The organism is Psychrobacter sp. 1Y4, from assembly GCF_051847555.1.
The window spans coordinates 1-57671 of record NZ_JBPYDE010000007.1 but is presented as its reverse complement, the minus strand read 5'-3'; the positions used below and the strand labels follow the sequence as shown (position 1 = coordinate 57671).

The window sequence follows — 57671 nt, the reverse complement described above, 5'->3', positions numbered from 1 at the left end:
GAGCCGCCAGCCGGCTATAAGCGCTTGTCACCAGAAAAGCCAGAAATCCGCCTACGCAACACCTACGTGCTGGCAGTGACTGAGCATATTACTGACGATGCTGGCAATGTGACCGAGCTAAAAGCGACGATTGATCCGGCGACGTTGGGTAATAACCCTGAAGGCCGCAAGGTCAAAGGCGTGATTCATTGGGTGTCAGCCAGCCTTGGCGTCCCTGCGACCGTACGCATGTATGAGCAGTTATTTAGTGTCGAGGACCCAGGTAGCGCCAGTGATGTGCATCAAGTGCTCAATCCCAATTCATTGACTGAGCTTGCGGCTGTAGTTGAGCCGTCGCTCGCCAACGCTGATGCTGGCACGCGCTTTCAGTTTGAGCGTGAAGGCTACTTTATCGCCGATAGCGAGGAGCACACCAGTGACAAGCCTGTATTTAACCAAATCGTCAGCTTACGCGACAGTTATAAGCCAGCTTAATTATTGTCTATCAAGCTCAAAAGTACGATGTTTGGATTAGGGATACAAGCCAGTAGTAAGATGTGTTTGATTGTTTGATTCAATAGACATGCTCAGCGACATATCTAAGGGAGAATAAAGAGATTATGACTAAAAAGTCGATCAATCTAGCATTGCAGGGCGGCGGTTCTCACGGCGCCTTTACTTGGGGCGTACTAGACTATTTTATGGAAGATGGCCGAATCAGTGTAGAAGGTATTACAGGGACAAGTGCTGGAGCCATGAATGCAGCGGTATTAGCTCAAGGCTATATGGATAATGGTGCAGATGGCGCACGTGAGGCGCTTGAGCAGTTTTGGCGTCAAGTGGCTTATATGGGCATGATGAACCCCGTTAAACGTAGTCCCTTAAGTATTTTGACTGGCAAGTGGGATGTGGACGACTCACCAGCGTATCTAATGCTTGATTTATTTAGCCGGGTTGCTTCGCCTTATGATACCAACCCGTTGGATATCAACCCGCTACGTGATCTGGTTGAGTCTACCATCGATTTTGAAAAGGTCAGAGCATGTAGCAAGTTAAAGCTGTTTGTGGCGGCAACCAACGTGCATACGGGCAAAATAAAAGTATTCAATCGTGAAGAGCTGACCGCAGACATGATTTTAGCTTCGGCGTGTCTGCCTTCTTATTTTCAAGCGGTTGAAATCGATGGTATACCGTATTGGGACGGTGGTTATGTTGGTAATCCACCTTTGTATCCTTTGTTTCGTACCACCAAGTCTCAAGATATTATGATTGTGCAAATTAACCCTATTGAGCGCAACGAAACCCCAACAAGTGCCATAGAGATACAGAACCGTATTAATGAGATTTCGTTCAATTCATCTTTGTTAAGAGAGTTACGAGCGATTGATTTTGTGACCCGTCAGCTACAAGAAAACAATTTGGATAAGGAGCGCTATTCTAAAGTATTCTTACACCGTGTTGAAGCCACCGAACAAATCAATCCACTGTCAGCGTCTAGTAAAATAAATTCTGAATGGGCGTTTTTAACGCACCTGCGTGATATTGGCCGCGAATCTGCAAAAGCCTTTCTTGATCAACACTACGAGGGTCTAGGTCAACAGTCTACCTTAGATTTACGCCGTGAATTTTTATAAATGAATTATATAAGTTAAAGTATTGACGTTATATATTAAACTCGACAATAGTAGTTTGCAATTGTGCCTATTTCTAGTACGCTAGAGATGGGCTTTTTTGTGCATAAGTATAAATTTTAATAATAGATATTGGTGGTAAAAAATGGCAAAATTTTTGAACAGTAGTGGCACAACTTATCATTTGGAAGAATTGATCAAAAATGCATCGGATAGATTGGTTATTATTAGCCCATATCTAAAGCTGAATGAACGTATCAAAGAGCTATTAGAAGATCGTAATCGACTAAAAATTGATATCCGAATTGTTTACGGTAAAAACGACTTGCACCCTGAAGAAATAAATTGGCTTAAAAACTTGACCTTTATTCGTACCAGCTTTTGTAAAAACTTACATGCCAAATGCTACCTTAACGAAAACGAGTGCATTATCACAAGCTTAAACCTGTATGAGTTTAGCCAAGTCAACAACAACGAGATGGGCGTGCTTATCTATCGAAATGAAGATGCTAAGCTCTATGCTGATACTTATGAGGAAGCACAGCGTATTATTCGTATTAGCGATGAAGTGCGTATGTCGCTTGAAAAAGTCAGTGAGTCTGAAGATAAAGCGATACCTGCTAAAGAATCAGTAAATCCTAATATCGATACGTTCGATAAGTCTAGCGCAGAAGCGGTAACGCCAAATTATTCGAAACTCACGACCGCAAAGCTTGCAAAAGAGCTGGGTTTAAAGACGCAAGCGTTAAATGATAAGCTAATCGCAGCAGGCTATTTACAAGAGCAAGAAGGGGATCTGGTATTGACGGATGCTGGCCGTGTCGCTGGCGGCACAAGCAAACGTGGTAAGTTTGGTGAGTTTTGCTTATGGGATGCTGGAATGGTGATTTAATCTATATTGATTCCCTTAAACAAAAATGGAATAACCGCATTACAATCCGTCACAAGACATTCATAACCAGTTTGTTAATATAAAATAGAATGCTTACTGACGTGAGCCACGTTATGGTTTCATAACTACGCCCGTCGATGATAATAACAGAGCGCCTTGAGACACTTTAGCGCTCATTACTAATACAAGGAATTAAGTATGGCACATTTACGTCTAGGTGACGCTGCACCAAATTTTGACGCTGTAACCACAGATGGTGATATTAATTTTTATGATTGGGCAGGGGATAGCTGGGTTGTGTTGTTTTCGCATCCTGCCGACTATACGCCAGTTTGTACGACTGAACTTGGACGTACCGCAGCACTGGGCGGAGAGTTCCAAAAACGTAACGTCAAACCCATTGCGCTGTCAGTTGATGGTTTAGAAGATCATAAAGGCTGGGTGGGTGATATTGAAGAGACTCAGGGTACGGCGGTCAATTTCCCTATCATCGCGGACTCAGATCGCACGGTCGCCAATCTTTATGACATGATTCATCCAAACGCTGATAATACTGCCACAGTTAGAAGCGTCTTTATTATCGATCCAAACAAAAAAGTACGCTTGACGCTAACTTATCCTGCCAGCTGTGGTCGTAACTTTGATGAAATCGTTCGAATCATCGATGCGCTACAGTTATCTGATGAATACAATATTGCGACGCCTGTGGACTGGCAAGATGGTGACGACGTTATTATTCCACCAAGCGTCAAAAACGAAGATATCGCTGCCAACTACCCTAAAGGACATACTGAAATTAAGCCATATCTACGTACCACACCTGCACCAAACAAATAAGCTAAGTGCTATAGTCCGGTTAAATCACAGATTAAAACCCAAAACCTCATAACGTAAAGTTATGAGGTTTTTTACTAATATGCTGATAAGTATTAATAAGGCTTTGCTATGATAACTATAGTAGGCTATAACTAGTATTGATCACCCTTCCACGGAGTTTGCCATGAAGACATTGTATGTAACTCGTACTGCCCCTAATCCACGTAAAGCACTTATTTTACTAGCCTCAAAAGGTATCGACGTTGATGATATGGATGACATAAATGTCGTAGATATCGACTTTGCAGCCAATGAGCAGATGTCAGACGCTTTTACCCAAATGAATCCTATGCAAACAGTACCAGTATTAACCCTAGATGATGGTACTGTGCTTAATGATTCTCAAGCGGTTTGCGAATACCTTGATCGCGTCTATGGTGAGCGCTCAGTGATGGGCAATGACGTGGTACAACGTGCACAAGTCTGCTCTATGCGCCGTATTGCTGAGTTTGAAGTTTTATACAACCTTATGCTGGCATTTCAACACAGTCATCCCTCTAAAGCCCAGCGCGTTGAGCAAGTACCAGAGTTTGTAACACCGTCTATAAACCGTGCAATCAAAGCACTGTCTTATTTTGAAAAAGCGTTAGATGGTCATGAGTACTTAGTGGGGGAGCAAATAAGCTTTGCTGATATTGTGCTATATTTAGGATTAGATTTTGGCAAGATTCTTAAGGTTAATCCCAATGAGCAAGGAGAAAATTTAGCGCGCTTTTATCAAATGATGAATGAGCGTTTTAATATCAAAAAAACGGCCAAACCTACAAAGAATTGCAGATAAAAAAGCTCGGTATAACGCTATATTTTATACAACATTCAATAATGGATAGTTAAGAGATTGACTATCCATTGTTATTTGGAAGAATAGTACGGACAGTTATATGTGAATATAATAAAATTAAACATTTAGTTACATAAGGTAACGTAGTTATTCTTACAGTAGTTATACTATTTGATATCGTTCATATCACCTGATAAAAGAAACCGAATACTTGTAAGCAAGTTTAAATAACTGTCGTAAGAGAGATGTAACATGGTAAGTAAAATTTTAAAATTCTCTTTGCTGCCAAGTTTGCTAGCATCTGGCTTAGCGTTAACTGCCTGTAATAATACTTCAACCAATAATAATTCAAGCGATACTACTGTAGAAAATGCGGCTATCAATACTGATGCTCAATCAACACCTACTACTCAAAAACTTAGTGCTGAAGAAAAAATGAGTGCCAAGCTTGCTCGTTACCGCTGGACATTGGATACTGCAACTGATGCCGATACCCAGCCGATAACATCGTTAATGGATATTAACGACCAAGTTGTTTTAAACTTTAACAAATATCAAGGACAAAATACCATCAGCTATAGTGTAGGCTGCAATACTGTTAATGCTGTTTATCAGCTGCAAGATAATATACTGATGACTGAAGATGGTATGGGTACAAAAATGCTGTGTAATGATTTGAATACAGCTGAGAATAAACTAAATGAGTTAATGCAAAGTGAAAGCCAGCTAAGTTTGACAAATGAGGTGCCTCCAACCCTTACTCAAATCACAAGCGACAGCACTACTCTCGTTTGGAGAGGCAGAATGACAGCGCAAGCAAAGTATAATAGTAGAGGTGAAACAATATTTTGGGCAGTGGACGCAAACACAAAACTTTGTCCTAATGATAAGGCGCAAAGTTGTTTACAAGTAAAACCTATTACCTATGATGATCAAGGTATTAAGATAGACGAAGGTGAGTGGACAGCGTTCAAAGGTAATATTGAGGGTTATGAGCATAACCCTGGTCATGATGAAATATTGCGCTTACAGCGTTATAAGCTTGTAGCGGATGGCGACACAGATACAAAGTATGCTTACGTGCTTGATATGGTGATAGAAAGTTCGGTATCCAATTAAATACAATAGCTTAAAAAGCAAAACATGGCCATAAAAAGCACGTGCCTATATAATAGCGCGTGCTTTTTGTTTAATGGTTACCGATATTACAATGTGTTGCTTGATCGCTCATATATAGGACAAACAAGTGCTTAACGCAAATTCCCCAAGTCCTCTTCGGTTAGACGCCAGCGGCCCTTTTTCTTAGAAGCACCGCGTCCACGCATAGAGCTATTGAGCAATAATTTATTCATCGAATGACTAGAGTGCGCATGGCAGATGGCACAGGCTAGGCCGTCAGCAGCATCTGCTTGTGGCACCACATCTAAAGATAATATTCGACAAACCATTTCTTGTACTTGCTCTTTAGCTGCTGCACCGTAACCGCAAACTGCTTGTTTGATTTGACGGGCGGTATATTCTGATACTTCTAAATCCAGTGCGACCATTGCTGCAATAGCAGCGCCGCGAGCTTGCCCAAGCTTGAGCGCAGAGTCGGGGTTTTCTGCCATAAATACTTGCTCAATAGCAGCATAAATAGGTTCATTGGCATATTTTAGATGATACTGGGTAATACGAGTTAGACCATTAAAGATACGCTTAAGACGTTCAGGCATCTCTTTTGTGTCAGTACGGATAGTACCTGCATCAATATAAGTTAGCTTGTCGCCCGTTTGCTGAATAACCCCGTAGCCCGTCATACGTGAGCCAGGATCAATGCCTATAATAATTGTCATAGTATTCCGTCTTGCTTTCATTTTTTTATGGCTTAAAAATCAACCTCAAGTTTGATAGTATAGCAATCAATCCCCATATACATGACATGTTAACCATTTTAATTTTATGGTGCTTAATTTTTTATTTGATAGGATGACACTTTATGGGTCAGATAGTTGGTATTGCCATCGTTTGGTTTATTATTGAGATGCTAATATGGTATTTGCTTGCTCAATTTATGAGTGGCTGGCTTGTGTTTATGTGGTTTATTGTCGCTGCTGTCATTGGTATTTCTCTTATTCGTAAAGGCATGTCGGCTCTTAATCCGATGGCTCAGCAGATGAAAGCAGGAGGTATGATGAACCCTGCCATGCGTCCGCAAGAATCGACGATGCTCAAAAGTGTGGCAATGGCGGCGGCTGGAATTTTACTATTAATTCCAGGTATTATTAGCGATGTGTTAGCGTTGCTCGTGGTGCTACCTCCTGTCCAGAAGAAGCTCAAAGATGTAGCCAATAACTATGTCATGAATAATCAACAAAAAATGATGGAGATGATGGCCAAACAGATGGGTGGGCAAATGGGCGGTCAAAACCCGTTCGGTGGGATGGGTGGTCAAAACCCATTCGGCGGTGCAGGTGGGATGGGTAGTCAAAACCCATTTGGACAACAGCAACAGAATCCATTTGGCGATGTGTTCAAACAACATACCACGGTTGATGGTACGGCTAAAAACATTCCAAAAGATGTCAAGAAAATTAGTAAGTCTGCCAATGATGAATAGTTTTTTAATCGGTAAATAAGAGATTAGTTAACGATCAGACATAAGAAAAGCCCCCTTGTTCAATAAACAAAGGGGCTTTTAATGGCGTAACCTAGAAGGTGCGACCGAATATAACAACCAGAGTGCCGCCGTAAAATGGTGACCCATGAACCGTGAAGTTCAGGGCGGATGTGTCACTGCCTCGGCAGGTTTCCTGATACACCGCAAGCGGTGCAGGCATACACAATGAAGCAATAGATAGCACATCCAGGTAAAGCATTATCGGCTCAGGGAATAAACATTCACTAGCTAACACTCTAGAATATTTTTATCTTAACCAATGATATAACTGATTGCAAGCTGATTTACAGATTGATACTTTGTCTTAATCTTCGTTTTACTTATCAACGGCTTTAATTTAGTAACGGTTTAAAAAGCTTCATAAAATATATTGACTGAAAAATGTTGAGTTTTCAGCTATTTTGAGTTTTGTGGTAGTATAGACACTTTAATCTAATACAGTACTATAGGCGTTCATTCATTTGAGGAGCGGTAATCTATGTCCAATATGCAACAACAAGCAGAACATACCACAGACAGTAAAGCTAAGTCTAATAACAATCCTAACAAAAAAGTGCCACATGTCCTAATGATACTAGATGGTTTTGGACATCGTGAGGAAGCTGAAGACAATGCCATTGCCGCCGCAAACATGCCAAATTTGGATAATATTTATCAGCAGTATCCGCATGGGCTTATATCAGCTTCAGGAGAAGATGTTGGTTTACCAGATGGTCAATTCGGTAATTCAGAAGTAGGGCATATGAATCTTGGTGCTGGCCGTGTTCTTTACCAAGACTCAACCCGTATCTCAAATGAGCTTAATAATCGCGAATTTTACAAAAATGACGCGTTGGTTGAAGCAGTAAAAGCGGCTAACGAGTTGGGTGGTAATGTTCATATTATGGGACTACTATCTGATGGTGGCGTGCACTCACATCAAGATCATATTGAAGGTATGTGTCATTCTGCATTGGTTCATGGGGCAAAAAACGTTTTTGTCCATTGCTTTTTGGATGGTCGCGATACGCCGCCAAAATCTGCGGATAAGTATATCAATCGTCTGCGTGACTATATTAATAAACTCAATGCCCATTATGAAGGCGGCCGCGTACAGATTGCCAGTATCATTGGGCGCTATTATGCGATGGATCGTGACAACCGCTGGGATCGTGTACAAAAAGCCTATGAGCTTATTACTGAAGGAAAGGCTGATCGTCTAGCAACGCGAGCAGATGGGGCTGTCCAAGCGGCTTATAAAGCACGTGAGACCGATGAGTTTATCAGTCCAACGACCGTGATTGGACGTGATGAGATGCCATATACTGTTGAAGATAATGATGCATTAATATTTATGAACTTTCGTGCTGACCGTGCTCGTGAGCTTGCGCAAGCGTTTGTGCTACCAGATCATAAGTTTTCAGGTTTTGCTCGTCAAAAGCAGCCAAACCTTGCAGCTTTTGTGATGTTGACCAAGTACTCTGACGTTTTAGCAGATAACACTAAAACTAGCATAGCGTATTATCCAACCTCACTTACCAATACACTGGGTGAGTATCTGCAGAATCAGGGCAAAACCCAGCTGCGTATCGCTGAAACTGAAAAGTATGCGCATGTGACTTTCTTTTTTAGTGGTGGCCGTGAAGCAGAGTATGAGGGTGAAGAGCGTATCTTAGTGCCATCTCCAGATGTAGCCACTTATGACTTAAAACCAGAGATGAGTGCCCCTGAAGTGACTGATAAGCTAGTGGCTGCTATAGAATCAGGAAAGTATGATGTGTTGGTTGTAAATTACGCCAATGGTGACATGGTCGGACATACAGGTATTTTTGATGCAGCGGTACAAGCTGTGGAAGCGCTTGATGTATGTATCGGACGTATTGAATCAGCAGTACGGGCAGCTGGCGGTGATATGTTAATCACGGCAGACCATGGCAACTGCGAGCAGATGCAAGATTATGAAAGCGGGCAAGTGCATACTCAACATACGACAGAACATGTCCCTCTTATCTACGTTGGTGAGCAAAATATACGAGTACGTAGGGGAGGCAAGTTAAGCGATGTCGCTCCCACTATCTTGTCATTAATGAATATCGAACCACCAGCTGAGATGACGGGTAAGAGTTTGTTAATTCCTACCTTGTAGTAAACACGATTTTTTAGAAAAAAAGGGGAAAGACAGTATTTATCTTTCCCCTTTTTGTTTGCAGTATTACGCTATTTTCTAGTGGTGTCTTAATGCTATAGTCGATCCTACATAGAAAAAGTACAAAAATATAATAAGCTACTGAGCTAAATCTTGCATAGCATCGAGCTGTATAGGTACAGTAAATAAGTAAAAGTTATCTTAGTAGCATGGTACTTACCTTATACTGAAGCGCCTATATATTATCACTTGTTATCGTATCGCTGCTGTAGACCCATTAGCTTTTTTTAGGGCGTCGGCATTCATGTGGCAATGATAGATCTGTACATATTCTTTATCCTATACGAGTTTCTTTATGCCTTTATTACCTTTAAAACTACCAGCCATACCGCTCAAGTTTGATTTGGTACCGTTTGCTATCTGTGAGTCTGCGCTAAAGATAGGTTTAGTGGGAGTCCTTGGTATAACTGGTGTCAATATATCTGCACAGGCAGCCATTACAGAACCTGTAGGGATGGGTGTAAACACTGATAATCCTACTGCAGACTTGCAACTGATCAGCTTGAACATTGATGACAATACAGTAGGTAGTGACGCGGTAGGCGCAGATGACTTGAGTAGCGAGAATCAATCAACTGGTCAAACAGAGGATGATATAGATGCTGTAGCCGATGAGACAGCAGTTGATACAGTAGAAGATGATTTGTCTGATATACCAGCTGACGTTGCGCAGGTGTCCTTAAATGCAATCTCCCCTGAGACACTAAAAACCTTTGTCGCAGTAGTGGACTTAGTACGTCGTCAGTACGTCGATCCTGTCAATGATGAAGCATTATTTGATAATGCGATGAGTGGTATGCTGACCAAGCTTGATAGCCATGCTGAATTTTTGGATGCTGAAGCGTATGAAAACTTACGCGCATTTACTGAGGGAGATGTTGGTGACGTTGGTTTAAAAGCAGTATATAAACCAGATGAGGGGTATTGGGTAGTGACTGATATTGTAGATGAGTCACCTGCTGATAAAAAAGGTATTACCGTTGGCGATTATATTCATCAGATTGGTGAGTTTAAGGTTGATGGTGAACGGCAGTCTGATGATGTAGAGCAGCTACTTAACGGGATTGCCGGTACGCAAGTTGATGTAACTGTGTCTAAAGCCGGTCGCCGCAAGCGTGTCATTACCTTGCAGCGCAACAATACTCATCAACAAGATATTGAGACGCGGCTTGTTAATGGTATTGCTGTTATCAAACTCCCCGCTTTTCAAAATAATACCCGTGAAAAGATTTTGCAAAGTCTAACCAGTCTTGATGCACCCATTACCGGAATATTGCTTGATGTGCGTGACAATCCAGGTGGCGTACTGACATCGGCTGTGAAAGTAGCCAGTCTATTTATGAACGACACTGACGTGGTGCAGGTAAAGAGTAGACAAAGTGAGCTACGTACTTTATCTACCCAAGATACAGCCTTACTTAAATCTTTACCTGTAGTGATTTTACAAAATCGTTATTCTGCTTCGGCAGCAGAAGTGCTGGCAAGTAGTCTACAAACACAGAAACGTGCAACTATCGTCGGTGAAGTCAGCTATGGTAAAGGGTCTGTACAGTCAGTCATACCGCTTAATAACGAACAAGCCGTCAAGTTGACTGTGGCTCATTATTTAACAGCAGCAGGCAAAAAGATAGATAAAATAGGTGTACAACCTGATATAGCACTATCTGGTAATGAGCGCACATGGGAGCAACAAGCTATCGATGTGTTGCGACCGCAAGTACACTCTTCAGGACTTCATTTTGTAAAAAAAGACAACACCTATAGCATGACTGATACTGAAAAAGGGGATTTATAAAAAGTGCTAAAAACATTATCAGTGAGTTTTATTTGTTAATAAGGCTAGGGCGTTTATACTCATTCCATAACACTAATATAATCTAAGGTATTGCGCTACTCTTCATCAATCTCAAGCTTTTTCATCCGGTAGCGTAGCGAGCGAAAAGTCGTACCTAACAACTCTGCTGCTTGCGTCTTATTTCCATCAGTCTGATTAAGCGCTTTAATGATCAAACGTTTTTCTTGCTCCTGCAAATAGGCTTCTAGACCTTTTTGAGGCAATTCAGCTTCAGAAATACTGACGAGTGATGGTTGCGTATGTATGTCGTCAACAAACTGGTCAGGCTTGCGGCGGTCTTGGTTGTAGACAGATGAAGTATTAACACTGTCAGACTTAGTAGTAGACATCTGAAATGCTGAAGAATAACGTTGGCTATGAGTACGATATGGATGCAAATTGTTCGAAAGATGTCCGCTATTATCATTTTTGATGCTTTGTTTGGGGCCATCCACTTGTAATATCATAGGCTCATCATTTATTGTAGAGACAGTATTGATATCCTCGCGTTCTGCCATCTCTTTTGAGCCTACAGTATCGCTATCATTAAGTTTGGGCAACCCTAGATGGGTATCATTTATCATGGTAGTTTCTGCTAGAGTAATTGCACGCTCTAATATATTGCGCAGTTCACGAACGTTTCCAGCAAATTCATGCTGCTGCAGACGCTCGCAAGCACTTTCAGTCAGCTCTGCTGGTGTACCTAGCTGCCACTCTTCAGATATCAGCGCTAAAAAGTGCTTGGCGAGTAAAGGAATATCGTCACGGCGTGTATTGAGTGTGGGAAGCTTAAGCTCTATCACATTAATTCTATAGTACAAATCTTGCCGGAACTCTCCGTCTTTTACCAACTGGCTTAAGTCTTTATGGGTAGCTGATAAAATCCGAATATCTACAGGTACCTCTTTGGTGTCACCAATAGCGCGCACTGTCTTTTCTTGGATAGCACGTAATAGCTTTACTTGCATAGCAAGTGGTAAATCTGCCACTTCATCTAAAAATAATGTACCACCACTGGCTTGTTGAAACAAACCTTGCTTATCTGCAACCGCACCAGTAAAGCTACCTTTTTTGTGGCCAAAAAACTCTGACTCCATAAGCTCAGATGGAATCGCACCACAGTTGACTGGGACAAAACTACCATCACGGCGTGGACTTAAATCATGGATGAGTCTGGCGACCACTTCTTTACCAGTACCAGAAGCACCTGATAAAAATACGGGCGCCTGTGAGCGGGCAAGCTTAATGATGGTGGTTTTTAGGGTTTGCATGACAGTAGAGTTGCCAATCAGGCGACTGTCTAATAACTGCTGTTCAGGCGTAATTTCATCAGTTGCTTGAACACTTTCATCTTGATGAATAACTTTGAGGGCATTTTCGACCAGTTGGCGTAGTCGCGGTAATTCAAGCGGCTTGTTCACAAAATCAAAAGCGCCAATCTTAAGTGCTTCAATAGCCAGATCCATACTACCGTGTGCCGTGATCACAGCAACTGGTGTATTAGAGCTACTACTAATCTGCTTAACCAACTCCAATCCTGAACCATCTGGCAGTTGTAAATCTGTCAAACAAAAGTCATAGTGGTTATTTTCTAGATAAGATTTTGCTTGCGATAAACTGTAAGCCACGTCACTTTTGATGCCCATCTTTGTCAGCGTAATTTGCATAAGTCGGCATAAATCTACTTCATCATCGACGACCAGCGCGATTGCTGTCATATACAACCTCATTATTGCTTAATTGATACAAGGGATTGAACGAATATTCATTATAAATAAAAAACCTTTATCTGTAAGACTTTTTATCTTTTATTAATTGCACACATGTGTTGTACTGACTATGGGTCAAAATCAATGTATTAGCAGTAGATGCATCATTGACACCTTGAACCTTAATCTTCGTCATCCCATACTACTTCTGAACAAGAGCCCATGGGTGTGATTAAGCGAAAACAGGTCTTTTCGTGTTCAGCGACATACAGTAGCCTGGCATGATTGGCTTCGCTGAAGGCCTGAGACAAGTAAAGCCCCAGTCCCGTACCTGCTTTATCAGTAGTAAAAAACGGATCAAATAAGCGCTCTACATCAGCTGGAGCGATTTTTTCACCTTCATTTAAAACATCGATTATAACATCGTTCTGCACGCAATATATTTCCACCTCAGCATAAGCATGCGGATGTACAAGACCGCAATAACGCAAACCATTGTTGATTAAATTAATCAGTATTTGCTCTAATTGATGATTATCAAACTGTATCACGGGATGAGAGATATCATGCAAAAAAATATCATTGCCACGAAAATAGTTCTCTAAAAATTGTGGCATCCAAGTACCAAGCTCTATGGTCTGTTTGTTAGAGCGCTGCTGACGTGATAGTTTTAACACATCTTCAATAATACGATTAACACGTTTGGTTTGTGCAAATATCATCTTATACAGCTCATTATTACCACTAGTATTCATAGCAGTTTGACTGTGGCTCTCGTCTGCGTCAGCCACATCGTTCATATCTTCCAATAACAACTGACTGGCTTGTGAGATAGCAGCAAGTGGATTGCGAATTTCATGAGCAATGCTGGCTGTGAGCTGCCCTAAAGAGGCCAGCTTTAATTGTTGGGCATTGGCTTGTTCGCGGCGCAAATCTTCAAGCAATATCAATTGACTGCCATCTTCTAGCGGGATTACTTGTACACGCAGTTTGTTGGTAATAGACGCAGTGGCCGCTTCAGGCAATTCGTAAACAAAGTTCCTTGACTGATTAGTAGGGACAGATAAGCAACTGTTGAGTAGCGCTCTATGCTGATGGGCCAAGGCCTGTTGAAAAGCATATAATGGATTATGATGATTTTTAAAATTACGCTGCTGTTGCCTAAGAGTTGGTTTTGGATCCCTATAATTAGTAGGTACCTCTTTAAACGGTGATGCTTCGGTCTCAGGAATACCTAGCAGCTGATAAGTTGCATGATTGGCCAACACAATGTGCTGCTTATCAATCACCATAATGCCGTTTAGCATCTGACTAATGACTTCTTGGTTAATCGTATTTAGACGCTCTACTTCCTCTGCTTGACGCGTTATAAACCTTTCGACATGCACCAAGCGCTGAGAGATTGACCAACTTAAAAAGCCAACTGCTAAAAAGCTGGCTGACATGAGTAGGGCATCACCTAAATTGGTCAGGCTCATACTATTGGAAATCGCGTGGAAAAATTGCTGATAAATGACGAATAAAATTGCAAGTAAGGTAATGACCAGCGCTTGTGAGCTACGCAGCAACATAAAACTGGCTGCTACCACAACCATATATAGCATTGCCAATTGTAAGTCTGGGGCGCCGTTAGTATATAGCAGTAAACTTAATACAATAACATCAATGCCTAGACCAAACACTAACTGGCGTTGTAACTGCTTGGTAGCAACTAAGAATAAACTGAGTAAAATCAAACTAAGAATGACGTAAAACCCAAGTGCAGTTTGTTGCAATAAGCTCAGTAATAACAAATCGGTGTCAGCTTTAATATTGGCATATGCCATTAATAGCAAAAACGCACTAACTACTAATCGATAACCATTATAAATTATCCCAAGCTTACGCAATTGTGATACAGGTAAAGTATTATCCTGCTTTAAAGTCTGCAAAATGACGTTGATGGTTCTAAAAGCAGATTTCATAAAATAACCGAAGGGGAGTAGTAATGAGCAATAGACCAATTAAAAGTACAGATAAGTCTAGTATTAAGGCTGAATCAGCCCATGGCGGATGGCTAGATGCGTCAATTTAACGTCACTATCTACCCCAACTTTTTCATAAATACGGTAGCGATAGGTGTTAATGGTTTTTACACTTACAAATAACTGGTCAGCAATTTGTTGAGGACTTTGACAGTTGACCACCATCATAGCGACCTGTTTTTCGCGATCACTTAGCAAGTCAAAAGGCGAAGAGGCATTATCTGATAGTAATACTTCTGCTAGCTGCTCGGCAACGTCATGACTAAAATAACGGCCACCTTGATATATTTTTTTGATACCGCGTATCATCTCATCAAGTGGTGTGCCCTTAGTAATATAACCATTGACCCCAGCTTTAAGAAGCATTGATGGGTATGGCTGCGCTGACATGCTACTTACCGCTAGTATTTTTATTCCCATGTCCAACTGTACCAAACGCTTTGTCGCCTCAAGACCACCGATATTAGGCATGTTGACATCCAATAAGACCACGTCTGGACTAAGCTGCTTAGCAAGTTTTAATGCCATATCACCACTATCAGCTTCACCGACTACTTCAATATCTGCACTGTCAGACAACATCCGACTGATACCCATACGCACCAAGTCGTGATCATCTACTACTAATACTCGAATCATAGTTATACTCTTTACTATTTGATAGATTAATATGCATTAGAATAGCCAAACGCTAATGAAAGCTGGCTACCATACAAACATGTTATTTAATAGTGACTTGTCTTATATAGTTTAGTACAAGTATTTAATTCTATATCGATGTTGCTATTTATAATAATCTTGTTCTATAGTCACTTATATAAGATTGCTTTATTTACGGAAATAATACTTAACGATAACGGTAGAGAAAACTCAATACTTGACTAAGATATGGAACTATAACAAATATTTTTCGAGTATTATTTATTATTACCCAAATCCAAAGCAATTGTAGTAATCTTCGTATATATACAAAAAAATCTTGCGAAGTCAGCCTGATACGTTAAACTTATGTAAAAACCATGATACACTAAAAGTACAAAAACTCTATACGAGTGTCTACAAACACCATCAAAAACGCTACGTTACCCAATTGTGCATAATAATATGCAATTGATGTGAGACCAATAGCAGGGGGAAGAATGAAACATTTACCATTAACCAAACAGCAACTGGTTGCTGCCATGATTTCGTTAAGCTTAGGCAGTGCTGCACAAGCTGCGCTAAGTATTAATGGTAGCCCTGCTGAGTCTAGTGCACGCGTCAGTTGGGGCGGCGCTGATAGCTTATCAGAAGCACGCAACATTATGTACAGCTCTAAAAGTGCTACTACGCCTCTCAAAAAAGTCGACAATGGCTATGGCACTACCAGCATTACCAATTCTAACAGCTACGGTAGCAGTAGTAACAGATATAACACCACTTACCGTGGTAGTTTTGGTAGCAGTAGCATGATTCCGATCAGCACTGACTCACGCAGTGTAGCAGTAATCGATGCTGAAACTGGTGAGTCCATTTATGAAAAAGATGCAAATATTGCTCGTCCTATGGCCAGTATTACTAAGGTAATGACAGCAATGGTTGTGTTAGATGCGGGTCTTGATATGCGTGAAGAGATTACGCTTGATCCAGAGGATTTTGTAGGTCCTAAACGTGCAAGCTCACGTTTAAAGTCAGGCGATCGTATGAATCGTGCCGAACTGTTACTGATGTCTTTAATGAAGTCAGAAAATCCTGCTGCAAAAAGCTTAGCGCGTAATTATCCAGGTGGTTACAATGCCTTTATACGGGCCATGAACCGTAAAGCTCAAGAATTAGGAATGACAACGGCATTCTTTGGTGATCCAACTGGTCTTGATAAGCGTAATGTTGCTTCGTCAAATGATTTGGTAAAAATGGTACGTGCGGCTGGTAATTATGACGTTATTCGTCGTTTCTCTACTACCAAAAGCTACGACTTTTTTGTGGCCAATTATTCAAGTGGCAATCGTACTTATAAAGCCAATAATACCAGTAGCCTTGTGCGCTCAGGGAACTATCCAATTGGTATCTCCAAAACAGGCTTTATCAATGAGGCAGGTCGTTGCGTCGTCATGGAAACCCGTGTCAACAACCGCCCTGCTATTATTGTGATTTTGGGTGCTAATAGCTCAGCGACTCGCTGGGGTGATGCCAAAAACATTTTGACCAGTTTAGCCACGCGTCAGACAGTATAAGGTGCTGATATAAACGGTTGTAAAGCTAAAGTTTGTAGACAAAAAAGGCTGTTATCTAAGATAACGGTCTTTTTTTTATTAATTAAACTTAAGGATAAATAATGACTAAAACATCAGTTTCGGATATACCAAAAAAAGGGCCTACATTGTATTTGCTGACTAACGATGATGAGTTTGATTTGCTTTATGCCAAGTTAGCGGCAGCTTTAGCGACAGGTACGATAGGGTTGTTACAAATCAGAAGAAAGCGGGTATTGGCACAGCCAAATGGTAAAGAGCAGTTGTATGGTGAAGCCGTAAAAATAGTCGCACTGGCTAAACGATACAGGGTGCCAGTCATCATAAACGACGATGTTACTTTGGCTGCCAAGCTTGGCGTGGGGGTACATCTTGGACAACAAGATGGTGCTATCGACGAAGCTAAACAACAATTAAAAACCAACCAAATTATTGGTCGCACTTGTCATGGGAATATGGCCCTTATTGAAGAAGCGATTTCTTCAAACGCAACTTATATTGCTATGGGCGCTATATTTGCCTCATCTACTAAACCCAATGCCAATATTATTACTCGACAGCAACTTATCGATGGCTGCCAATATGCCATTCACAATAATACTGATGTTTGTCTTATCGGGGGACTAACGGCTGAAAATATTCGTCAATTAAAAGGACTGCCTATCGCTTATATTGCCGTGGTTGGGGATATCATGGATTTGCCTGTACAGTCGATAGAGAAGCGCTGTCAAGAGTGGCAACAGGCACTTACCAACTGGTAAATACCTGTCTAAAAATTCAATAGGGTGTTGTGCAAAAAGCCTATTCAGCGTGATCCATACATAAGGTAGCATAAGGCAATGCTTCTAAACGCTTTTCTTCTATTGGTTCACCGCACACTTCACATTCACCGTAAGTGCCGTTTTCGATACGGCTTAAAGCGTTTTCGACATAAATAAGACTTTGTCTTGCTTCACCCAGTAAATTTTTTCGCATATCGTTTTGACGGTATGAGATGGCTTGATCATCCCAATGCTCGTTCAAGCTGTCTTGTGGATGTTGAATATGATCTTCAATTTTGTTGATGCGAGTTTCATATTCTTCTTTTAACTTTAATAAATCTTGTTTGGCAACGTCAAAATCAATGCTCATTATACTCTCCAAATGGGTTGTTGTTATTTTCTATAAAGTTATTATCTATACATCGAGGGTCATAAAGTTTTTTGCGAATAGATAGCCTCTTATACTAAGACGATTGATCAATCAGTGCCACCACGAAATGTTACTAACTCTTCAACATATCTTGTCATTCTGACCACTGATTACGAATATATTCTTAATAATGAATATTAAATGTTTGTAGCGGCAGATTTTTGTTAAAAATTTATGGTCATGCTCGTTTTTTGCCTAGAATGAATGCGCTCTATTGTATAAACTACGGCTCATAAAGTAATAACAGTTAATGTGACTTGTTAAAACGATAGACAAAATAATCAATGTAGCCTAGGAGCGATCATGAATTTTTTACGTATGAGTGAGCTGACCTTAACGGATAAAGTAGTATTGATCCGAGAAGACCTTAATGTGCCTATTAAAGACGGAAAAGTTGCGAGTGATGCACGCTTGCAGGCCAGCTTGCCAACCATCAAGATGGCGTTAGATAAGGGAGCAGCTGTCATTGTATGCTCGCATCTAGGTCGTCCAACAGAAGGCGCTCCTGAACCAAAATACTCTCTTGCGCCTGTCGCTGAGTATCTGACAGATAAGCTAGCTGAACAAATAAAACAGCCAGTAATGCTTAGCAATGATTATCTTGAGCAAGGCGTAGATATTAAAGCTGGTGAAATGGTCTTATTAGAGAATGTTCGTTTTAATAAAGGCGAAAAGAACAATGACACTGCGCTAGCGGAAGCTTATGCCAGTTTGTGTGATGTATTTGTAATGGATGCATTTGGTACGGCTCATCGGGCGCAGGCTTCTACAGAAGGGGTGACTCAAGCAATGCGTCAAGCTGATAAGACGGTATGTGCCGGTCCATTACTCGCCGCTGAGCTAGATGCACTAAGCTTAGCGCTCAAGACTCCAGCTCAGCCGATGCTAGCCATTGTTGGTGGCTCCAAAGTCTCTACCAAGCTTGAAGTTCTTCATAGCTTAGCGGATATCTGCAGTCAAATTATTGTTGGCGGCGGTATAGCGAATACCTTTTTGGCAGCGCAAGGATATAGCGTCGGTGCATCATTGTATGAAGCAGAGTTAGTCGATACAGCTCGTCAAATCATGACTAAGACTGATATCTTGTTGCCTGAGTTTGTGGTTGTTGCTGATAAAAATGACATTAATTTTGATGATTTTATAGGCTCATTACAGCAAGCAAAAGCCACTGTTAAAGCAGTGAGCGATATTGGCGACGATGATATGATATTAGACATTGCGCCGCAAAGTGCTGAGCAACTGGCTGATGCCATTATCAACGCCAAAACTATACTGTGGAATGGTCCAGTTGGTGTATTCGAAGTAGATGCCTTTGGCGCTGGTACTGAGATTTTAGCGCAAGCAGTAGAAGACAGCGATGGGTTTTCGATAGCGGGTGGAGGTGACACTTTGGCTGCCATTGATAAATATAAAGTGGCTGATAATGTAAGCTATATGTCTACAGGTGGTGGGGCGTTCTTAGAGTTTGTTGAAGGCAAGACTTTACCTGCTGTAGCTGCCTTACAAATTGTAGAAAAATAACTGTTTAAAGATAAACGGTTCTAAATACAGTATAAAAGGTAACAGAATTATTACTGTAAAATTACCAAATATTAATATAAGTCACGCTAATAGTAACATTACGCGTACAAATAAAATTTAATATTTAAGGTAGGCTATATAGATGTTATCGACTGTGCTTATTATCCAATAAGAACAATGAGTATATAAAGTTGATAATTGAGGATTATTATTAAGCAGTTATTATTTGTTAATATACTGAAAATTATTATTGCATGTATTATTTGCTACCTATAAAATAGCGCCACCATGTATTTTGACATGCATTATTTATGAGGGGTTTATTATGTTAAAACGTCATTTGTTACTTGCTAGTGTCCTTGCTGGTACGTTTGCAGTCACTGCGTGTAGTCAACAAACCGAAGAGCAAACAGAAGCTGCGGTTGAATCTGCTGGCGATGATGTTGCTGCCAATACAGAAGAAGCTGCTAATGAAACTGAAGCTGCTGCACAAGAAGCTGAAGTAGCGGCTCAAGAAGCTGGTACAGAAGTCGCTGAAGGCGCTGAAACAGCTGGTGCTGCTGCTACTAATGCTTTAGAAAATACTGGTGATGCTATTGCTGAAGGCGCAAACGAAGTTGTCGAAGGTACTGCTGCAGCGGTATCTGAAGGTGCTGACGCTGTTGCTGAAGGTGCAAACGAAGTTGAAGTTGAAGCTGAGCAACAATACTAAGTAATTTAGCTTAGTAATCTAATAGTCAATATATAGATTACTGTTAGATGAGACGTTAAGCTATAATCATTAGACGAATACTTACTCTATAAGCCCTGAAAAATTTAAAAAGCCTTGACAGTAGTCAGGGCTTTTTTGTGTTCGTTATTTGACATAGACCATGAAAGTTAGATTACTGTAAATATCAACGACTTGGAAAACTGACCAGATAAATAAATACTGGTGTAACTGCTACGAGGCGTAGATAATTTTTGCTATAATCACCCCGCTATAATTTGGGTAAGTAAACACTGTGATTATTGTTTGTGGTTGCAGTTTGCGCTTAACGCTGAGTAATTGTTAGGTTTAATCTGATTTTTAAGCTTACTCTATTTTTTAGTATACCTATCATGCTAAGTGCATGATATTTTGCAGTTTTCAATAACGTTATTATTTTAAAACCAATCAGAGAGCGTTTTATGGCCTTAATCTCCTTACGTCAACTTTTAGATCACGCCGCTGAGCACAACTACGGTGTGCCTGCTTTTAACGTAAATAATTTGGAGCAAATGCGAGCGATTATGATGGCCGCCGATGCTTGTGATTCTCCTGTCATTGTACAAGCCAGTGCTGGCGCGCGTAAATACGCTGGTTCGGCATTTCTACGACACTTGATTATTGCCGCTATCGAAGAATGGCCTCATATCCCAGTTGTTATGCATCAAGATCATGGCATGTCACCAGCCATTTGCCAGCGCTCAATTCAGCTTGGATTTTCTTCAGTTATGATGGATGGCTCACTGGGTGAAGATGGTAAAACGCCGATGGATTATGACTATAATGCGAGTGTGACGCGTGAAGTCGTCAAGCTTGCTCACGCTTGCGGCGTCTCTGTAGAGGGTGAGATTGGTTGTCTAGGTAGTCTTGAGACTGGTATGGCTGGCGAAGAAGACGGTTCAGGGGCAGAAGGCGTTCTTGATCATGAGCAGCTGTTGACCAGTGCGGACGAAGCTGAGCAATTTGTCAAAGACACCAATGTTGATGCACTAGCGATTGCGATTGGTACCAGTCATGGTGCTTATAAGTTTACGCGTCCACCCACAGGTGATATCTTATCAATTGAGCGTGTAAAAGAGATTCATGCACGTATACCCAATACTCATCTTGTCATGCATGGCTCATCATCAGTACCGCAAGAATGGTTGAAAGTCATCAACGAGAATGGTGGAGATATTGGCGAAACCTACGGCGTGCCAGTTGAGCAGATCGTAGAAGCCATTAAGCACGGTGTACGTAAGGTGAATATCGATACTGATTTACGTTTAGCGTCGACAGGTGCTATTCGTGAATACTTGGCAAACAATCCTAGTGAGTTTGATCCGCGTAAATATTTTAAAGCTTCTATGGTAGCAATGTCAGATATCTGTAGCAACCGCTTTGAGGCCTTTGGTTCTGCTGGTCAGGCGCATAAAATTCGTCCAATTAGCCTTGAAGGCATGGTTGATTTTTATCAATAAGCTCATTTATTGAAAAGTTCGATTTAGGACTTGCCTAAGGGGTGTTAGATGTATGTATACTAATGCTCCTTATATAAAAGTTTCTTATAAATTGTTTGTGACAGGTGAGGTACTATGATTGGTCTGATTACTGGGCAAGTACAATATTTAATGGCACCGACAGCCTGTATCATAACAGCCTCAGGCGTAGGTTATGATATCGAGCTACCATTACCCTCATTTTGTCAGCTACAGTTGGAACAGCAAGCAAGCATCTGGACGCATTTTCATGTCCGAGAGGACGCGCAGTTGCTGTATGGCTTTATCGATCGAAAAGAGCGTGATGTCTTTCGCCAGCTTATCAAGATTAATGGGGTTGGGGCCAAGATGGCGCTTGCCATGCTGTCTGCTATGTCGGCAGCTGAACTAAAAATGCATGTGGCGCAGGACTCAGAAACTGCGCTTACTCGTATACCAGGTATCGGTAAAAAAACAGCACAGCGTTTATTGATTGAGCTTAAAGATAAGCTCAAAAATATCGAAGTCGATGATAGTCATTTAGAGTTTGACATTCAGCCAGTGCCGGTCACGCAGGAAGGAAGTATCATTGCTGAAGTAGAAGGCGCACTGATTAGCTTGGGCTATAAAGAAAAAGAAGCACAGCAGGCAATTAAAGCTGCCAAAAGTAACGGTGATGTCTTTGCTGATACGCAAAGCTTGTTAAAAGCCACCTTACAGCAGTTATCTGGTTTTTAGCCTGTTTGTCTTACATACACAGTTATCTATGGATAAGCGACACTAGTTGTCGCTTATTTTCGTTTTAATGCATACTTTAAAACGTTTTACATGACTTATCCGCTAGGTTTGGTTATGCTATTTATTACCTTTACCTTGTTTACCCTCTTAATATAATGATAGAACCTATGATGCAAGACCGCTTAATTAATCCGCTAGAAGGGGGAGATGATGCCCCTGATAGCAACATTCGTCCTTCGCTTCTGTCTGAATATATCGGTCAGCCAGTCGTGCGTGAACAGATGGAAGTCTTTATTGGTGCCGCGCGAGGTCGTGATGAGGCATTAGATCACACTTTGATTTTTGGTCCGCCTGGTCTGGGTAAGACGACGCTTGCTAATATTATTGCTCGTGAAATGGGTGGTAATCTGCGTTCGACATCAGGCCCTGTACTTGAGCGTCCAGGTGACCTAGCCGCTATGCTAACCAATTTAGAAGCTGGTGATGTGTTGTTTATTGATGAAATTCATCGTTTAAGCTCAGTCATTGAAGAGATACTATATCCAGCAATGGAAGACTTTCAGCTTGATATTATGATTGGGGAAGGCCCTGCTGCACGCTCTATCAAACTTGATTTACCGCCTTTTACTTTGGTCGCAGCGACGACGCGAGCAGGGCTTTTGACTTCACCACTACGTGATCGTTTTGGTATCGTTCAGCGCCTTGAGTTTTATAATATTGCTGATCTGACGACTATTGTAAGCCGAGCGGCGCGCCTAATGCGTGTGTCAATGAGCGAAGATGGTGCTATCGAGATTGCACGCCGTGCGCGAGGTACGCCAAGGATTGCTAATCGCTTATTACGGCGAGTACGTGATTATGCTGAAGTAAGAGGGGATGGCAGTATCAACGGTGTTATCGCTGCTAGTGCGCTAGATATGCTAGCAGTCGATCGGCGTGGTCTAGATCATCTTGATAGACGTTATATTGAAATTTTGCATGAACGCTTTGACGGTGGTCCGGCAGGCGTGGAAGCAGTGGCGGCAGCCATGGCAGAAGATCGCGGCACACTTGAAGATGTGATCGAGCCCTATTTGATTCAGCAAGGCTATGTATTACGTACCGCTCGTGGTCGAATACTAACTCAAGTGGCGATTGATCAGATACAGTAAAAACCATCTGACCGCTTGAATGAAAAATGCGCCGACTTTATGGATATAAAGTCGGCGCATTTTTCATGTAGGCTTATTTTATACTTCTACTGCTTGAGGTGTTTCTATTACTAAAGGTTGAGGCCAGATTTTACCAGGGTTTAAGATATTATTAGGATCAAGAGCGGACTTGATGGCTTGCATTAGCGGTATGGCGTTGCCATGTTCTTGATCCATGTATTTTTGCTTACCTTGACCGATGCCATGTTCACCAGTACAAGTGCCATCCATCTCGATAGCACGTATAGCCAACCGTCCGATGATCTCGTCAGCTTTGGCAGTCTCTACTGGATCATCAGTATCAACCAATAATAAAACATGAAAATTGCCATCGCCAACATGACCGACCATAGGGCCTATCATTCCAGCATCGGCAATGTCTTTTGCGGTAGCGCTGACGCATTCAGCTAAGCGCGAAATAGGCACACAGGCATCAGTCGATAAGGCTTTTGCTTCTGGACGCAGGGCTGAGCTGGCATGATAAGCATTGTGGCGCGCTTGCCACAGACGTTTGCGCTCAGCTTCATTAGTATCCCAAACAAAGTCAGTACCGCCAAACTCTTCGATAATATCATTAAAAGTCTGTGCTTGTTCGCGTACGCTCGCTTCAGTCCCATGAAACTCTACAAACAGGGTAGGTGTCTCAAGTAGATCAAGATTTGCGTATTGGTTGCAGGCTTTTACTTGTAAAGCATCAAGCAATTCGATTCGAGCGATAGGTAAGCACATCTGAATGGTAAGCATGACGGCCTGACAGGCATCTTCAATCGTTGGAAAATGACAAAGACCACTACCAACACATTCACTAAGCCCAAACAGTTTGAGTGTGACTTCGGTGACGATACCAAGCGTACCTTCAGAACCTATCATTAAGCGCGTCAGATCATAACCTGCAGCCGACTTCTTGGCACGCGTACCAGTTCGTACGATCTCTCCGTTTGCTGTCACCACTTCAAGCGCCAGTACCACATCTTTCATCGTGCCATAGCGTACTGCGTTAGTACCTGAGGCGCGGGTCGCAACCATACCGCCGATACTAGCATTGGCGCCTGGGTCTATCGGGAAAAACAAACCTGTATCACGCAGATAATGATTCAGCTGTTCACGCGTGACGCCTGGCTGTACAGTCACTGTCAAATCTTCGTTATTGACTTGCAAGATAGCATCTAGCGCATGCATATCGATTGATAGTCCGCCATGAGGAGCATTTAATTGACCCTCAAGCGATGAGCCAATGCCAAAAGCAATGACTGGCATTTTATGCTGGTTACAAATCGCGACTGCTTTAGCGACGTCGTGTTTATCTTGCGCAGTCAGTACGGCATCTGGTGGCTGGTTAGCAAGCCATGTCATGGTATGGCCGTGTTGTTCACGGACTGTCAGATTGGCACTGAGTTGCTCACCAAACTGAGCTTGTAGCTCAGCGATAGCGGCACTATAGTCTGGTTTAGAGGGTATAGCATTAACCTGAGAGCTGATCATAACTTATCCTTGTTAGTAAAGCGGCAGCTTTAAGCTAAGATGCGCCAAATAACCGCTAGTATAGCCAAAATATAAAACACAGGTGATAGCCAGCCGACCACTTGCGTTGCTATAGCGACACATAAGCCAAATCCTGCTAATGCTAGCCAGTCGCGGCGGCGATCATTGAGCATGTCTGCACGTATCTGCTGAATCTCACGTAACTGACTGTCTTGACGCGACCCTTGTGAAGCAAGACTTTGCAGACCTTGATCTAGCAGTTTTGGAATGTCAGTACTGGACAATAAAATCTCTGGAAGTTGTGCGCGTATTTGTTGGAAGTTACGCATAGGATCAAGCTGCTCTTTAATCCAGCTGCTTAAGATCGGTTTGGCCAATGACCAGATGTCCAAATCTGGATACAAGTCACGACCAAGGCCTTCAACATGTACCAAAGTTTTTAATAACAACATCAATTGAGGTGGGATGCTCATATGATGGCGACGGGCAATGTCTAAAATTTGCATTAAGACACCAGCAAAGTCAATCTCATCGATAGACTTTTGTAGCATCGGACCAACGGTGCGTTTCATATCGCGCATCAAAGCATGTTTGTCAGTATTCGGTGGGATCCAGCCAGCACGGCTAACGATATCGACCATAGCAGTGAAGTTATTGTTCATGACGGCCAATAGCATACGCGCTACAATCAACTGATCGTCTTTCGATAGCGTGCCCATGATGGCACAATCAAGACCAATATAACGCGGTTCATGACCAAGGTCGACTGCTTGTATGTTATCACCCAATGTCTTAACTGGTGGGGTCTCTACAAATACATTCCCCGGATGCATATCAGCATGAAAGAAGTTATCTCGAAAAACTTGGGTAAAAAATATCGTTAATCCTTTTTCTGCGAGTGTTGCCCGATCATAGCCTAACTGATCAAAGATATGCGTTTGTGAGATCGGTACGCCTTGAATGCGTTCCATGACCATGACGTTTTTTGCAGCGTCGTAAACCTCAGGTACATACATCAATGCCGAACCCAAAAAGTTGTTACGCATCTGAGTGGTGTTGTCTGCCTCTAAAGTCAAATCCAGCTCGTTGAGCATGACTTGACGATAGTCTTCAACGATATCAACTATATGTATCGCACGTGCCGCTTCAATCCGTGCCGATGCCCAATTAGCCAGTTCACGCAGCAGCTCAAAATCTGCAATAATGGTTGTGCGGATATTGGGCCGCACGACTTTTACTACGACTTCACGACCGTCTCTCAATGCTGCGGTATGTACTTGAGCAATGGAGGCTGCGGCTAATGGTTTGACGTCAAAGCGAGCAAATAGCGTCTCAATAGACTGACCCAGACCATGTTTTGAATTTTGAATTTGAGAGATGGCGATATCAGCGTCAAAAGGTTTTACCTTATCTTGTAACTGAATCAGTTGTTCAATAATTTCAGGTGGCACTAAGTCACGACGGGTGGATAGTAGCTGACCAAGCTTTAAAAACAGCGTACCCATATCTTCTAGTGCATACTTAATCGCGTTTGGCTGATGTTTTTTACCCCAAGCCGCTGGGTGCATCCGAATCAGACGTAAGATTGGCTGCAGCTGAGGAGATTCCTCAGCCGTAAAGTGAGTATCAATACGGTAGCTTGCAGCGATGCGCCAAAGTTCGAGAAGACGGGCGCGGTAGGATAATAGCATGGGCGGTGGTTACTCTAAGTAGTTACTTGAAATAAACAGTCTAGATAAGAATGCGGATAAGATGAATAAGGTAAGTTATATTTATCTATCGGTTAAGCGCGCTTGCTCAGCTTTAATCGCTGCTAACCGTGCCTCTTCACGCTCAATATCAGCACGTAGCTTAAGAATTTGCTGCTTAAGACTGTCTGCTTCTGCTTTTTCGATAGGGTCAGGTGGGCTGTTGCCGGCTACGTCATTGGCCCAATCACTCACATCGTCAAAAGTACGTTTGGCAGTATGGCGAAAGCTGCCTTTGAGCTGAGATATCAGTAATTGCAACTGGCTAGCCATCGGCTTGCCAATAAAAGGTTCGAGCTGTCCTGCAATATCAGGGTCAAATCCGGCGACCAGCTGTTTGAGCTGCATCAATACTTTATAGTCACCGTCAATCGGCAGATTGCCTTCAGCGCCGCGTATCAAGTTTAAGAGCTGAGCGGGGTTTTCGACATTAATAGTGCAGTCTGGACGACTATGGCCAATACGTCCCATATCCTTGTTTGCTTGTTGACGCTCATCAGCATCTCGACCAAAGCTTTGCCCGCGTGGCTCAAACACACTATTGGCAGTAATGGGCTCAAAACGCAGATGCTCATGGTTAAATAAAATATCTACTTGTACCTTGGGCGTGACCATATTTAATCGCAGTACTTTACCAGCAAGCGGTGTCAGGCCAGCTTTAGTAATATCATCACTAGCAATAGCCATATTGATGAGTTTTTCGGCACTTGCCAAAAGTAATACCGTTAGCATAATACTCTCGCATATCAAAAATAGTTATGGTCATGCTGTAGCGTTATCAGAATTGTCAGCACTGTTTTGAGGGTTAAATATTATTGAGCAGTCAGCGTTATGCCTTAAAGCCTCTATGCACGGCAACGATACCAGCTGTCAAATTATGGTAATCACAGTTTTCAAACCCTGCTTGTTCCATCATCTGCTTTAAAGTGTGCTGATTCGGATGCATACGAATCGACTCTGCTAAGTACTGATAGCTTTCTGAATCGTTCGCCACAAGCTTACCCATAAGAGGCAACGCAGTAAAAGAGTATAAGTCATAAGCTTTAGATAATGGCTCAAAAATAGGTTTTGAGAACTCTAAGATTAATAAACGCCCGCCTGGCTTTAATACACGGTACATTGAACGTAGAGCCGCATCCTTGTCAGTGACGTTACGTAGACCAAAGCTAATCGTCAATAAGTCAAAACTCTCATCTTCGAAAGGGGCGAGAGTTTCAGCATTGGCAAGGACAAAGTCAACGTTGTTACAGCCGGCATTAATCAAGCGCTCACGGCCAACTTCTAGCATCGCTGCATTAATGTCTGACAAGACAACATGACCATTGCGACCTACTTCACGGCTAAACACTTTAGCCAAATCACCTGTACCACCTGCGATATCTAATACGTGTTGACCTGCACGTACGCCAGATAAACTAATAGCAAAACGCTTCCAAAGACGATGAATACCAAAAGACATCAGATCGTTCATGATATCGTATTTTTTGGCAACTGAGGTAAATACATCAGCCACGCGCGCTTGCTTTTCAGCTTTGTTGACAGTCTTGTAACCAAAATGAGTCTGTTCTGAACCATCAGTATCCAGTGTATGCGGGTTGTTGATATCATCACGTTGATTAAAGGCTGTTTGTGGCTTTTGATCGTTTGAGATCGGTGCTGAGTGGTTGCTCATTTTATTGTCATTATATGGCATAGTGGTTTGTTGACCTTGCGGTGTTCCTGTTGGTAAGTCTTGTAGTTGAGTAAAGTCGCTATTGTTGATATTTGCAGTACTGGCATTGTTTGCCATTGAGTTAGGACTCGGCGTATTAAAAGTAGGGTTTACACGAGCTTGAGCCTTGGCACTAATGCTTTCATTATGAGCGATACTATCTTTAACTAGTTTATCTTGAATATGGCTGTTCGTAGTGAACTTGTGATTGGTTTTTTTTAAGTCATTGGTCATAGAGTCGTCCTGTGGCCTATTATAGTGTCTATTTGGCTCTTGCAATTATTCAATCATAATTACTCTTTGTCCAAATGTAAAAGCATTTTGCTAGCATTAAATGACCAACAGTGATTGATCATTACAATGCGCGCAAAATGCTCAACTTAGCGACTGTTCAAGACTATGATACAGCAAATACTTCGACGTTGTTGTTACTATCAGCCTGATGAACTTGATCAATGATTTGCAGTTCACGTTTACAGAATGGTTCAATAAAATCACTCACACTTTTAAGAGGCTTCATCGCGGTAAAGCCTGCATCGATAAAGTCGTATAAAGGTTGATAGCCACGGCTATATGCCGTACTTTTGGCAAAAGAAAAAGCCTTACGTAGCATAAAGGAGTTGAGATACTTATCTGTACGATAACAGACCTCTTTGAGGTTGTTAATCTGTAGACGGCGTTCGTCTGCTTCATCGACCGCACGATAGGCGGCAAGCATGTTCTCTTCATTAACTGCTAAATCTTGCTCTATTAACCACTGTGCCAAATGCATATCCAGCTCAATTGCCAAAATAGCGGCCTGAACAGCCATAGTGCCAGTCTGTAATACGGACTCTTTGGCAAGTTTCTCAAGCTTTTTTGCTTTTGGAAGTATACGTTCTAATTGCTTGGCCAACAGTTTAAATTCATCGCCACCATATAGTTGGGTGAGAAAATAATTTGCCATAGGCTTATTCTTTGGCTGCCCAAATAGCTCTGAATGAGTACGCTGAATACGTGCCCGTTGCCATGCTTGTACGTCCTTGAGCTTAGCATCTAATGCTTCATCATCGTGATAAGGAAGTGCCCAATAGCGCGTTAAATGCTGTTGTAAATCAGATAAAGCAGACATAGAAGTTTGTCCTGTATGGTTAGGTATATATTTTTAAATGAAAATGACTTTTATTTAAAAGTTATAAATGTTGGTAAATAGCATCGCTAGCGTAATATATTACCTTAAAAGAATTTAAGTTAGAATACAAATGTCAAACTGTTACATAGCACTGTAATTTACTGCTTAAGCAAGTGCTATTATTATGAAAGGTCGATAACTAATAACCTCTCGCATAAAAATAAAATGGAACTGACATATGTCTTATAATAAATCAGATGAGGCACAAAAAGCCACAGGCATTCAAATTGAAAAACCGATGATAGATCAGCGTTTGACTCCCAACCCTTTAAGTCAGTTTTCATTAGACAAGGATGCATTGAGATTGGCGTTGGTGACGGCGCAATATGCACTACGAGAGACGCGGCAGCAAACGACATCTCCTACCCACAAGCCAACCGGACTATTGGTACTCGTCAATGGTATGGAGCAAGCAGGCAAGGGGACGGCGGTCAAACAGCTACGTCAATGGGTCGATCCAAGATTATTAAAAGTGGAAGCAACCATTGGCCATCCGCCACTGGCGTATCAGCCTATTTGGCAAGCCCATACTCAAGCCATGCCGCGACATGGCGACGTCATGGTCTATTTTGGCAACTGGTATGCAGATCTTTTGTATCATGTGATGCACATGGCGACCACCGCTATGCAGGACGATGAACATCAGGTGCTCCCCATTACCAAATGGCAAGATTATTTACGGCAAGCCCTGCGCCAGTTGCAAGTATTTGAGCGTGATCTAGCTACAAACCAAACCAAACTACTCAAGTGCTGGTTTCATGTTGAGGTTGAAACCTTACAAGCACGTCTAAAGGATAAAGAAGCTGATCCCCAGTTTTTGTATCAAATTGATTGGGGTGATAGCGACGTAGTCGCGCAGTTTAATCGTGTGGCAGCTGAATTATTGAGGCAGCAAGATGACTGGATCGTTATCGATGGCAGCGACAAATCACAAGCAGCAACTGAGTTTTGCCATCAGGTATTACAAGCGATGCAAGGAGCGCTGGCAAGTAGTATCAACATACATGCATCTGCCGACCTTAAAAGGAATAGTAAAACTATCAATACGATTACTAGTACGCCTAAAAGTGACGCCAGCCTAAGTGACGACAACAGGCAGCCAAAACTTGTCTCTGTAGATATACCCGATCAATTAATAGATATTAAGAATCCTGATATCGATAAGTCCGACTATCATAAACAACTTGCAAACAAGCAGTCTGAGCTTGCAGAGTTACTACGCACGCGTAAAGGTCGTCATGTGGTATTTGCCTTTGAGGGAATGGACGCAGCAGGTAAGGGCGGCGCTATTAAGAGACTGGTTGCGCCACTCGACCCACGTGAATATCAAATTTATAATATTGGCGCACCGATGTTGTATGAGTTGCAGCATCCTTATTTATGGCGGTTTTGGACACGTTTGCCAAATGAACAAACGGATCGTATGAGCCGTATCGCTATTTTTGATCGTACTTGGTATGGACGGGTATTGGTCGAGCGTGTCGAAGCATTGATAGATGAGTCAGAATGGCAACGCGCTTATGATGAAATCAATCGTTTTGAGGCAGAGCTCATGGCATCAGGAACGATTGTCATAAAGTACTGGCTTGCCATTGATAAAAAAGAGCAGTTGAAACGCTTTGAGGATCGCCGCGAGACGCCGCATAAGCAATTTAAACTCACTGATGATGACTGGCGTAATCGTGATAAATGGTCAGACTATGTTCAAGCAGCAGCTGATATGCTGGCACGTACCAATACTACTAGCGCGCCCTGGTGTGTCATCGCAACCAACCAAAAGCGTTATGCTCGTTTACAGGTATTAGACCATGCTATTGCACAGCTAAAATCTCACTTATGAATGTCAGGTATTGTGTTGTTTTTTATAGCAAAGCAATTAATGAGTAGGCATCAAGTTTTTTGGTCAGAATAATTCGTATGTTTTCTTTGACAATTCATTGTGAATATCGATAATAGGACAAACGAAAATTAAAGGTTTTATCAATTCTATATTTAGCCTAAGTATTAGGCTAATAAAAGACAGATTTTAGCGTTTTAGTTACAAATCTTGTAGTATCGTCATGCAATATGTCTGATTATTTAATATAATAGGCGCGTGATAAAAACGACCAAATAGCATTATTTCAATTACAACTATTATGAATGAACTGTTAAGCCGCAAGATGCTTTAATCGAATGATTTAGCGTGATACTTGCGGCTTAATGGTATGATAAACGCGCTACTTTCTATCATACATTCACATCGCAAATATTTTCAATCAGCTTACGCAAGGCGCATTAATTTATGGGTATTAGCAGCAGTTCTACAGGGTCGACCAAACAAGTTGGCACTATGAGAATCAATTTATTTTTTGCTATTTTACTGATTGCGATGACCGGCTATTTTTTATGGTGGGGACTCGATTATACAATGCGTCAACAGACGACGCTATTTATTGTGGCAACCGCTTTTGGTGTCTTTATGGCATTCAATATCGGTGGTAATGATGTCGCCAACTCATTTGGCACTTCAGTCGGTGCTGGTACATTAACTATTCCACAAGCACTGGGTGTGGCGGCGATCTTTGAAGTATCAGGAGCGGTGCTGGCAGGCGGCGAGGTTACCGATACTATTCGTAAGGGTATCGTTGATTTAGACGGCTTACCTGTTAGCCCCAACCAGTTTATTTATGTCATGTTATCTGCGTTAATTGCCGCCGCATTTTGGCTGTTGTTTGCTACGCGTAAAGGTCTGCCAGTATCCACTACCCACTCTATTATTGGTGGTGTGGTTGGTGGCTCTATTGTGTTGGGTTTTGATTTGGGTGGTAGTGCAAGTGCATTTTCTACTGTTGATTGGGGTACGATAGGGACGATTGCCATTTCTTGGGTACTGTCACCATTGTTAGGCGGTGTATTGGCTTATCTACTTTATGGACAAATTAAGAAAAACATCATTGATTATAACGATAAAGCTGAAGCTCATATCGGTGAGCTAAAAGCCAGTAAAAAAGTCTTGAAACAAGACCATAAAGAGTTTTTGGACAGTCTATCAGAGTCAGAACAGCTGGCTTATACCTCCGCGATGCTACGCGATCAAGAGATTTACAAAGATGATGACTGCGTGGTTGAAGACTTAGAAACAGATTATTATAAAGAGCTTTATAAGATTGAGCATGAGCGCAGTAATCTTGATACGCTAAAAGCCATTAAGCAGTGGGTACCCATCATTGCTGCCATGGGTGGTATGGTGATGACCTCTCTTGTGGTCTTTAAAGGCCTCAAAAACGTCAATAGCAATATGACGACCCTGCAAGGTTTTTTAATCATGGGCATGATAGGGGCGCTGGTTTGGTTAGCTACCTTTATCTATACCAAAAGTATCCGTGGTAAGCACAAAGAAGATCTTACCAAAGCGACCTTTATCATGTTTAGCTGGATGCAAGTATTTACAGCATCGGCATTTGCCTTTAGTCATGGCTCAAATGACATTGCCAACGCTGTTGGACCTTTTGCCGCGATTATGGATGTTATTCGTACTAATGAAATTGCATCACAAGCGGCTGTTCCGCCTGCTGTGATGTTGACTTTTGGTGTGGCACTTATCGTCGGTCTTTGGTTCATTGGTAAAGAGGTCATTCAGACAGTCGGTACGAATTTGGCAAAAATGCACCCAGCCTCAGGGTTCTCCGCTGAACTTGCTGCCGCAGCCGTTGTTATGGGTGCATCTACAATGGGATTACCGGTATCGAGTACCCATACATTGGTTGGCGCTGTATTAGGGATTGGTATTGTTAACCGTGATACCAACTGGTCGCTTATGAAGCCTATTGGTTTGGCTTGGGTAATTACTTTACCGGTGGCGGCAGCATTATCGGCCATCAGCTATCTGATCCTCAAGCAAGTTTTCTAGTTAAGCTGTCGTAAAAACCTAAAAAAACGCTTATCAACATCATGCTGATAAGCGTTTTTTTGTAGAGGGTTTAAGATTTAATATCAATAAAATAATATTAAAAAACTAAGCAGTACCAAACTGCTGGCGTTTTTTGGCAAAGAAGCGATCTAGCCGATCCATAGCATCTTCTAAATCGTGAAGATTAGGTAAGAACACCACGCGGAAATGATCAGGTGCATCCCAGTTAAAGCCACTCCCTTGTACCATCAATACTTTTTCTTCAAGTAATAGCTCCATCATAAACTGCATATCGTCCTCGATAGGATAAACGGCAGGATCCATCTTTGGAAAACAATAAAATGCGCCTTGTGGCATAGTACACGAGATACCTTTTATGGCGTTAAGACGAGAAACAGCCATTTCACGCTGCTTGTATAGACGTCCTTTTTCTGAGGTCAGCTCTTTGATACTCTGATGACCACCCATCGCGGTCTGAATAGCATATTGCCCAGGTACGTTTGAGCATAGGCGCATGGAGGCCAGCATGTCTAAGCCCTCGATAAAGTCACTGGCATGTTGTTTTTTGCCCGAGACCATCAACCAGCCAGCGCGAAAACCTGCAACGCGATGCGACTTAGATAGTCCATTGTATGACAAGATAAGCACCTCATCAGACAAAGTGCTCATAGGCGTATGGGCCATATCATCATAGAGTACGCGATCATAAATTTCATCTGCCATGATGACCAAATCATGCTCGATGGCAACTTCGATAATTTGCTTGAGAATTTCGTCTGAATAAAGCGCACCCGTTGGGTTGTTAGGATTGATAACGACAATGCCCTTGGTTTTACTAGTAATCTTTGATTTGATGTCTTCAATATCAGGGTGCCAATTGTCGTCTTCATTACAGCGGTAATGTACGGCGGTGCCGCCAGAGAGATTGGTCGCTGCTGTCCATAGTGGATAATCTGGCATCGGAATCAATACCTCATCCCCATCATTCATTAGCGCTTGCATGGTCATAACAATCAGCTCAGAGACGCCATTACCCAAATAGACATCACGCACATCTACAGCAGAGAGCAGGCCTTTTGATTGGTAATATTGTAATACGGCTTTACGTGCTGAAAAGATACCCTGCGAGTCTGAATATCCAGTGGCTTCAGGCAAGTTCATTGCCACGTCACGCAATATTTCATGGGGGGCACTAAGTCCAAAAGGCGCAGGGTTACCAATGTTCAACTTTATAATACGCTGACCTTCCGCTTCCATCTTATTCGCTGTTTGCAGCAATGGTCCTCGAATGTCATAGCAAACGTTTTGTAATTTAGTAGATTTTTTGAGTGATGTCATAGTATTACTACCTGTATTTATTTTATGTTTTGAGTCTGCTTGGTGATCTGTTAACTGTAGTGCGCTATTAGTTTCTTTACTGACAGGTCTTTCTTGTAGATGAAGAGGCTGTTGTTTGGCTTGGTCGTTTGATAGGTTAGCTGTTTTATCGTTATTGGCAGCGTTTTGTTTCATAGCCTCTTTTTGTATATCGCCACGAAGTAAATAGCCTTCGCTGCATCCTAAAATACGTGCGAGGGTTGGCAATTTAGAGGAAACAATACCGTTAGTGCCACGCTCCCAATTAGAGATAGCACCGCGACTAACTTTTGCACCAGCTGCAGTCATCGCTTGGGCCAATTGTTCGGCAGTAAATCCTTTTTCACGGCGTAGCGCTACTAAGCGTTCAGCTTGTGCCATATTGCTTTTATTATCATTCATAGTTGTCTTAGCCTATTATTTTGATAAGTTTTATCATTATCTATTGCAAGATATTATTGCATTATCCATATAGATGCAAGTTTTTTAATTATTGTCTTTGCAAGTTATTCTTGCATTCGACTATGTTAAAGTAAGAAGGCTGCAGCCAACACGTTGTAGTTAGATTTTTTGCATCTGATATATTGGTTGTCATAAGTATTAATAAGTAATGGCTATCGTAGATGACATATATATGTAACGGAAATTGTATAGTTACCTTGAATAATCGTTATATAGTCAATAGATAGAAGGTGTTAGATTAGTCTGCCAATGTATTTATAGCAGGGTAGTGTTTGTAACAAAACGCTATATACAGACTAGATAACCCATACTCTAATAAGGATAAACCATGCAATATAACCAATTAAGCAAAGAAGAAATCAGCCAATTGACTGAAGCTGACTGGAAAGAGCGTTTAAGTGCTGATGAATACCATGTGATGCGTGAGAAAGGTACAGAGCGCCCATTCACAGGTGTGTACAATGATGCGACCGATGATGGCGTTTATCGCTGTAAAGGCTGCGGTGCTAGCTTGTTTGATTCGAGTAGTAAGTTTGATGCTAGCTGCGGTTGGCCAAGTTTTGACCAAGGTATTGACAACAGCGCGATTGACGAGCACGTTGACAACTCGCTAGGCATGACTCGCACAGAAGTCACCTGTAGCAATTGCGGTGCTCATTTGGGTCACGTATTTCCAGATGGTCCTACCGAGACGACTGGTATGCGCTATTGCATCAACTCAGTATCTATTGATTTAGATAAGTCCGAAAAGTAAGTCATGTAGATGATTTTAGAAGTGTGAGAGGGAAGTACTTGGTGCTTCCTTTTCAATAGTATTTGCTTGAATGCTCAAAAAAATAAAAACCTCCATTTAAGGATGAATAATGAGTACGATTTATGATTTTACCGCTGAGCGCATGGACAGTAGCTTGCAAGCATTTTCTGATTACAAAGATAACGTATTACTAATCGTTAATACGGCAAGTAAATGCGGTTTTACGCCGCAGTTTGAAGGGTTAGAATCATTATACCAACAGTACAAAGATCAAGGACTGGTCGTCATTGGTTTTCCTTGTAACCAATTTGGCAGTCAAGATCCAGGCAGTAACGATGAGATTGGTGCGTTTTGTCAAAAGAACTATGGTGTCAGCTTTCCTATGATGGCAAGAACCGATGTCAATGGCGCAGATGCCCATCCTATTTACGAATGGCTCAAGAATCAGAAAGGCGGGGTATTAACCGACGGTATCAAATGGAACTTCACCAAGTTTTTGGTCGATAGTAAAGGGCAAGTTATCGAACGCTATGCCCCAACGACTAAGCCAGAAGCCATCAAAAGTGATATTGAGCAAGCACTGGCGAATAAATAAATAGCATATTCAAAAAACTTTGATTTTTTAGAAAATATAAAAGTAATAAAAACAATTGCTTGCTAAAAATTTGAAGAAAAACGTCAAAAATATCTTAAAAAGTGGAAAATAGCGTTTGACAGTCATGTGTAAATCTATATAATACACACCCACAGCAAGGGGACTTATTAAACAACCCTAGCTGATTAAGTTAACCTGAGTGTGACAGCTTATGTTAACAAAGCAATACAGAAATTCTATTTAAAGAATTTCTCTTGCGAACCTGAAATTGCAGTGCAATTTTTTAACGGTTCTCAGGGTGATTAGCTCAGTTGGTAGAGCGTCTGCCTTACACGCAGAATGTCGGCGGTTCGAATCCGTCATCACCCACCACTTATTAGCTTGTGGTAAAAAAGCTAAACGACCTAAGCAGCGGTAGTTCAGTTGGTTAGAATACCGGCCTGTCACGCCGGGGGTCGCGGGTTCGAGTCCCGTCCGCTGCGCCATATTTAAAACTTAGTTTTAATACAAAAGTTTCAACCTCAAATATTAGTTTACTTGAGGTTTTTTTGTGTCTGAATTTTCTCTTAAAGCCTTTATCTATAAAGGTCGGTTATTCTGTGTGTATCAACCTATAAGAAGTAGTCTACTCTTTAATAAAATATTCGCGATAAGTTTATATTTTTATTATACTTTCAAAATTAATGATCACCTACTAACGGTAAGAACAAAGCATCGGCTCTAGCGGCGCTAACACTGGTAGCATAGGGTGGCCTGATCGCTTATGTGATTTTGACTCTATCTTCTCTTATATTGGAAGCTGACGCATGGCAGGTGGTGACATTTATGCAGGCATCACTTAAGTCTTGGCTGTCGCTTAAATCTATTGTCTATATCTCAACGCTGATTGGCTTTGAACTGTAGGCGCACCTGCTGGCGCAAAATATGGCTTCAAAGGTTGCATCATTTGCCTTGTTGGTGTCTGTATCCGGTATGGCAAACTCAGTGCTGCTTATGAGAGAAGTTGTAACGTGGTGAAAGATCCGGCTATAGTGCTGATTTTATCTTGGCTTGTGCTGGCAAATGTGAAGATAGGGGTAGATACAAAGTCTGCTACTAACTAAATCGTGTTAACACTCTGTCTTTTAGATAAGGTATAGTTTTAAACAATACATCAAGACAAGCATATTCCTCAAACATTAGCTTGTTTGAGGTTTTTTGTATTTGATGACTTGCTATTAAATAGGGGAGTATTACTGTGGCATACTTCACTAGAAACGATATTAATATTCTTTATCTATCATAGGCTTACAATGAAAAATTATATTCTAGAAATAGAATACTGTATAAAGTAGAGTATTGTATAGTCTACAAGTTAGAATTCATTAAACTGTAATTTACGTATTCTTTAATAGATTCAGCTTGCGTTGTCTTTACGAGAGAGTTATGGTTGTTATATAGCTGATACTAAATAAAATAAATACGCTGTATCTTTATACGATAATGGGATAAGTTTTTTAAGCGCTGTCTTTGTTAGGCAGTGCTATAAAAAGTTATTCTAATATCATTATATTTTTATTTTAAACGAATGATATATAGTTTATACACCGTTCTCAGGCTGTATAGTCAGTCCACTATAAAATGAATACAGTGTAAGTGACTGGGGTAGATTTTACATAGCTTCTGGCTGTAACGACACCGCAAGCAAGTAACATGCGCACCAGTAACAGGTTATGATGTTTGTACTTTTTTTATTTAAGGATAGCTACACTCAAATATATTCATATGAGAGAATAAATTTGAGTATATGGTAATCGTTATTGCTTCATTTGATAGAAGTCTTCTAATCAAATGAGCTTAAGATAATTATCAAAATTTTAAATTCAATGTCGAACCTATTCGGCAATGAACCAATGATCCATGCTTTTGTAACATCAAAATAAACAGCTGTAATAAATATTTAGCTAATGGAGAAATTGAGATGACTAAAAAAGACAAACTTACCTCAGATAAAAAGTATCCTAAATCTACAGAATACAAAGGACGTAAAATTAAGTTTTCTGATCTTTCAAGCTCTGAATTACAAAGCTCTGAATTACATGATAAAAAAGCACTTGAAGTTGAGAAACGTGCTGGTCTACATGATAAAAGAGCACTTGAAGTCGAAAAACGCGTTGACCACAGCCAAAAGCACTTACGAAAATTAAAAGTTGAAGTTGATGAAAAAGAATTTGAAGTTGTAGAGCTGCAAGAAGGAGTATTTGAGTCTGGCCTATTACCATATTCTTCATATGAATCACCAGTTGAATTGGCACAAGACGTGATTGATTACGTATCAGAGTTTAAAAAATAACGCCTCTTAAATATACAGTTTGTTCAAATTCACACTGCCTGGACGTTTGCTTCTAGTCACTAATGCCAAGCATTTGTTTCCAAGCATATTAAAAAGGAATTTTCACTCATGACTTGTAGAAAAAATGTGAATGCTCTGACGACAGAAGAAAAGGCCGCTTTCATTACCGCTATTAAACTCATGAAGGCGGAAGAGTACGTATATGTCGACAATCCAAACGATCCCGCACATGTACGTGATAGATATCCTAATATAACCAATACTTATGATAAGTATGTACTCGATCATCATATCGGTATGTATACAGGAACCCCAGGGGGCTGGGGAAGCAATTTTCTAACTCGCAATGCAGTGTATCGTGGTCCAGCGTTTTTACCATGGCAACGTGAGTTTATACGCCGTTTTGAGCTGGACTTGGATAGATTGGTGCCGGGGGTGACTTTGCCCTATTGGGACTGGGCGTCAGATGCCGCGGATCCTATGAATGCCGCTATCTGGGCTGATGATTTTATGGGCGGCAATGGATCTGGTGCGAGTAGAGTGGTGCAAAGTGGGCCATTTGCTTACGATGATGCAGATCAAGAGAACAGTTGGGTTATTATCAATTATTTGGGACTGCCTGACGGTGGCTTGGTTCGGAATTTTGGTTCTCGGCGCAATACTCCAGATTTGCCCACGCAAGCTGACATTGATGAAATTCAGCAGATATCTACCTATGATAGCGGTAACTTCAATACGAATAGCATGGGTTATCGAGGGGCGAATGAAGGACGCATACCTGTCAACGGCAAAACCCCTCCGCCTGGTAATACCCATGCCCTCGTACATGAGTGGATAGCTGGCTCTATGATGCTTGGTACATCGCCTAATGACCCGATATTCTTTTTGCATCATTGTTTTGTAGATAAACTATGGGCTGATTGGCAAGCGCTGCATCCAACAGTGCCTTATGTACCCGACGATACAGCAAGCAATGATCTCAATGGTCATCGTTTAAACGACGAGCTTTTTGGTTTGGGTACGCTGATATCTGCGACACTAGATCATCACGCTATGGGATACTCGTATGATACGGATACACCACCCATAGTAACACCGGTCAATACGGAATTAGTGTTTAACGACACGCCTATAGGTACGACAGCGGTACAAGCTGTAACTTTTAACATTAGTGCCCCCATTCCTGATAACAGCTTTTGTAGAGATCTGGTATTCACTATTACGGCTGGCCCGACAGGTACAGGGTTTGGCATTCCTAACGGCGATAGAGTCGTCATTAATAGAGACAATACCAATGTAGCAGAAGTTTGGTTTTCTTACACGGCTACTAGCGACACTGATCCAGTCACAGGAACCGCACAAATTTCCTGTGTGCAAACGGGGCAGACTTGGTCCATTAATTTATCTACCAACACTATGCCTGCCGATAATACTACTAGAAAAAATTTAAATACCCTGACGACAGAGGAAAAAGCTGCTTTCATTAATGCTATTAAGCTTATGAAAGCGGAAGAGTACGTATATGTCGATAATCCAAACGATCCAATATACGTACGCACCAGATATATTAACATTACCAACACCTATGATAAGTATGTACTTGACCATCATATCGCTATGTACACGGCAACACCCGGAGGTTGGGGTGGAAATTTCATGAATCGAAATGGAGCGCATCGCGGTCCCTCATTTTTGCCATGGCATCGCGAGTTCATACGCCAATTTGAGCTGGACTTGGCCAGATTGGTACCGGGGGTGACCTTACCTTATTGGGACTGGGCGTCGGATGCCGCGGATCCTATGAATGCTGCTATTTGGGCCAATGATTTTATGGGCGGCAATGGATCTGACCCGAATAGAGTGGTGCAAAGTGGGCCATTTGCTTACGATGCAGCAGACCTACAGAACAGTTGGGTTATCATTAATTATTTTGGACAACCTGATGGCGGATTGGTTCGGGATTTTGGAGGTAGTACGCCCAATCTGCCGACTCAAGCTGACGTTGACGAGATTCAGCAGATCCCTACTTATGATAGCGGTGATTTTAACCAAGCCAGTGTGGGCTATCGCGGGGCGAATGAAGGGCGTTTACCTGTCAATGGCAAAACACCTCCGCCTGGTAATACCCATAACCTCGTACATGAGTGGATAGCTGGCTCTATGTTACCTGGCACATCGCCTAATGACCCGATATTTTTTATCCATCACTGCTTTGTCGACAAACTGTGGGCTGATTGGCAAGCGCTGCATCCAACAGTGCCTTATGCACCTGACGATACAGCAAGCAATGATCTCAATGGTCACCGCTTAAACGACGAACTTGTTGGTTTGGGTACGCTAGTATCTGAGACGCTAGATCATCATGCTATGGGATACTCATATGATACCGATAGCCTGCCATAATGACATCGCTCAATACAGCGTTAGCGTTTGATGACATGGCTATAAGTAGTACAATCATGTAAGTTGAAAGTTTTAATATTAATACATTCAATCATGATGGTAATAGCGTTGTGATTGATACATAAAAGCCAAAGGGACGACATAGATTGTCCCTTTGGCTTTTTAATGCTTAGCTTTTATAGCTTAGTATTAAGAGTTAGGTGATTCCTACTTTTCAATCAGTATATTTTTCATTGTAAACCTTTTCTTATCTAGCATAGTGCCAATTAGTGTAGTGGCAATAAATAAGTATCTAATTAATCCATCGACATATAATCCATTACTTATGAATGTAGCCTTGGCTCATTTAAAACATTATATTTCTCCTAAAACAACATTAATCTACTATTTCGTTTTTACTTCACACTTATAAGTCATTCTAAAAATCGTATTTAAAAATTGTCATGCATCATTCCACGAGATAAATTTTATTTATTGAGTATATTTGTAATTATAAATCTATTAGAGAGCTAAATTTTTTAAATAAATTAACAATAGTTTTTAAGATATTAATACAACGCTTACCCTCGTTCAAAGCTATGTATTCAAGGCTTTATTCTTTTCTACTATCAATATTAAAAAATACCAAAACAAACATGGACGGACAAATATTGTTAAGCCACTAATCAAAACCTCTGCTAATGAAGCATTATAGGTTTGACAATTTAAATTAGACTGTGTATAGGTAAAGGTGATAAACCATTGATGTAATGGGTAATTTCCAAGCATTAGTACATTTATTTTATGTGTTTGGTAATCATTTCTACATCTGCTCGTGCTGCTGACTTTCAGTTGTGATGTCTGCCGCAATGCAACGCTAAACCAAATAATCGTAATAAATATCTGGCTAATGGAGAGTTTAAAATGATTAAAGACAACAAGCATATCCCAGATGAAAAGTATCCCAAATCCATAGAGTATAAAGGACGGCAAATTACCTTTTCTAAACGGCCAGTCTCTGATAAAAGCCAAAAGATTTTACAGGTATTAAAGGTTGAAATCGACGAAGAAGCATTTGAAGTCGTAGAGTTCCGTAATGGAGCATTTGAGTCCGGTTTATTACCATATTCTTCATACTCATCGCTGGTTGAGTTGGTACAAGACGTGATTGATAACACACCGGATTTCAGATAACAAGCAATCTTACATACACGGTTTATTCTAATTCACAATGCCTGGACCTTTGCTCCTAGTAATTCATTTCAAGCATCTAATTCCAAGCATCTAATAAAGGAATTGTCACTCATGACTTGTAGAAAAAACGTGAATTCTCTGACGACAGAGGAAAAGGCTGCTTTCATTAATGCTATTAAACTTATGAAAGCCGAAGAGTACGTGTACGTCGACGATCCAAACGATCCAGAACACGTACGTACCAGATATTCTAACATCACCAACACCTATGATAAGTATGTACTTGACCACTATGTCGTCGCGCGAACAGGAACACCAGGAGGTTGGGGGGTAAATGATGGGGTACGAAATGGAGCGCATCGCGGTCCAGCATTTTTGCCGTGGCACCGTGCGTTTATACGCCAGTTTGAGCTAGACTTGGACAGATTAGTACCTGGAGTAACATTGCCGTATTGGGACTGGGCGTCAGACGCGGCAGATCCTATGAATGCGGCCGTCTGGGCCAATGATCTTATGGGCGGCAATGGGTCTGGTACGGGTAACTTTGTTCAAAGCGGTCCGTTTGCTTATGATGCTTCAGACATAAATAACAGTTGGAATATCATTGATATATTCGGAAATAATACCGACTCATCGGGTATGCATTTTGGGTTGGTACGAAATTTTGGCTCTCGTCCTAACACTCCGGACTTGCCCACTCAAGCTGACATTGATGAAATTCAGCAGATCTCCATTTATGACAGCGGTAATTTCGATGCAACGAGCACGGAGGGTTATCGTAGCGCGAATGAAGGACGCATACCTGTCAATGGCAAAACACCTCCGCCCGGAAATACCCATAACCTCGTCCATGAATGGATAACTGGCTCTATGCTGCCTCCCACCTCACCCAATGACCCGGTCTTCTTTCTACATCATTGCTTTGTGGATAAACTGTGGGCTGATTGGCAAGCGCTGCATCCAACAGTGCCTTATGTACCTGGAGACACAGCAAGCGATGATCTCGAAGGTCACCGCTTGAGCGACACACTCTTTGGCTTGGGTACGCTGGTATCTGAGACGTTGGATCACCACGCTATGGGATACTCATATGATACGGATACGCCGCCTATAGTGACACCGACTAACACGACGTTAGTGTTTAATGCCACACCTGTAGGTAGTACAGCGGTGCGGGCTGCAACTTTTAACATAAGTCCTCCTAGTCCTGACAACAGTTTCTGTAGAGAGCTAATCTTTACTATCACGTCCGGCCCAACAGGTACAGGGTTTGGAACGCCTGACGGTGATAGGGTCGTTGTTAATAGAGACAATACCAATGTAGCGCAGGTTTGGTTTTCGTACACGGCTACCAGTGTTGGTAGCTCAGGTCCAGAAACCGCGGAAGTTAGCTGTGTGCAAACTGGGCAGACATGGCTCATTAGTTTATCTGCCACGACTATCCCCAAACCAACGGTCGCCACCGTTTTGGTATTGGATAAATCTGGTAGTATGGCTTGGGACGCAGGCGATGGTCGGTTACGTATTGAAGTGCTCAAAGACAGCGCGCCTGTATTCGTCGATCTATTGGGTGACGAGGACAGTATTGGTGTGGTGTACTTCGACAACGATGCGACTCTGGGGACTTCGATTGCGGTTGCGGGCGCGTTAGGGACGGGCTCTGGGCGTATAGCTGCGAATGAAGCCATCACGGATCAACCATCACCTGGCGGTTCGACGTCTATTGGTAGTGGGATCGAGTTGGCCAGTAGCGAGTTGGATGATTTGACTCCTAGCAGCTATAATCATACCGCTATAGTGGCGCTAACGGATGGTCGCGAAAACCGAGCGCCTTACATTAGCCAACTTATAGATGATGGTATCATTGATGGTAGCGTCTTTGCTATTGGCTTGGGCACGGCGCAACAGATCAGTCCTGCTGCTTTGGAAGCATTGACTGGTAGTACAAATGGTTATGTCTTAATGACTGGTACTTTGGATACTGATGACTACTTTACGCTTCAAAAATATTTTTTGCAGATACTGTCAGGAGTTAAAAATACAGAGGTAGTGATGGATCCCGAGGGTTGGATTCAACCTGCCCGCGAGATACGTATTCCGTTTAATCTTAACGAAGCAGATATCACAGTAGATGCAATCTTGTTGACGGGAGACGCTCTACCAGATGTTTTTGACTATATGCTTGAAACTCCGAGTGGCAAAATAATCGACCCAAGCATTGCCAACGCTTCTGTTGAGTTAGCGTTTTCAGCAAGTGAACATGTGCAGTTTTATCGCATGACTTTACCGACCGCTGTTGCAGGGCTTGAAGAACGTGAAGGTCAATGGCATGCAGTCCTCAATCTGAATGAAAAAGTGTTCGCTAAATATTTAGCCGGCCTCGAAAATGACCGTGAAAAATTTGATGAGGTCAAGACACACGGGCTACGCTATTCTTTTAATGTGCATTCTAGTTCTGATCTACGCTTTAGAGCGCAGCTTGAGCAGGCTACCCGAGAACCAAGTGGTATGATAACTTTATCAGCTCAATTGACTCAATACGAGCGCCCCTTAGACAATGGTGCGTCCATCCGAGCAGAGTTAGAAAGACCTAATGGCACTAAAATAAACCTAACCTTATCGGAGGTTGAGCCTGGTGTTTTCAATGTCGCATTCCATGCTGCTTCAGCCGGTGTCTATAAGGTACGGGTTTTGGCGAAAGGTCAATCAATACAAAACAACCCCTTTACAAGGGAGCAGCTCTTAAGTGCTTCTGTCTGGATAGGCGGTGATGATCCGTTCCCAAGCAGTAATACGGATGGATATGATCAAAAACTCTGCCGTCTGCTTATGTGTTTGCTAGAGAAAGATAGTATTCGCAGCTTTCTCAAACGACAAAAGATTGATGCCGAAGAGGTGAGTGAATGCCTTAAAAAAGCTTGTGCAGATAACCGTCGATCAAAGTTACGACCAGAGGTTACTAACAATAAAGAATTGACCGATGCCTTGGTCGCGTTTGTTAAAAACCCAAGCCTCATAGTAAAGTGGCTTAGAAATGCAAAAAACAAGCCGTAATCTTATGGACGTATAGCAAGATGGATGTATAACAAGCCAAAGGAACGGCATACTGCGTTTCTTTGGCTTTATAATTAATATATGAATGATTTTCAAAAATTTTTCAACATTACTCAGATTGGTACCTAAGTTTAGATTGTTACTTGAGTTTAGATTGGTATCTAACATGGTAGTTTTGATAAATATCTAAGTAACTTGACCTTTATGTTGTATTGTTAAACGCAGTCGTTTTCTTTAATACTAAACCCCTACAAATAACAATGGTTTATTACCAACATGGAATAACTACTATGAAATAACTGTGCTATATTCTAATGAAAGAATACGACTGTGCACTCATTGGTCATTAATAATTAATCCTCACTCATATAAGGAAGTTTTTTATGTCAAAGTCAGATGTTTCGGATAAAAAAGTTGCTTTAGTAACAGGTGCGCTTGGTGGAATTGGTACAGCTATTTGTGAGAAGTTAGTGACTAATGGCTATCATGTCATAGCGACCTTGAGTCAAGAAGATCCTGAGCGTACAAAAAAGTGGTGCGAAGATAATGGATTTGACTCGGATAACTTTGAGTTTCTTGCTGTTGATTTGAGTAATCACGAAACTGCGATGGCAGCGATTAAGCAGACAATCGACAAGTACGACAGTATTTATGCTTTGATAAATGGAGCGGGTATCACTCGTGATAGCAGCTTCAAAAAAATGAGCTTTGCGCAGTGGCAGCAGGTGATAGAGACTAACTTGACGTCTCTTTATACCATTGTCCATCCAGTTTTCGTCAAGATGCTAGAACAAAAAACCGGTCGCATCGTCAATATCAGTTCGATAAATGGCTTACGTGGTCAGTATGGTCAGACGAACTATTCAGCCGCCAAAGCAGGTATTATTGGATTTACTAAGGCATTGGCATACGAAGGAGCTTCTTCATCAGTTACCGCCAACGTCGTTGCTCCTGGTTATACATATACACCCATGGTAGAGAGTGTACCTGAACATATCATGGATAAAATTAAAGAAACCATTCCAATGAATCGTTTGGCTAGTGCAAACGAAATCGCTGCTGCTTGTATGTATCTTATCAGTGAGGATGCCATATTCGTCACAGGTGAAACCATATCAGTTAATGGTGGTCAGTATATGTCTTGACTTTACTGTTAAACATTTTTGTTACAGTACTGTATAAAGTGACAAACTTAATAATATTATAATGTTTTCTTAACCTTCAACGCATACGATTTTTTCTCAACCGTCAATATACGGAGCAATAAGATGTCACAACAAACCCCGCAAGATTATATGAACCAGTTCAATGAAAATGCAAAAAAAATGTTCGAACCTTGGACAAAGCTAAACCAATCGTTCGATACAAGGAGTAATGATATGTCACAACAGACCCCGCAAGATTATGTCAATCAGTTCAACGAAAGCGCCCAAAAAATGTTTGAACCTTGGACCAAGTTGAACCAAGCTTTTTTAAAAAACGCTGAAATGATGACCGAGTTTTCACTTAATACTATTAAGACCTACGCAGAAATGGGTTTAGAAAACATGCGTCAAGTTTCAGAAATAGACTCTCCAGAAGCTGCCAAAGACTTTAGCAGTAAGCAAGCAGAGATGCTTAATACTATCAGTCAGAAAATGCTATCAGACGCTCAGCGCATGACAGAGCTTGGCAGCAATATGCATGATGACGTTATGAAAGTTTTGGGTGAAGTTCAGGGTCAAACCAGTGAGCAAATGCAGTCAAGTATGCAGAAAACTGCTGATCAAGCAACAAAAAAAGGTCAAGAGTACGCAGCAAACATGAACAAAATGGCTGAGCAGTTTACTGAACAAGCCACAAAAGCTGCGAAAACTGCGACTGGTGCAAATACCAAATCAGGTGCAAAGACAAATACCAATACTAACTCGAATACCTCAAATACGAAAACGAGCACAAAGACTGGAACTAGTAATACCAGCAGTACTGGAAAATCAACAAATAAGTAATTGTAATTACTGATAAATTTAATCATCTTATTGGTTGTTATTGATGAGATATCATGTAATTATTAAACCTAAAAGGTGGGTTAGAGAACTCTATCCCATCTTTTTTCTATTGTGCTAGCTTTATTGGATCAATAGGCTTGCACTTTTGTACAAATTAGAAGTGTTTTATAACTATATATCGTTTAAAGCTGGATACTGTTTAAATCCAGTATCGTTTATGGATAGGAAAATAGGTAAAGATATGGATAATCATAAGTCCGATAAAAACAATCAGCAATCCGATGACCAATCAAATACATCATCGCAAAAACCAAATACACAACAGTCAAATACACAAGATAGTCAAAACAACACTAGCGATGCCTTTAACTTTAATAGCTTTGGTCAACAATATTTAGATCAGTTAAACCAAGTAAATCAGCTTAATCAATCTTTATTTGATCAATCTAATCAAGCTTCAAATCCGTTCGAAGCCAACATGAAGCTATGGCAGAACTCAATCAATAATTTTGGCAATTTTATGATGCCAAGTACTTCTGAAAACGTTGATTCGCAAAAGCCAGACTCACAGCAAGGTGATCAAAACAAGGACCAACAAAGCGCTGACAGCGATATGGGTGATCTTAACGAGTTGTCCCAAAAGTTTTTTAGCGAAACGTTAAAACGAGTTGGCCAAGATGACAACATAAGCCAATCTCTGATGCTCAATATGATAGATGGATGGCAGAAGTTTAGCACAGGCGTAGCAGACAAAAGCCCCACTGCATTAATCGAACAACAGATGAATTTATGGAAACAACAGTTCCAGCTGTATCAAAATACCCTGATGAAGGGCTCTGAAGACCAAATACAACCTCTTGTCACTCCAGAAAAAGGCGATAAACGCTTTACAGACGAAGAATGGACCAACAATCCTATTTTTGACTTTCTAAAACAAAGCTATCTTCTAACCGCTAATGGCATGATGGATACCATTGATAATACTGAGGGAGTTGATGAAAAAACCCGTCAGCGCTTATCATTTTTTACTCGTCAATGGTTAAATGCAATGGCGCCAAGTAATTTTTTATGGAGTAATCCTGAAATACTGCGCTTGACCATGGAGTCAAAGGGACAGAATCTGGTAAGAGGACTCAAGCAGCTAACAGAAGACATGGAAAAGAGCTCCAAAATGCTGAGCATTCGCATGACGGATCATGATGCTTTTAAGCTTGGTGAAAACATCGCTACAACGACAGGCAAAGTGGTGTTCCGTAATCGGTTGTTTGAGTTGATACAATATAATCCAACGACAGCCAAAGTTAAAAAACGTCCTTTATTGATTGTACCGCCATGGATTAATAAATTTTATATCATGGACCTAAAAGAGAAGAACTCATACATTCGTTGGGCGCTCAATGAAGGCCATAGTGTCTTTGTGATGTCGTGGGCCAATCCAACGCGGGCTTATAAAGACGTCAATATGAAGGATTATATGCACGAGGGACTGCTGACGGCTTTAGATGTCATTAAGGAGATTACAGGGGAGTCAGCCGCTAACGTCATCGGTTATTGTATCGGTGGTATGTTACTGGCGTTGACGCTATCTTGGTTGACTGAAAATAAGCAGGCAGATCGTATAGCCAGTGCAACTTTTTGGGCCACGATATTTGACTTTAGCGATCCTGGAGACTTAGGCGTATTTATTGACGAACGTACGGTCAGTGCGCTTGAGCAAGAAGGAGAGCAGCAAGGGGTGTTTGACGGACGTCTGATGGGCGCCGCCTTTAGTCTATTACGTGAAAATAGCCTTTATTGGAATTATTATGTGCAAAATTACCTAAAAGGGGAGCGTCCAATTCCTTTTGATCTTTTATATTGGAATTCTGATGCTACCAACGTGACTGCCGCATTGCATAGCTTTGTATTGCGCGAGCTGTATTTGGGCAACAAAATGATTGAAAAAGGCGAGTTGGCATATGACGGAGTAAAGGTTGATTTGTCAAAAGTGACTATCCCAACCTATGTCGTCGCAACATTACAAGACCATATCGCCAAATGGAAAGGAAGCTATGCGTCTACACAAGTGCTGGGTGGTGATGTTACCTTTGTACTCGGTGAGTCAGGGCATATCGCTGGCATTATCAACCCGCCAACGGGTAAGTATGGCTTTTATACCCATGAAGATTATGTCGCCGATCCTGATGAATGGTATGCCAAAGCAGAAAAGCACGATAAGAGCTGGTGGCTACATTGGAGCGAATGGATCAATCAGCACAGTGCAGGTGAAGTAGATAGCAGACAACCGGGTATCACGTATACAGGTAAAGAGTGGCAGATACTCTCTGATGCTCCAGGGGAGTATGTACATGTCAGGGCAGATGAAGCTTTACGCTCAACTGAACCTTAATAAATCTTGTCTGTTAGTAAACAATTAGCCTTAGTGGAATTAGCCTTAGAGGATAATCAATAATAGCAGTATATAAAAAACATTATCGTCAACTCAAAATTGGAATCACCTATGTCAGACACTATTGAAAAAAATATTGAAAATCCAAACAAAGCCGAGGTGTGGTTAAGTCGTAGCAACCCACATCATAGAGCTACAGGTTTGATACCAAACTTTCAAGAGATGGTAAACCATCAGTTTTACAAAAATGAAAATACCATAGACGAGCTCAACCTACAAAATAACTATAGAACAGACGGCGCAGGTTTACTGATAGAGGTTACTTGTAAGCATTTACAACAAAATCATAAGCAAATTCAAGAAAATATCCAGACACTGAATCAAGATAAGAATGCCATCATAAAAAGTTGGCAGAAGATCTCTACGCCAAAAAAACTATGGCAAGAATGGTTGAGCTACAGTACAGATAGTAGTAAACGACTTTTACAAACAGTCGATGTACTTAAAGAGCGTGGTGATATTTTTCTTGAGCATGAGCTGGCTGGCTGCCCGCCAGTCTTAGATTATGACTACCAAGTAATCATGGATGCAACCAAGTTTGAACGCCCATGCAATTACGTCTTGCTAAGAATAGAACCACCTAAAGGGATTGTCACCAACGACGATGAGCGCCCTTATATCGTGATTGACCCCAGAGCTGGCCATGGTGCAGGTATTGGTGGCTTTAAGCATGAGAGTCAAGTCGGTGTCGCACTTAACAAAGGCCATCCTGTGTATTTTGTGGCATTTAAGCGTCTTCCTGAGCCGACGCAAACCATTGCCGATATTACTTATGCTGAAGGAAAGTTTGTCCGTGAAGTAGAAAAAAGACATCCCCATGCACAATCACCAGTAATCATTGGTAACTGTCAAGGTGGGTGGGCGGCGCTTATTTTGGCTGCAACCAACCAAGATATCAAAGGGCCTATCGTCTTGAATGGTGCGCCCATCTCAGCTTGGAGCGGAGAGGTTGGAGTCAACCCGATGCGTTACAAAGCAGGCGTCAATGGCGGTACTTGGCTATCTATGCTTAGTGCTGACATAAATAATGGCGTATTCGATGGGGCAGCACTGGTTGATAATTTTGAAAAAATGACCCCTTATCGTAACTATGTCGGAAAATATTACGATCTTTACAAGAACCCAGAAGCTAATCGTCAGCGCTTTCTTGACTTTGAGCGTTGGTGGGGTGGTTTCTTTTTAATGAATGACAAAGAAATTCAGTGGATTGTAGAAAACATCTTTGTTGGCAATCGTCTTGCTCGCAATACCGCACAGTTAGAAAAAGGGACAAATATTGACCTGCGTAATGTCAAAGCACCTATTATCGCTTTTGCTTCACATGGTGATGATATTACCCCGCCTCCTCAGGCATTATCGTGGATTCTAGATGCTTATAGTGATGAGCGAGATGTTGAGGTTTGCGGTCAACGTATTATCTATATGATTCATGAGCAAGTAGGCCATCTAGGTATCTTTGTCAGCTCCAAAATAGCCAATCATGAGCATACAGGTATAGCCTCAATCATGGATATGATTGAAGTTTTACCACCAGGATTGTATGAGTTGCACATTGACCATATTGAGGGATCGGGGCAAGAAAAAACGTTTACCGTTGATCTAAAACGTCGTACTTTTAAAGATTTAAACCAAGCGCTAGGAGACGACCGAACCGATGAAGAATTATTCAAAGCGGTACATCGGTATTCTATGACTCAGACTCAAGCTTATGAACATAATTTGCGCCCACTAGTAAAAGCTATGAGCAATGAAACTTCCGCTCAATTTCTTCGTACTATGCACCCATTGAGACTCCAAAGAAGTATATGGAGTAGTAGAAACCCGCTAGCAGTAGCTACTTGTCATTTGAGTAAAGCAATGACTGGTACAACTGATAACCAGCAGAGCGAAGACTTCGTCCCTGCAAAAAAAGCTAAAAAAGCGCGTCATTCTTCTGATAGTTATGCCAGAGTGAAACTGCCAGCCATCGAATCTATGCAGCAGGACAACCTTTTCTTGCAAGTCGAAAAAATGTTTATGGATAGTGTCAGAGTGACGCTAGACTTTTGGCGAGATTGGCAGGGTAGATATACAGAGAGTATGTTCTTTGGGATTTGGTCAATGCCTTGGTTTCGTGAATATGGAGAATCAGTAGGCTCACGTCGTCTGTTGAATAAAGACGAACTGCATGAATTGCCAAAGGTAGAAGAGGCACTGACCAAAATCTCTGAAGGCAGTTTTAATGAAGCTGTCGTGCGTATGATGATTTTGTGTAATATAGTTGCTGATGACAATATAGACCGTGACCAGCTGATGCGTTTGACTGAAGTGCTGACTGAACAAGAACCATTTAGTCAACTTTTGAACACCGAATTGGCAGCCATGATACATACTCAGACGCTTATCGTTCGTTTTGCTGAAGATGCCTCTATTGAGTCTTTGAGCACACTCATCGAAACCAAGTCAGAACGCATCAAAGCATTCAAACTGGTTTATTATGTGGTTGGCGATAAATCAGAAGATAGGAATTATAGGACGCTATCGATGATGAATGATATCAAAGCTGCATTGGGTTTAGCTGATACTGATATTAAATAGTAGTTTTCACAAATGTGAAAACCTCAAGTATTGGTTTACTTGGGGTTTTTTTGTCTGATGGCTTGTTGAGCATAGTGCATGATTAAATAAATATTTTTGCAGCTTGAAACTATGCTGTTAACATTAGCTAAATAACCACTTTGCATAACGGTTGCCAGTGGATAAGGCTTAGCATTATCTATCATTTTCTATTATAAAATGGACAAGACATGGAATATAACCATATACCTAGACAGTCGTTAGGATTTTTCCCAACACCATTAATTGAGCTCAAAAGATTGAGTAAAAAACTTGATGGCCCTAAGATTTTTATGAAAAGAGATGACAATACGGGGCTAGCATTGGGTGGTAATAAAACCCGTAAGCTTGAGTTTATCATCGGTGATGCGCTGGCCAAAGGCACTGATACCATCATTACGGCGGGTGCTGCGCAATCCAATCATTGTCGCCAAACGGCAGCTGCTGCGGCAAGCTTGGGTCTTGAATGTCATTTAGTATTAGGCGGAGAGGAGCCTGAGCAAGTCAGTGGCAATCTATTATTGGATAAAATATTTGGTTGTCATATTCATTGGGCAGGAGCCAACCGCAAAGGTGAGGACATTCCTCAAATCGTTGAGCAATTAACCAAAGCGGATAAAAACGTTTATGTGGTGCCTTATGGTGGCTCAAGCGAGCTCGGTGCTCTAGCATTTGTAGAAGCTTTTAAAGAGCTAGAGTTGCAGCGTGAAAGCATCAACGAGACATTCACTCATATCGTCTTTGCATCCAGCTCTGGTGGCACACAAGCAGGCTTAATGCTTGGGAACAAGATTTTCAACTTGCCTTATCAGATAGTAGGCATCAACATTGATAAGGGCGAAACCGATAAAGTGCCGTTTGATCAATATACTGTCGCACTTGCTAACAGTACAGCAAAACTCATCAATGCAGATTATAAGTTTTCAGAGTCCGATTTGATGCTTAATTCTGATTATGTTGGCGAGGGTTATGGGGTGGTTGGCAAACTCGAAAATGAAGCTATTGAGATGATGGCGCAAACAGAGGGAATATTACTAGATCCGGTTTATACGGGTCGTGCGATGGGTGGTCTCATAGACATGATTCGTACGGGCCAAATCAAGAAAACGGATCGTGTTTTGTTTTGGCATACGGGCGGTGCGCCTGCTTTATTTGCCTACTCAAGTGATTTGGATGTCACTCAAAAACGCTAACATGAGTGACGTTTAAAACATCCAAAAAAAGAGCTACCCAAGATTATGCTTATAATCTTGGGTAGCTTATTTCTTATGCAAACACTTTTTTATTTACTATAATCGATACTAAATAAAATGGATACGTTATTTAATAACGCAAAACTGGTATGAATTTTACTTACTTACTTGCTGTAGCTAGCAGATAGATGCTGCGAAAAACTCATACCAGTCGCCCTGTATCTTGTTATCGTTACCTTTTTATTTACGATAACTGTTCGCGATCATGCGGCGTATTAAAGTCAAGATAAGGTCCGATAGGTACGATACCAGTTGGGTTGATGTTGGCATGACTGGTGTAATAATGGGCCTTAATATGATTCATATTGACGGTCTCAGCTATACCTGGCACTTGGTATAAATCTCGCAGGTAACCCCAAAGGTTAGGGTAATCAACGATACGGCGCAGGTTACATTTAAAATGACCGACGTACACGGCATCGAAACGCACTAGGGTAGTAAACAAACGCCAATCGGCCTCGGTAATGGTATTACCAACCAAATGACGCTGATTCTCTAAGCGCTTTTCTAATACATCTAACGCATCAAATAGCGTATTCACAGCTTCTTCGTAAGCTGCTTGCGTGGTTGCAAAGCCGGATTTATAAACCCCATTATTGACAGCAGAATATACAAATGCATTAATCTCATCAATCTCTGCTAATAGCTCTGACGGTATAAAATTACCTGGTAGCGCACCAACCTCATCAAAGGCTGAATTGAACATGCGAATGATTTCAGATGACTCATTGCTAACGATAGTGTTGGTTTTTTTGTCCCATAAAATAGGGACAGTGACGCGCCCTGTATAGTCTGATTTTGCTCTAGTGTATATCTCATAAGCGTAGTTAGCATGTGAGATAGGGTCGGCAATGACACCCGCACCTTCTCTAAATGTCCAGCCGTGATCACCCATATAAGGATGAACGACCGATAGCGAAATCATATCTTCCAAACCTTTAAGTTTACGATAAATAGTCGTACGATGCGCCCAAGGGCATGCTAGAGATACATACAGATGATAGCGATTAGGCTCAGCCTTAAAGCCACCTGCACCTGTTGGTCCTGCGCTACCGTCTTTGGTAACCCAGTTTCTAAAGCCTGACTCTTCGCGTTTAAAATGGCCGTCACTAGCGTCGGTATCGTACCATTGGTCCTGCCATTTACCATCGACTAATAAGCCCATACCGATCTCCTGTCTATTTTGATTTTAGTATTGATTTTCAATTTAAGTTTGAATTAAAAACGACGATAACTAATATTGACAAAGATAGGTGATCGTTCAGCTTGAGTATTTATTAAAAAGGGTATGCAAAGAGGTGCTATCTTCTTATAATTTTGTAGTTATCACCAAGCGTTTATCTCGTTCGTAATCAATCCTACCGTTATATAGTCATTATAGTTTATGGGCTATAGACAGATAAACAGCAATAATCACAAATGAAAGTTCTTGTTTAAAGAACAATGATAAACCAGGTTAGGATGTATTGGGCATTAACGACAAACCAGCCGTAAAAAATAGCGAAGCAGTAAGCTTTTATTTTTCACCCCAAAAGTTACCGTTCGCTATGTCTTGTACAATGCTTATTATTGAAACTTGGACAGTACCAAAATCCAGTCAGTGTTACTATTTAGCTGTGACTTACTTGAGTATCATAATCAATCAGTCGCTCTGGTTCAGACGACTCACTAAGAATACGATTACCAACGACACCAGAAGTAATTGAGCCACTAACATTGACTAAAGTACGCATCATATCGATTAATGGTTCAATAGATATCAACAAACCAGCGAGCTCTAGCGGCATCCCCAAGGTTGATAACACGATAATAGCTGCAAATGTCGCTCCGCCACCAACTCCTGCAACACCAAAAGAGGCAATCATAGAGACGCCAATGACGGAAGCTATAAATCCTATCGACCAAGGGTTAAGTCCCATAGTCGGTGCAATCATCACAGCCAGCATGGCAGGATAAACGCCAGCACAACCATTTTGACCAATGGTCGCGCCAAACGATGCTGAAAAATTCGCAATAGGTTTAGCAATACCAAGCTTATTAATTTGCACATCAATATTTAAAGGAATAGACGCTGCTGAACTACGTGAGGTAAAAGCAAATGTAAGTACAGGCGCAATTTTTCTAAAGTGTTTGATGGGTGAGCGCCCGGTTAATAAAATGATAAGTGCATGCATAATCAATACAATGAATAGGGCAACGTAGGAGGCAAGGAGGAATTTTGCTAATTGCCAAACTGCACTGGCATCGGTAGTGACAATGACTTTAATCATTAAGGCAAAAACGCCATAAGGAGTCAAACGGATAATAAAACGTACCAGTGCCATCACCCAACTTTGCAATATGCCGATACCGCGAATGATTACCGCACCTTTTTCAGGTTCTTTTGCATTAACCGTTAAAGCGGCTATCCCTAATAAACTGGCAATGACCACAGCAGATATCATCGAAGTGCTTTGTAAGCCTGCAAATGTCGCGCCGATACTAGTGGGAATGAAGCTTAAAATTAATCCTGGAATGGTCAGGTCAGAGACTTGAGTGCTGCTCTCAACCATGCTTTGTCCACGCTCAATTTCTGCTTGACCAGCAACAATAGAGCTGGCATCAAGAGTAAATAAGTTGGCAATAATCGCGCCGTCTAAAGCAGCAAGCCCTGTCGTAATTAGTAAGGTGCCAATAATCCAGAAGCTCATAGAGCCAATCATGGACGCTTTTTCTAAACGAGCGATGGCTGCCAAGATTGAAATGAATACCAAGGGCATTGCAATCATCTTCAGCAAATTGACATAGCCATTCCCGACAATGTTTACCCAGGGTAAAAAATTACTGGTATCAATATTAAGCGCTGAAAGCGCCAAACCAAAACCTACGCCGACAAATAAACCTAGGAAAACACTACGACTTAACGAATCACTCTGACGGTGATAACGCCACAAGCCATATAGTAATGCGACAAAAACAGCCACTAGTAACAATAACTGCATTACAAACTCCTAAGAAATCAAAAAATGAATAACAAAGGAGTGATTATCCTGATTTTTGGAATAAGGTCTAACACCGAGTTATCATGTAGTTATTCCATTTAGGAATAAACGGTAGGGCTAATTGGACTCTTAAAAAACTTAGTTATTAGTCGTGCACATCGATAAGTAAAACTGCCGATAAACAATCGTATCAATAATGGAAGTCAGACTTTATTTATTAAGAGCATAAGCTTGTAGGTGGTATTAGTACGCTAGTATGATTTAATTAGTATTCGCTCTGTGCTCATAGGGCTTGGCGTCATTAAAAGGTGTATCTTTGGGTGAGAAGCCAAAGTGTTGTTTGTAAATACGTGAAAAGTAGCTTTGATCGGTAAAACCAACTTGATAAGCAACCTCAGCAACAGAGCTATAATTGGCTTTGGTTAATAGTTTGTTTGCAGCCAGTAACCTGGTCAGTTTGACCCATCCTGAAAACGAGTAAGGTAGGTCTTGAAACAACAGATGAATATAACGTTCAGAGATATGACAAGATTGTGAGACCAGTTTAGGTGAACCGCCCCGACTTTATCGGAGGCTGATTTACTTTAGTCAGGCAGCAATGCCTGACAGGATTAAATTATCATAAT

43 protein-coding genes, 2 tRNA genes and 1 other RNA gene (1 of these 46 running past the window's edge) are annotated in these 57671 nt (G+C 41.5%); 31 read left to right on the top strand and 15 right to left on the bottom strand.

Annotation, left to right across the window (positions count from 1 at the left end; genetic code table 11):
• The 6 genes from ACS8FC_RS07660 to ACS8FC_RS07635 all read left to right on the top strand — a co-directional run.
• Nucleotides 1–474, top strand: partial view of a glutamine--tRNA ligase/YqeY domain fusion protein gene (locus ACS8FC_RS07660; RefSeq protein WP_439296365.1) — the final stretch only. Its footprint begins 1254 nt before the window's first position; 474 of the gene's 1728 nt are visible here — the last part of the coding sequence; its start codon lies off the left edge, out of view; it ends in the stop codon at nt 472–474.
• Nucleotides 475–599: 125 nt separating this feature from the next.
• Complete coding sequence (locus ACS8FC_RS07655; RefSeq protein ID WP_439296364.1) at nt 600–1613, top strand: patatin-like phospholipase family protein; 1014 nt, start codon at nt 600–602, stop codon at nt 1611–1613.
• A gap of 142 nt (nt 1614–1755) precedes the next feature.
• Complete coding sequence (locus ACS8FC_RS07650; protein ID WP_439296363.1) at nt 1756–2502, top strand: phospholipase D family protein; 747 nt, start codon at nt 1756–1758, stop codon at nt 2500–2502.
• A 198-nt stretch (nt 2503–2700) separates the two neighbouring features.
• Nucleotides 2701–3339, top strand: coding sequence for a peroxiredoxin (locus ACS8FC_RS07645; protein ID WP_439296362.1), 639 nt, complete (start codon nt 2701–2703; stop codon nt 3337–3339).
• Nucleotides 3340–3502: 163 nt separating this feature from the next.
• Nucleotides 3503–4159, top strand: coding sequence for a glutathione S-transferase family protein (locus ACS8FC_RS07640; RefSeq protein ID WP_439296361.1), 657 nt, complete (start codon nt 3503–3505; stop codon nt 4157–4159).
• A gap of 252 nt (nt 4160–4411) precedes the next feature.
• A complete protein-coding gene (locus ACS8FC_RS07635; protein ID WP_439296360.1) occupies nt 4412–5278 on the top strand; it encodes a DUF4377 domain-containing protein in 867 nt (288 codons plus the stop codon).
• Between the two features lie 131 nt (nt 5279–5409).
• Here the strand turns inward: ACS8FC_RS07635 and ruvC are convergent, their stop codons facing one another.
• A complete protein-coding gene (ruvC, locus tag ACS8FC_RS07630) occupies nt 5410–5994 on the bottom strand; it encodes a crossover junction endodeoxyribonuclease RuvC (RefSeq protein ID WP_299219227.1) in 585 nt (194 codons plus the stop codon).
• Nucleotides 5995–6137: 143 nt separating this feature from the next.
• On the opposite strand from ruvC, the gene ACS8FC_RS07625 reads away from it, so the two are divergent.
• Nucleotides 6138–6758 (top strand): FxsA family protein, encoded by a 621-nt coding sequence (locus ACS8FC_RS07625; RefSeq protein ID WP_439261149.1) that lies wholly within the window; start codon nt 6138–6140, stop codon nt 6756–6758.
• A 110-nt stretch (nt 6759–6868) separates the two neighbouring features.
• Here the strand turns inward: ACS8FC_RS07625 and ssrS are convergent.
• Nucleotides 6869–7064, bottom strand: a non-coding RNA gene (ssrS, locus tag ACS8FC_RS07620) — 6S RNA.
• 241 nt (nt 7065–7305) lie between these two features.
• Here ssrS and gpmI point away from each other — a divergent pair.
• Both gpmI and ACS8FC_RS07610 read left to right on the top strand, forming a co-directional pair.
• The gene (gpmI, locus tag ACS8FC_RS07615) at nt 7306–8943 is read left to right on the top strand and encodes a 2,3-bisphosphoglycerate-independent phosphoglycerate mutase (protein ID WP_439296437.1); all 1638 of its coding nucleotides are present in this window, start codon (nt 7306–7308) and stop codon (nt 8941–8943) included.
• A gap of 355 nt (nt 8944–9298) precedes the next feature.
• A complete protein-coding gene (locus ACS8FC_RS07610; RefSeq protein WP_439296359.1) occupies nt 9299–10798 on the top strand; it encodes a S41 family peptidase in 1500 nt (499 codons plus the stop codon).
• A 95-nt stretch (nt 10799–10893) separates the two neighbouring features.
• Here ACS8FC_RS07610 and ACS8FC_RS07605 read toward each other — a convergent pair whose 3' ends face one another.
• The 3 genes from ACS8FC_RS07605 to ACS8FC_RS07595 form a co-directional block, all read right to left on the bottom strand.
• Nucleotides 10894–12555: a sigma-54-dependent transcriptional regulator gene (locus tag ACS8FC_RS07605; RefSeq protein WP_439261146.1), complete on the bottom strand. Its 1662-nt coding sequence runs from the start codon at nt 12553–12555 to the stop codon at nt 10894–10896.
• A 173-nt stretch (nt 12556–12728) separates the two neighbouring features.
• Complete coding sequence (locus ACS8FC_RS07600) at nt 12729–14510, bottom strand: sensor histidine kinase (protein ID WP_439296358.1); 1782 nt, start codon at nt 14508–14510, stop codon at nt 12729–12731.
• 63 nt (nt 14511–14573) lie between these two features.
• Nucleotides 14574–15209, bottom strand: a complete 636-nt coding sequence (locus ACS8FC_RS07595) for a response regulator (RefSeq protein WP_299219237.1) — start codon at nt 15207–15209, stop codon at nt 14574–14576.
• Between the two features lie 500 nt (nt 15210–15709).
• Between ACS8FC_RS07595 and ACS8FC_RS07590 the strand changes: the two genes are divergently transcribed.
• Nucleotides 15710–16783, top strand: a complete 1074-nt coding sequence (locus ACS8FC_RS07590; protein ID WP_299219239.1) for a serine hydrolase — start codon at nt 15710–15712, stop codon at nt 16781–16783.
• A 101-nt stretch (nt 16784–16884) separates the two neighbouring features.
• On the top strand, nt 16885–17562 hold the full coding sequence (locus ACS8FC_RS07585; protein ID WP_439296357.1) for a thiamine phosphate synthase: 678 nt from the start codon (nt 16885–16887) through the stop codon (nt 17560–17562).
• Nucleotides 17563–17602: 40 nt separating this feature from the next.
• Here ACS8FC_RS07585 and ACS8FC_RS07580 read toward each other — a convergent pair whose 3' ends face one another.
• Nucleotides 17603–17932: a TraR/DksA family transcriptional regulator gene (locus ACS8FC_RS07580; protein WP_439261143.1), complete on the bottom strand. Its 330-nt coding sequence runs from the start codon at nt 17930–17932 to the stop codon at nt 17603–17605.
• A 363-nt stretch (nt 17933–18295) separates the two neighbouring features.
• Between ACS8FC_RS07580 and ACS8FC_RS07575 the strand changes: the two genes are divergently transcribed.
• The 5 genes from ACS8FC_RS07575 to ruvB all read left to right on the top strand — a co-directional run bounded on the left by ACS8FC_RS07575 (nt 18296) and on the right by ruvB (nt 23607).
• The gene (locus tag ACS8FC_RS07575) at nt 18296–19513 is read left to right on the top strand and encodes a phosphoglycerate kinase (protein ID WP_439296356.1); all 1218 of its coding nucleotides are present in this window, start codon (nt 18296–18298) and stop codon (nt 19511–19513) included.
• Between the two features lie 325 nt (nt 19514–19838).
• Complete coding sequence (locus ACS8FC_RS07570) at nt 19839–20225, top strand: hypothetical protein (protein WP_439261139.1); 387 nt, start codon at nt 19839–19841, stop codon at nt 20223–20225.
• A gap of 458 nt (nt 20226–20683) precedes the next feature.
• A complete protein-coding gene (fba, locus tag ACS8FC_RS07565) occupies nt 20684–21721 on the top strand; it encodes a class II fructose-bisphosphate aldolase (protein WP_299219248.1) in 1038 nt (345 codons plus the stop codon).
• Between the two features lie 114 nt (nt 21722–21835).
• A complete protein-coding gene (ruvA, locus tag ACS8FC_RS07560) occupies nt 21836–22456 on the top strand; it encodes a Holliday junction branch migration protein RuvA (protein ID WP_439296355.1) in 621 nt (206 codons plus the stop codon).
• A 170-nt stretch (nt 22457–22626) separates the two neighbouring features.
• A complete protein-coding gene (gene ruvB / locus ACS8FC_RS07555; RefSeq protein ID WP_299188522.1) occupies nt 22627–23607 on the top strand; it encodes a Holliday junction branch migration DNA helicase RuvB in 981 nt (326 codons plus the stop codon).
• A 78-nt stretch (nt 23608–23685) separates the two neighbouring features.
• Here the strand turns inward: ruvB and ACS8FC_RS07550 are convergent, their stop codons facing one another.
• The 5 genes from ACS8FC_RS07550 to ACS8FC_RS07530 all read right to left on the bottom strand — a co-directional run bounded on the left by ACS8FC_RS07550 (nt 23686) and on the right by ACS8FC_RS07530 (nt 29698).
• Entirely contained in the window at nt 23686–25128 is a 1443-nt protein-coding gene (locus ACS8FC_RS07550; protein ID WP_439296354.1) for an FAD-binding oxidoreductase, read from the bottom strand.
• A gap of 29 nt (nt 25129–25157) precedes the next feature.
• A complete protein-coding gene (locus tag ACS8FC_RS07545) occupies nt 25158–26819 on the bottom strand; it encodes an ABC1 kinase family protein (RefSeq protein ID WP_439296353.1) in 1662 nt (553 codons plus the stop codon).
• A gap of 81 nt (nt 26820–26900) precedes the next feature.
• A complete protein-coding gene (locus ACS8FC_RS07540; RefSeq protein ID WP_439261129.1) occupies nt 26901–27608 on the bottom strand; it encodes a ubiquinone biosynthesis accessory factor UbiJ in 708 nt (235 codons plus the stop codon).
• Nucleotides 27609–27705: 97 nt separating this feature from the next.
• Nucleotides 27706–28665: a bifunctional demethylmenaquinone methyltransferase/2-methoxy-6-polyprenyl-1,4-benzoquinol methylase UbiE gene (gene ubiE / locus ACS8FC_RS07535; RefSeq protein WP_439296436.1), complete on the bottom strand. Its 960-nt coding sequence runs from the start codon at nt 28663–28665 to the stop codon at nt 27706–27708.
• 319 nt (nt 28666–28984) lie between these two features.
• Nucleotides 28985–29698 carry an FFLEELY motif protein gene (locus tag ACS8FC_RS07530; RefSeq protein WP_439296352.1) on the bottom strand — a complete coding sequence of 238 codons (714 nt, stop codon included), beginning with the start codon at nt 29696–29698 and terminating at the stop codon, nt 28985–28987.
• A 298-nt stretch (nt 29699–29996) separates the two neighbouring features.
• Between ACS8FC_RS07530 and ACS8FC_RS07525 the strand changes: the two genes are divergently transcribed.
• Together ACS8FC_RS07525 and ACS8FC_RS07520 are read left to right on the top strand one after the other, a co-directional pair.
• Nucleotides 29997–31598, top strand: coding sequence for an ATPase (locus ACS8FC_RS07525; RefSeq protein WP_439296435.1), 1602 nt, complete (start codon nt 29997–29999; stop codon nt 31596–31598).
• Nucleotides 31599–32042: 444 nt separating this feature from the next.
• Nucleotides 32043–33650 (top strand): inorganic phosphate transporter, encoded by a 1608-nt coding sequence (locus ACS8FC_RS07520; RefSeq protein ID WP_439261123.1) that lies wholly within the window; start codon nt 32043–32045, stop codon nt 33648–33650.
• Between the two features lie 105 nt (nt 33651–33755).
• Here the strand turns inward: ACS8FC_RS07520 and ACS8FC_RS07515 are convergent, their stop codons facing one another.
• Nucleotides 33756–35408, bottom strand: coding sequence for an aminotransferase class I/II-fold pyridoxal phosphate-dependent enzyme (locus ACS8FC_RS07515; protein WP_439296351.1), 1653 nt, complete (start codon nt 35406–35408; stop codon nt 33756–33758).
• Between the two features lie 388 nt (nt 35409–35796).
• On the opposite strand from ACS8FC_RS07515, the gene msrB reads away from it, so the two are divergent.
• The 13 genes from msrB (at nt 35797) to ACS8FC_RS07450 (ending at nt 54004) form a co-directional block, all read left to right on the top strand.
• Nucleotides 35797–36222, top strand: a complete 426-nt coding sequence (gene msrB / locus ACS8FC_RS07510; RefSeq protein WP_439296350.1) for a peptide-methionine (R)-S-oxide reductase MsrB — start codon at nt 35797–35799, stop codon at nt 36220–36222.
• 109 nt (nt 36223–36331) lie between these two features.
• Nucleotides 36332–36817, top strand: a complete 486-nt coding sequence (locus ACS8FC_RS07505; RefSeq protein WP_439261120.1) for a glutathione peroxidase — start codon at nt 36332–36334, stop codon at nt 36815–36817.
• A 296-nt stretch (nt 36818–37113) separates the two neighbouring features.
• A tRNA-Val gene (locus ACS8FC_RS07500) sits at nt 37114–37189 on the top strand.
• 36 nt (nt 37190–37225) lie between these two features.
• Nucleotides 37226–37302: transfer RNA gene (locus ACS8FC_RS07495), tRNA-Asp, on the top strand.
• Nucleotides 37303–38777: 1475 nt separating this feature from the next.
• On the top strand, nt 38778–39149 hold the full coding sequence (locus ACS8FC_RS07490) for a hypothetical protein (protein WP_439296349.1): 372 nt from the start codon (nt 38778–38780) through the stop codon (nt 39147–39149).
• 108 nt (nt 39150–39257) lie between these two features.
• Entirely contained in the window at nt 39258–41552 is a 2295-nt protein-coding gene (locus ACS8FC_RS07485; protein WP_439296348.1) for a tyrosinase family protein, read from the top strand.
• Between the two features lie 903 nt (nt 41553–42455).
• Nucleotides 42456–42725, top strand: a complete 270-nt coding sequence (locus ACS8FC_RS07480; RefSeq protein ID WP_439296347.1) for a hypothetical protein — start codon at nt 42456–42458, stop codon at nt 42723–42725.
• A gap of 111 nt (nt 42726–42836) precedes the next feature.
• The gene (locus tag ACS8FC_RS07475) at nt 42837–45779 is read left to right on the top strand and encodes a tyrosinase family protein (RefSeq protein ID WP_439296346.1); all 2943 of its coding nucleotides are present in this window, start codon (nt 42837–42839) and stop codon (nt 45777–45779) included.
• A 383-nt stretch (nt 45780–46162) separates the two neighbouring features.
• A complete protein-coding gene (phbB, locus tag ACS8FC_RS07470) occupies nt 46163–46924 on the top strand; it encodes an acetoacetyl-CoA reductase (RefSeq protein WP_439296345.1) in 762 nt (253 codons plus the stop codon).
• 123 nt (nt 46925–47047) lie between these two features.
• Nucleotides 47048–47767, top strand: coding sequence for a phasin family protein (locus ACS8FC_RS07465; protein WP_439261093.1), 720 nt, complete (start codon nt 47048–47050; stop codon nt 47765–47767).
• Nucleotides 47768–48008: 241 nt separating this feature from the next.
• A complete protein-coding gene (phaC, locus tag ACS8FC_RS07460) occupies nt 48009–50156 on the top strand; it encodes a class I poly(R)-hydroxyalkanoic acid synthase (RefSeq protein WP_439296344.1) in 2148 nt (715 codons plus the stop codon).
• A gap of 111 nt (nt 50157–50267) precedes the next feature.
• Entirely contained in the window at nt 50268–52793 is a 2526-nt protein-coding gene (locus ACS8FC_RS07455) for a DUF3141 domain-containing protein (RefSeq protein WP_439296343.1), read from the top strand.
• Nucleotides 52794–53002: 209 nt separating this feature from the next.
• Nucleotides 53003–54004, top strand: a complete 1002-nt coding sequence (locus tag ACS8FC_RS07450; protein ID WP_439296342.1) for a D-cysteine desulfhydrase family protein — start codon at nt 53003–53005, stop codon at nt 54002–54004.
• A gap of 244 nt (nt 54005–54248) precedes the next feature.
• Here ACS8FC_RS07450 and ACS8FC_RS07445 read toward each other — a convergent pair whose 3' ends face one another.
• From ACS8FC_RS07445 to ACS8FC_RS07435, 3 genes are all read right to left on the bottom strand, one after another.
• Complete coding sequence (locus ACS8FC_RS07445; protein ID WP_439296341.1) at nt 54249–55229, bottom strand: glutathione S-transferase family protein; 981 nt, start codon at nt 55227–55229, stop codon at nt 54249–54251.
• 445 nt (nt 55230–55674) lie between these two features.
• Nucleotides 55675–57045 (bottom strand): cation:dicarboxylate symporter family transporter, encoded by a 1371-nt coding sequence (locus ACS8FC_RS07440; RefSeq protein WP_439296340.1) that lies wholly within the window; start codon nt 57043–57045, stop codon nt 55675–55677.
• A 261-nt stretch (nt 57046–57306) separates the two neighbouring features.
• Nucleotides 57307–57567 (bottom strand): helix-turn-helix transcriptional regulator, encoded by a 261-nt coding sequence (locus tag ACS8FC_RS07435; protein ID WP_439296434.1) that lies wholly within the window; start codon nt 57565–57567, stop codon nt 57307–57309.
• Between the last annotated feature and the right edge of the window lie 104 nt (nt 57568–57671).

Coding starts and splice junctions, on each gene's coding strand:
- ACS8FC_RS07590 (WP_299219239.1), top strand. CDS start 15,710: ATGAAACATTTACCATTAACCAAACAGCAACTGGTTGCTGCCATGATT.
- ACS8FC_RS07575 (WP_439296356.1), top strand. CDS start 18,296: ATGAATTTTTTACGTATGAGTGAGCTGACCTTAACGGATAAAGTAGTA.
- ACS8FC_RS07635 (WP_439296360.1), top strand. CDS start 4,412: ATGGTAAGTAAAATTTTAAAATTCTCTTTGCTGCCAAGTTTGCTAGCA.
- ACS8FC_RS07445 (WP_439296341.1), bottom strand. CDS start 55,229: ATGGGCTTATTAGTCGATGGTAAATGGCAGGACCAATGGTACGATACC.
- ACS8FC_RS07485 (WP_439296348.1), top strand. CDS start 39,258: ATGACTTGTAGAAAAAATGTGAATGCTCTGACGACAGAAGAAAAGGCC.
- ACS8FC_RS07440 (WP_439296340.1), bottom strand. CDS start 57,045: ATGCAGTTATTGTTACTAGTGGCTGTTTTTGTCGCATTACTATATGGC.
- ACS8FC_RS07455 (WP_439296343.1), top strand. CDS start 50,268: ATGTCAGACACTATTGAAAAAAATATTGAAAATCCAAACAAAGCCGAG.
- ACS8FC_RS07505 (WP_439261120.1), top strand. CDS start 36,332: ATGAGTACGATTTATGATTTTACCGCTGAGCGCATGGACAGTAGCTTG.
- ACS8FC_RS07450 (WP_439296342.1), top strand. CDS start 53,003: ATGGAATATAACCATATACCTAGACAGTCGTTAGGATTTTTCCCAACA.
- ACS8FC_RS07645 (WP_439296362.1), top strand. CDS start 2,701: ATGGCACATTTACGTCTAGGTGACGCTGCACCAAATTTTGACGCTGTA.
- ACS8FC_RS07515 (WP_439296351.1), bottom strand. CDS start 35,408: ATGAATGATAATAAAAGCAATATGGCACAAGCTGAACGCTTAGTAGCG.
- ACS8FC_RS07605 (WP_439261146.1), bottom strand. CDS start 12,555: ATGACAGCAATCGCGCTGGTCGTCGATGATGAAGTAGATTTATGCCGA.
- ACS8FC_RS07625 (WP_439261149.1), top strand. CDS start 6,138: ATGGGTCAGATAGTTGGTATTGCCATCGTTTGGTTTATTATTGAGATG.
- ruvB (WP_299188522.1), top strand. CDS start 22,627: ATGCAAGACCGCTTAATTAATCCGCTAGAAGGGGGAGATGATGCCCCT.
- ACS8FC_RS07650 (WP_439296363.1), top strand. CDS start 1,756: ATGGCAAAATTTTTGAACAGTAGTGGCACAACTTATCATTTGGAAGAA.
- ACS8FC_RS07545 (WP_439296353.1), bottom strand. CDS start 26,819: ATGCTATTATCCTACCGCGCCCGTCTTCTCGAACTTTGGCGCATCGCT.
- ACS8FC_RS07520 (WP_439261123.1), top strand. CDS start 32,043: ATGGGTATTAGCAGCAGTTCTACAGGGTCGACCAAACAAGTTGGCACT.
- ACS8FC_RS07585 (WP_439296357.1), top strand. CDS start 16,885: ATGACTAAAACATCAGTTTCGGATATACCAAAAAAAGGGCCTACATTG.
- ACS8FC_RS07580 (WP_439261143.1), bottom strand. CDS start 17,932: ATGAGCATTGATTTTGACGTTGCCAAACAAGATTTATTAAAGTTAAAA.
- fba (WP_299219248.1), top strand. CDS start 20,684: ATGGCCTTAATCTCCTTACGTCAACTTTTAGATCACGCCGCTGAGCAC.
- ACS8FC_RS07570 (WP_439261139.1), top strand. CDS start 19,839: ATGTTAAAACGTCATTTGTTACTTGCTAGTGTCCTTGCTGGTACGTTT.
- gpmI (WP_439296437.1), top strand. CDS start 7,306: ATGCAACAACAAGCAGAACATACCACAGACAGTAAAGCTAAGTCTAAT.
- ACS8FC_RS07525 (WP_439296435.1), top strand. CDS start 29,997: ATGATAGATCAGCGTTTGACTCCCAACCCTTTAAGTCAGTTTTCATTA.
- ACS8FC_RS07490 (WP_439296349.1), top strand. CDS start 38,778: ATGACTAAAAAAGACAAACTTACCTCAGATAAAAAGTATCCTAAATCT.
- ACS8FC_RS07480 (WP_439296347.1), top strand. CDS start 42,456: ATGATTAAAGACAACAAGCATATCCCAGATGAAAAGTATCCCAAATCC.
- ACS8FC_RS07640 (WP_439296361.1), top strand. CDS start 3,503: ATGAAGACATTGTATGTAACTCGTACTGCCCCTAATCCACGTAAAGCA.
- ACS8FC_RS07595 (WP_299219237.1), bottom strand. CDS start 15,209: ATGATTCGAGTATTAGTAGTAGATGATCACGACTTGGTGCGTATGGGT.
- ACS8FC_RS07550 (WP_439296354.1), bottom strand. CDS start 25,128: ATGATCAGCTCTCAGGTTAATGCTATACCCTCTAAACCAGACTATAGT.
- ACS8FC_RS07475 (WP_439296346.1), top strand. CDS start 42,837: ATGACTTGTAGAAAAAACGTGAATTCTCTGACGACAGAGGAAAAGGCT.
- ruvC (WP_299219227.1), bottom strand. CDS start 5,994: ATGACAATTATTATAGGCATTGATCCTGGCTCACGTATGACGGGCTAC.
- ACS8FC_RS07530 (WP_439296352.1), bottom strand. CDS start 29,698: ATGTCTGCTTTATCTGATTTACAACAGCATTTAACGCGCTATTGGGCA.
- ruvA (WP_439296355.1), top strand. CDS start 21,836: ATGATTGGTCTGATTACTGGGCAAGTACAATATTTAATGGCACCGACA.
- ACS8FC_RS07600 (WP_439296358.1), bottom strand. CDS start 14,510: ATGAAATCTGCTTTTAGAACCATCAACGTCATTTTGCAGACTTTAAAG.
- msrB (WP_439296350.1), top strand. CDS start 35,797: ATGCAATATAACCAATTAAGCAAAGAAGAAATCAGCCAATTGACTGAA.
- phbB (WP_439296345.1), top strand. CDS start 46,163: ATGTCAAAGTCAGATGTTTCGGATAAAAAAGTTGCTTTAGTAACAGGT.
- ACS8FC_RS07655 (WP_439296364.1), top strand. CDS start 600: ATGACTAAAAAGTCGATCAATCTAGCATTGCAGGGCGGCGGTTCTCAC.
- phaC (WP_439296344.1), top strand. CDS start 48,009: ATGGATAATCATAAGTCCGATAAAAACAATCAGCAATCCGATGACCAA.
- ubiE (WP_439296436.1), bottom strand. CDS start 28,665: ATGGCAAACAATGCCAGTACTGCAAATATCAACAATAGCGACTTTACT.
- ACS8FC_RS07610 (WP_439296359.1), top strand. CDS start 9,299: ATGCCTTTATTACCTTTAAAACTACCAGCCATACCGCTCAAGTTTGAT.
- ACS8FC_RS07465 (WP_439261093.1), top strand. CDS start 47,048: ATGTCACAACAAACCCCGCAAGATTATATGAACCAGTTCAATGAAAAT.
- ACS8FC_RS07540 (WP_439261129.1), bottom strand. CDS start 27,608: ATGCTAACGGTATTACTTTTGGCAAGTGCCGAAAAACTCATCAATATG.